General features: G+C 72.7%; 44 protein-coding genes and 1 pseudogene. 22 read left to right on the forward strand and 23 right to left on the reverse strand.

Annotated elements, in window-relative coordinates:
* The first annotated feature begins 119 nt into the window (after positions 1-119).
* The 4 genes from AB0F04_RS25345 (at position 120) to AB0F04_RS25360 (ending at position 4,862) form a co-directional block, all read left to right on the forward strand.
* Positions 120-554 (forward strand): DUF6643 family protein, encoded by a 435-nt coding sequence (locus AB0F04_RS25345; RefSeq protein WP_053668596.1) that lies wholly within the window; start codon positions 120-122, stop codon positions 552-554.
* Between the two features lie 43 nt (positions 555-597).
* A complete protein-coding gene (locus AB0F04_RS25350; protein WP_362044822.1) occupies positions 598-1,425 on the forward strand; it encodes an MOSC N-terminal beta barrel domain-containing protein in 828 nt (275 codons plus the stop codon).
* 164 nt (positions 1,426-1,589) lie between these two features.
* Positions 1,590-2,195 (forward strand): hypothetical protein, encoded by a 606-nt coding sequence (locus tag AB0F04_RS25355; protein ID WP_362044824.1) that lies wholly within the window; start codon positions 1,590-1,592, stop codon positions 2,193-2,195.
* 228 nt (positions 2,196-2,423) lie between these two features.
* Entirely contained in the window at positions 2,424-4,862 is a 2,439-nt protein-coding gene (locus AB0F04_RS25360) for a right-handed parallel beta-helix repeat-containing protein (protein WP_362044826.1), read from the forward strand.
* A gap of 8 nt (positions 4,863-4,870) precedes the next feature.
* Here AB0F04_RS25360 and AB0F04_RS25365 read toward each other — a convergent pair whose 3' ends face one another.
* Positions 4,871-7,279: a hypothetical protein gene (locus tag AB0F04_RS25365; protein WP_362044828.1), complete on the reverse strand. Its 2,409-nt coding sequence runs from the start codon at positions 7,277-7,279 to the stop codon at positions 4,871-4,873.
* Between the two features lie 292 nt (positions 7,280-7,571).
* Between AB0F04_RS25365 and AB0F04_RS25370 the strand changes: the two genes are divergently transcribed.
* A complete protein-coding gene (locus AB0F04_RS25370) occupies positions 7,572-8,402 on the forward strand; it encodes a DeoR/GlpR family DNA-binding transcription regulator (RefSeq protein WP_362044830.1) in 831 nt (276 codons plus the stop codon).
* 86 nt (positions 8,403-8,488) lie between these two features.
* On the opposite strand, the gene AB0F04_RS25375 is transcribed toward AB0F04_RS25370, so the two are convergent.
* Positions 8,489-9,613 (reverse strand): PLP-dependent cysteine synthase family protein, encoded by a 1,125-nt coding sequence (locus AB0F04_RS25375; protein ID WP_362044832.1) that lies wholly within the window; start codon positions 9,611-9,613, stop codon positions 8,489-8,491.
* Positions 9,614-10,108: 495 nt separating this feature from the next.
* Between AB0F04_RS25375 and AB0F04_RS25380 the strand changes: the two genes are divergently transcribed.
* On the forward strand, positions 10,109-10,432 hold the full coding sequence (locus AB0F04_RS25380) for a hypothetical protein (protein ID WP_351630499.1): 324 nt from the start codon (positions 10,109-10,111) through the stop codon (positions 10,430-10,432).
* Between the two features lie 183 nt (positions 10,433-10,615).
* Complete coding sequence (locus AB0F04_RS25385) at positions 10,616-11,158, forward strand: ATP-binding protein (protein ID WP_362044834.1); 543 nt, start codon at positions 10,616-10,618, stop codon at positions 11,156-11,158.
* Positions 11,159-11,321: 163 nt separating this feature from the next.
* Here AB0F04_RS25385 and AB0F04_RS25390 read toward each other — a convergent pair.
* Positions 11,322-11,557 (reverse strand): annotated as a pseudogene (locus AB0F04_RS25390) (SHOCT domain-containing protein).
* Positions 11,558-11,691: 134 nt separating this feature from the next.
* Here AB0F04_RS25390 and AB0F04_RS25395 point away from each other — a divergent pair.
* Genes AB0F04_RS25395 through AB0F04_RS25405 form a run of 3 tightly spaced genes read left to right on the forward strand, consistent with a single transcriptional unit; the run spans position 11,692 to position 13,759 of the window.
* Positions 11,692-12,255, forward strand: coding sequence for a TetR/AcrR family transcriptional regulator (locus AB0F04_RS25395; RefSeq protein WP_362044836.1), 564 nt, complete (start codon positions 11,692-11,694; stop codon positions 12,253-12,255).
* Between the two features lie 11 nt (positions 12,256-12,266).
* A complete protein-coding gene (locus tag AB0F04_RS25400; protein ID WP_362044838.1) occupies positions 12,267-12,842 on the forward strand; it encodes a DUF4865 family protein in 576 nt (191 codons plus the stop codon).
* Positions 12,839-13,759, forward strand: a complete 921-nt coding sequence (locus AB0F04_RS25405) for a phosphotriesterase (protein ID WP_362044840.1) — start codon at positions 12,839-12,841, stop codon at positions 13,757-13,759. Before AB0F04_RS25400 ends, AB0F04_RS25405 begins: the two co-directional genes overlap by 4 nt.
* A 6-nt stretch (positions 13,760-13,765) precedes the next feature.
* On the opposite strand, the gene AB0F04_RS25410 is transcribed toward AB0F04_RS25405, so the two are convergent.
* The 4 genes from AB0F04_RS25410 to AB0F04_RS25425 all read right to left on the reverse strand — a co-directional run bounded on the left by AB0F04_RS25410 (position 13,766) and on the right by AB0F04_RS25425 (position 17,289).
* Complete coding sequence (locus AB0F04_RS25410) at positions 13,766-14,188, reverse strand: PPOX class F420-dependent oxidoreductase (protein WP_362044842.1); 423 nt, start codon at positions 14,186-14,188, stop codon at positions 13,766-13,768.
* An 11-nt stretch (positions 14,189-14,199) separates the two neighbouring features.
* The gene (locus AB0F04_RS25415; protein ID WP_362044844.1) at positions 14,200-15,090 is read right to left on the reverse strand and encodes an NAD(P)-dependent oxidoreductase; all 891 of its coding nucleotides are present in this window, start codon (positions 15,088-15,090) and stop codon (positions 14,200-14,202) included.
* 226 nt (positions 15,091-15,316) lie between these two features.
* Positions 15,317-16,558, reverse strand: coding sequence for an ROK family protein (locus tag AB0F04_RS25420; protein WP_362044846.1), 1,242 nt, complete (start codon positions 16,556-16,558; stop codon positions 15,317-15,319).
* A complete protein-coding gene (locus AB0F04_RS25425; protein ID WP_362044848.1) occupies positions 16,555-17,289 on the reverse strand; it encodes an alpha-ketoglutarate-dependent dioxygenase AlkB in 735 nt (244 codons plus the stop codon). The genes AB0F04_RS25420 and AB0F04_RS25425 overlap by 4 nt, the downstream gene beginning before the upstream one ends.
* A 68-nt stretch (positions 17,290-17,357) precedes the next feature.
* On the opposite strand from AB0F04_RS25425, the gene AB0F04_RS25430 reads away from it, so the two are divergent.
* Positions 17,358-18,488 (forward strand): methyltransferase, encoded by a 1,131-nt coding sequence (locus AB0F04_RS25430; protein WP_362044850.1) that lies wholly within the window; start codon positions 17,358-17,360, stop codon positions 18,486-18,488.
* On the opposite strand, the gene AB0F04_RS25435 is transcribed toward AB0F04_RS25430, so the two are convergent.
* Both AB0F04_RS25435 and AB0F04_RS25440 read right to left on the reverse strand, forming a co-directional pair.
* Positions 18,478-19,338: a class II fructose-bisphosphate aldolase gene (locus AB0F04_RS25435; protein ID WP_362044852.1), complete on the reverse strand. Its 861-nt coding sequence runs from the start codon at positions 19,336-19,338 to the stop codon at positions 18,478-18,480. The genes AB0F04_RS25430 and AB0F04_RS25435 overlap by 11 nt on opposite strands.
* A gap of 114 nt (positions 19,339-19,452) precedes the next feature.
* Positions 19,453-20,334, reverse strand: coding sequence for an SIS domain-containing protein (locus AB0F04_RS25440; protein WP_362044854.1), 882 nt, complete (start codon positions 20,332-20,334; stop codon positions 19,453-19,455).
* A gap of 133 nt (positions 20,335-20,467) precedes the next feature.
* Between AB0F04_RS25440 and AB0F04_RS25445 the strand changes: the two genes are divergently transcribed.
* Both AB0F04_RS25445 and AB0F04_RS25450 read left to right on the forward strand, forming a co-directional pair.
* Positions 20,468-21,247, forward strand: a complete 780-nt coding sequence (locus tag AB0F04_RS25445) for a DeoR/GlpR family DNA-binding transcription regulator (protein WP_362044856.1) — start codon at positions 20,468-20,470, stop codon at positions 21,245-21,247.
* A gap of 80 nt (positions 21,248-21,327) precedes the next feature.
* Complete coding sequence (locus AB0F04_RS25450) at positions 21,328-23,154, forward strand: glycoside hydrolase family 15 protein (RefSeq protein WP_362044858.1); 1,827 nt, start codon at positions 21,328-21,330, stop codon at positions 23,152-23,154.
* Between the two features lie 3 nt (positions 23,155-23,157).
* On the opposite strand, the gene AB0F04_RS25455 is transcribed toward AB0F04_RS25450, so the two are convergent.
* Complete coding sequence (locus AB0F04_RS25455; protein WP_362044859.1) at positions 23,158-24,117, reverse strand: hypothetical protein; 960 nt, start codon at positions 24,115-24,117, stop codon at positions 23,158-23,160.
* Positions 24,118-24,318: 201 nt separating this feature from the next.
* Between AB0F04_RS25455 and AB0F04_RS25460 the strand changes: the two genes are divergently transcribed.
* The gene (locus tag AB0F04_RS25460) at positions 24,319-24,531 is read left to right on the forward strand and encodes a cation transporter (protein WP_362044861.1); all 213 of its coding nucleotides are present in this window, start codon (positions 24,319-24,321) and stop codon (positions 24,529-24,531) included.
* Positions 24,532-24,534: 3 nt separating this feature from the next.
* Positions 24,535-26,784, forward strand: coding sequence for a heavy metal translocating P-type ATPase (locus AB0F04_RS25465; RefSeq protein ID WP_362044863.1), 2,250 nt, complete (start codon positions 24,535-24,537; stop codon positions 26,782-26,784).
* Positions 26,785-26,796: 12 nt separating this feature from the next.
* Here AB0F04_RS25465 and AB0F04_RS25470 read toward each other — a convergent pair whose 3' ends face one another.
* Positions 26,797-27,453: a class I SAM-dependent methyltransferase gene (locus AB0F04_RS25470; RefSeq protein ID WP_362044865.1), complete on the reverse strand. Its 657-nt coding sequence runs from the start codon at positions 27,451-27,453 to the stop codon at positions 26,797-26,799.
* Positions 27,454-27,588: 135 nt separating this feature from the next.
* Here AB0F04_RS25470 and AB0F04_RS25475 point away from each other — a divergent pair, with 135 nt between their 5' ends.
* Complete coding sequence (locus AB0F04_RS25475; protein ID WP_362044867.1) at positions 27,589-28,290, forward strand: phosphatase PAP2 family protein; 702 nt, start codon at positions 27,589-27,591, stop codon at positions 28,288-28,290.
* A 209-nt stretch (positions 28,291-28,499) separates the two neighbouring features.
* Here the strand turns inward: AB0F04_RS25475 and AB0F04_RS25480 are convergent, their stop codons facing one another.
* The 7 genes from AB0F04_RS25480 to AB0F04_RS25510 are packed head-to-tail and all read right to left on the reverse strand — an operon-like array spanning position 28,500 to position 35,027.
* Positions 28,500-29,099 carry a hypothetical protein gene (locus AB0F04_RS25480; RefSeq protein ID WP_362044869.1) on the reverse strand — a complete coding sequence of 200 codons (600 nt, stop codon included), beginning with the start codon at positions 29,097-29,099 and terminating at the stop codon, positions 28,500-28,502.
* A gap of 5 nt (positions 29,100-29,104) precedes the next feature.
* Positions 29,105-29,965 (reverse strand): carbohydrate ABC transporter permease, encoded by an 861-nt coding sequence (locus tag AB0F04_RS25485; protein WP_362044871.1) that lies wholly within the window; start codon positions 29,963-29,965, stop codon positions 29,105-29,107.
* Positions 29,962-30,897 (reverse strand): sugar ABC transporter permease, encoded by a 936-nt coding sequence (locus tag AB0F04_RS25490; RefSeq protein WP_362044873.1) that lies wholly within the window; start codon positions 30,895-30,897, stop codon positions 29,962-29,964. Before AB0F04_RS25490 ends, AB0F04_RS25485 begins: the two co-directional genes overlap by 4 nt.
* Positions 30,894-32,177 carry an ABC transporter substrate-binding protein gene (locus tag AB0F04_RS25495; protein ID WP_362044875.1) on the reverse strand — a complete coding sequence of 428 codons (1,284 nt, stop codon included), beginning with the start codon at positions 32,175-32,177 and terminating at the stop codon, positions 30,894-30,896. Before AB0F04_RS25495 ends, AB0F04_RS25490 begins: the two co-directional genes overlap by 4 nt.
* Before the next feature lie 56 nt (positions 32,178-32,233).
* Positions 32,234-32,998 carry a cupin gene (locus AB0F04_RS25500; RefSeq protein WP_362044877.1) on the reverse strand — a complete coding sequence of 255 codons (765 nt, stop codon included), beginning with the start codon at positions 32,996-32,998 and terminating at the stop codon, positions 32,234-32,236.
* Positions 32,992-33,915, reverse strand: coding sequence for a PmoA family protein (locus AB0F04_RS25505; protein ID WP_362044879.1), 924 nt, complete (start codon positions 33,913-33,915; stop codon positions 32,992-32,994). Before AB0F04_RS25505 ends, AB0F04_RS25500 begins: the two co-directional genes overlap by 7 nt.
* Positions 33,912-35,027, reverse strand: coding sequence for a Gfo/Idh/MocA family oxidoreductase (locus tag AB0F04_RS25510; RefSeq protein ID WP_362044881.1), 1,116 nt, complete (start codon positions 35,025-35,027; stop codon positions 33,912-33,914). The genes AB0F04_RS25505 and AB0F04_RS25510 overlap by 4 nt, the downstream gene beginning before the upstream one ends.
* Positions 35,028-35,516: 489 nt before the next feature.
* On the opposite strand from AB0F04_RS25510, the gene AB0F04_RS25515 reads away from it, so the two are divergent.
* Positions 35,517-35,981 (forward strand): hypothetical protein, encoded by a 465-nt coding sequence (locus tag AB0F04_RS25515; protein WP_362044883.1) that lies wholly within the window; start codon positions 35,517-35,519, stop codon positions 35,979-35,981.
* A gap of 416 nt (positions 35,982-36,397) precedes the next feature.
* On the opposite strand, the gene AB0F04_RS25520 is transcribed toward AB0F04_RS25515, so the two are convergent.
* Positions 36,398-36,889 (reverse strand): hemerythrin domain-containing protein, encoded by a 492-nt coding sequence (locus AB0F04_RS25520; protein WP_362044885.1) that lies wholly within the window; start codon positions 36,887-36,889, stop codon positions 36,398-36,400.
* Positions 36,890-36,986: 97 nt separating this feature from the next.
* The gene (locus AB0F04_RS25525; RefSeq protein ID WP_184567467.1) at positions 36,987-37,157 is read right to left on the reverse strand and encodes a DUF5670 family protein; all 171 of its coding nucleotides are present in this window, start codon (positions 37,155-37,157) and stop codon (positions 36,987-36,989) included.
* Between the two features lie 235 nt (positions 37,158-37,392).
* Here AB0F04_RS25525 and AB0F04_RS25530 point away from each other — a divergent pair, with 235 nt between their 5' ends.
* A complete protein-coding gene (locus AB0F04_RS25530) occupies positions 37,393-38,667 on the forward strand; it encodes a PQQ-binding-like beta-propeller repeat protein (protein WP_362044887.1) in 1,275 nt (424 codons plus the stop codon).
* 210 nt (positions 38,668-38,877) lie between these two features.
* On the opposite strand, the gene AB0F04_RS25535 is transcribed toward AB0F04_RS25530, so the two are convergent.
* Complete coding sequence (locus AB0F04_RS25535) at positions 38,878-40,776, reverse strand: NAD-binding lipoprotein (RefSeq protein WP_362044889.1); 1,899 nt, start codon at positions 40,774-40,776, stop codon at positions 38,878-38,880.
* A 287-nt stretch (positions 40,777-41,063) separates the two neighbouring features.
* Between AB0F04_RS25535 and AB0F04_RS25540 the strand changes: the two genes are divergently transcribed.
* The 4 genes from AB0F04_RS25540 to AB0F04_RS25555 all read left to right on the forward strand — a co-directional run bounded on the left by AB0F04_RS25540 (position 41,064) and on the right by AB0F04_RS25555 (position 46,304).
* Entirely contained in the window at positions 41,064-43,076 is a 2,013-nt protein-coding gene (locus AB0F04_RS25540) for an FAD-dependent oxidoreductase (RefSeq protein WP_362044891.1), read from the forward strand.
* 213 nt (positions 43,077-43,289) lie between these two features.
* Positions 43,290-44,273 (forward strand): tripartite tricarboxylate transporter substrate binding protein, encoded by a 984-nt coding sequence (locus AB0F04_RS25545; RefSeq protein WP_362044924.1) that lies wholly within the window; start codon positions 43,290-43,292, stop codon positions 44,271-44,273.
* Positions 44,270-44,809 carry a tripartite tricarboxylate transporter TctB family protein gene (locus AB0F04_RS25550; protein WP_362044893.1) on the forward strand — a complete coding sequence of 180 codons (540 nt, stop codon included), beginning with the start codon at positions 44,270-44,272 and terminating at the stop codon, positions 44,807-44,809. Before AB0F04_RS25545 ends, AB0F04_RS25550 begins: the two co-directional genes overlap by 4 nt.
* A gap of 1 nt (position 44,810) precedes the next feature.
* The gene (locus AB0F04_RS25555) at positions 44,811-46,304 is read left to right on the forward strand and encodes a tripartite tricarboxylate transporter permease (RefSeq protein WP_362044895.1); all 1,494 of its coding nucleotides are present in this window, start codon (positions 44,811-44,813) and stop codon (positions 46,302-46,304) included.
* 104 nt (positions 46,305-46,408) lie between these two features.
* Here AB0F04_RS25555 and efeB read toward each other — a convergent pair whose 3' ends face one another.
* Together efeB and efeU are read right to left on the reverse strand one after the other, a co-directional pair.
* A complete protein-coding gene (efeB, locus tag AB0F04_RS25560) occupies positions 46,409-47,683 on the reverse strand; it encodes an iron uptake transporter deferrochelatase/peroxidase subunit (protein WP_362044897.1) in 1,275 nt (424 codons plus the stop codon).
* A gap of 50 nt (positions 47,684-47,733) precedes the next feature.
* Positions 47,734-49,779 carry an iron uptake transporter permease EfeU gene (efeU, locus tag AB0F04_RS25565; RefSeq protein ID WP_362044899.1) on the reverse strand — a complete coding sequence of 682 codons (2,046 nt, stop codon included), beginning with the start codon at positions 49,777-49,779 and terminating at the stop codon, positions 47,734-47,736.
* Between the last annotated feature and the right edge of the window lie 842 nt (positions 49,780-50,621).

Below are 50,621 nucleotides of genomic sequence, written 5' to 3' on the forward strand. Positions count from 1 at the left end.
TTCGCTGCCCCTTTTTGGCGAGTTCGCTCGCATTGGGGATCCCGGGTCACCGCGGACACGGAAAACAACCCTCTTATCGGTCTCCCCAACGAGCACATCGTTGGCTTAACTTATGTGCCATGACCTCCCCCCGCTCCACCTATGGCGGCGGCTACTACTCCGCCTCCTTCCCGGACACCCCGATCTACGACAGGCTCGTCGCCGAGCGGGGTACCCCGCAGATCGCCCCGATCCGGGTCCCCGCCCAGTACGACATGCCGATGCCGGGCGGCAACCTGCCCGCCCTCCCGTCGGCGCTGCCCGCTCTTCCGGCAGCCCCCTCCCAGCCCGCCTACGGCTATCCGCAGGCGCAGCAGCCCGCCCCGCTGCAGCAGGCGCCCGCCGCGTACATCCCGCAGCAGGCCACCGCTCCGCGTGGCTACCCCGGCCCCCAGCCGCAGCAGCCGCGTCCGGCGGCCCCGGCGGGCTACGAGGCGATGCGCCCCGCGGCTCCCCGGCCGGCTCCGGCTCCCTACCAGGACCCGTACAACAGTCAGCAGTACCGCGGGTACTGAGCCGGACCTCGGGACTGTCGGCACCGACTGGCACGATGGCCCCATGGGGAACGCTCACCTGCACTCGATTCACGTCCATCCGGTCAAGGCGGTCCGGGGCCTGGCGCCCCGGCAGGCGGACGTGGAGCCCTGGGGGCTGGCCGGGGACCGGCGCTGGGTGCTGATCGACGACGGGGGAAAGGTCGTCACACAACGCCAGCAGCCACGGCTCGCGCTCGCCGCCGCCGAGCTGCTGCCCGGCGGCGGCCTCCGCCTGTCCGCGCCGGGTATGCCGCCGCTGACCGTGCCGGTACCCCGGCCCTCGGTCACCGTGCCGGTGGAGATCTTCCGCGACAAGGTCGAGGCGGTCCCGGCCGAGGACGAGGCCGTACACGCCTGGTGCAGTTCCCACCTCGGCATCGGGGCGCGCCTTGTGCACCTGGACGATCCGGCCACGCGCAGGCCCATCGACCCGGAGTACGCGCGGCCCGGTGAGACCGTCTCCTTCGCCGACGGCTTCCCGTTGCTGCTCACCACGACCGCCTCGCTCGACGCCCTCAACTCCCTGATCGCGCAGGGTGAGTACGCGGACGAGGGCCCGCTGCCCATGAACCGCTTCCGGCCGAACGTGGTCGTGACGGGAACCCCGGCGTGGGCCGAGGACGGCTGGTCGCGCCTGGCCATCGGGGACGTGCCCTTCCGCGTGGCCAAGCCCTGCGGCCGATGTGTGGTGACCACCACGGACCAGGACACCGCCGAGCGCGGCCGCGAGCCACTGTTCAGCCTGGGACGGCACCGCCGGCTCGACGGCAAGCTGGTCTTCGGCCAGAACCTCGTGCCGCTGTCCCGCGGCACGATCCGGGTCGGGGATCCGCTCACGGTTCTCGAGTAGCTCTTCGAGCGGAGCGGGAACCGTGCCGCGGGCACGGGCGTTCGGGCTTGTGTGAGAGTTTCGTGAGAGGCCCTGCGGAGAGGTGATTTCGCTCTCTCTTCGCCGGGTCCGTACGTGGACTGCTCCGCCGGGGAGTATCACGGAGCAGGAAGGGGGTGCGGGCGGTGCGAGCGATCAGCGGACTCTGGCGCTGGCGGCGCAATCCACTCTGCCGCGCGACCGACCTGGCCGAGGCCTGGGTGGCGCTGGCCGCCCTGCTGCTGATCCTGCTGGTCTCGCCGGTGGCCGGCTCACTCGTCGGGGGGTCGGCTCAGGACGCGCTGCAGCGCTCGGTGCGGGCCCAGCACGAGGCGCGGCATCCGGTGACCGCCACAGTGGTCCGCAAGCTGGACCGCTCCCCGCTGGACTCCGACCCCGAGACCTCGTCGGGCCGTGATCTGCGCAACCGCGTCCTCGCCGACTGGACCGCGCCGGACGGCACCGCGCACCAGGGCCCCGCCCTGGCGAGCCTCAAGGACCCGCAGCAGGGCGACACGTTCCGGATATGGACCGACCGGCACGGCCGGATGGTGCCCCGCCCGCTCGACTCCGCGACCGCCTCGACGCACGCGGTCCTCGCCGGCTTCGGCGCGGCCCTGGCGACGGGCGGTCTTATCGAGGGCGGCAGACGGCTGATCGTCTGGCGCATGGCCCGCCGCCGGTACGCCCGTTGGGACCAGGCATGGGACCGGGCGGGCCCGGACTGGGGCAGGACGGGCACCGGCAGCTGACGGCCTTGCGGCTCTGGTCAACCCACCACCCGCGCGCACGCTACGGTGGTCCGGCCGAACCGTTCGGCACAACCCGCGCGCGAGCGAGCCTCAGGGACGCGCCGGTGTCGACGCCGCGTGCGCGCCCAGGCCCCGAGGGCCGGGCCCGGTCGCGGTCGCGACCCCGGCCGGAACGCCCCGAGGGCGGACGAGCCATCAGTACGACCGAGGTGGGGGCACGGCTACACCATGGCACAGGGCACGGTCCAGGTGACGCACACCGGCACGTCGCGGTGGCGGCGCCGCACGGGTGAGTACGCATCGCTCGCCGCCGCCCTGGAGGCCGCGGCCGACGGAGACGTCCTCACCGTCGCGCCCGGCACCTACCGGGAGAACCTCGTCCTGCAGCGCGCCGTGACCCTGCGCGGTCCCGAGGGCTCCCCCGGCTCGGTGCGGATCGTGCCCGTGGACGGCGTGCCCCTGACCGTACGTGCCTCGGCGGTGGTGCAGGACCTGCACGTGGAGGGCCAGGACGCGGCCGCCCCCGCCGTGCTAGTGGAGGAGGGCACCCCGGAGCTGCGGGACGTGCGGGTCGTGACGCGGTCCGCGGCCGGGATCGAGGTGCGTGGCAGCGCCCGGCCCACGGTGCGGCGCTGCGCGGTCGACAACCCGGCGGGCATCGGCATCGCCGTGGTCGACGGCGCGGGCGGGGTGTTCGAGGAGTGCGAGGTCGTCGCGGCCGGCCAGGCGGGGGTGGCGGTGCGCGGCGGCGCCCACCCACGCCTGGAGCGCTGCCGGGTGCACCACACCTCGGGCTCGGGCCTGTCGGCGACCGGGGAGAACTCGGCGCTGGAGGCCGTGGGCTGCGAGGTGTACGAAGTCCGGGGCAGCGGTGTGCAGATCACCGGCCGGGCCACCGCGCACCTCACCGACTGCGATGTGCACCGCACGACGTCCGACGGGGTCACACTCGACACCGACGCGGTGCTGACCCTCGCCGACTGCCGTATCCACGACATCCCGGAGAACGCGGTCGACCTGCGTTCCCGTTCCGTTCTCACACTGACCCGCACCACGGTGCGGCAGTTCGGGCGCAACGGCCTGTCGGTGTGGGACCCGGGCACCCGCGTGGACGCCAACCAGTGCGAGATCTTCGACAGTACGGGCGACTACCCGGCGGTGTGGGTCAGCGACGGCGCCACCGCCGTACTGGACTCCTGCCGGGTGCACGACGTGCCCGACGCCCTGTTCGTCCTCGACCGCGGTTCACGTGCGGACGTCGTCGACACCGACCTGTCGCAGGTGCGCAACACGGCCGTGTCGGTGAGCGACGGCGCGACCGCGCAGCTCGACGACTGCAGGATCAGGGAGGCGGCGACGGGCGCCTGGTTCCGCGACCACGGCAGCGGCGGCACACTCAACGGCTGCACGGTCGACGGCACCCAGACCGGCGTCATCGTCACCAAGGGCGCCGACCCGACCGTGGAGCGCTGCACGATCGACTCTCCCGCGGAGGCCGGTGTCTACGTCTCGGCCGGCGGCCGGGGGAGCTTCCTCAACTGCCGGGTGACGGGCAGCGGCGGTTACGGCTTCCACGTCATCGACGGCAGCCGTACGACGCTGCGGAAGTGCCGCACGGAGCGGTGCGCGCGCGGGGGTTACGAGTTCGCGGACAGCGGGGCCGACGGGGCCTCCGGCGCGGCGGGCCCTCTCGTCGAGGACTGCACGAGCGACGAGAGCGCGGGGCTGCGGCCGCCCGCGGCGCGGGAGACGGCCGTGCAGACGGTGAGCCACTCCCCCGGCCTGCTGGGCGGGGTCCCGGGGCCGCGCACCGAGACGGAGCCCCCGGCCCCGGTCACCGAGCCCGAGCAGCCGGCCCGGACCTCCAAGGACGTCCTCGGCGAACTGGACGCGCTGGTGGGCCTGGAGAGCGTCAAGCGGGAGGTGCGGGCACTGACCGACATGATCGAGGTCGGCCGGCGCCGTCAGCAGGCCGGTCTGAAAGCGGCCTCGGTCAAGCGGCATCTGGTCTTCACCGGTTCCCCCGGCACCGGCAAGACGACGGTCGCCCGGCTCTACGGCGAGATCCTCGCCTCCCTCGGCGTGCTGGAGAAGGGCCACCTGGTGGAGGTGTCCCGGGTCGACCTGGTCGGCGAGCACATCGGCTCGACGGCGATCCGCACCCAGGAGGCCTTCGAGAAGGCGCGCGGCGGCGTGCTGTTCATCGACGAGGCGTACGCGCTGTCCCCCGAGGACGCGGGCCGTGACTTCGGCAAGGAGGCCATCGACACGCTGGTGAAGCTGATGGAGGACCACCGGGACGCGGTCGTGGTGATCGTCGCGGGCTACACGGCCGAGATGGAGCGCTTCCTGTCGGTCAACCCGGGCGTGGCGTCCCGCTTCTCACGGACCATCACCTTCAGCGACTACGGCCCCGAGGACCTGCTGCGGATCGTGGAGCAGCAGGCCGAGGAGCACGAGTACCGGCTCGCGCCGGGCGCCGCGGAGGCCCTGTGCAAGTACTTCACGGTGCTCCCCAAGGGCCCGGCGTTCGGCAACGGCCGTACCGCACGGCAGACGTTCGAGGCGATGGTCGAGCGGCATGCGAGCCGGGTCGCCCAGCTCCCGGAGCCGAACAAGGACGACCTGACGCTGCTGTTCGCCGAGGATCTGCCCGAGCTGCTCTGAGGATCCGCCTAGGCCGCGGGCGGCTCGGGCCGGTGGCGTGGCGACGGCACCTCCGGATGCTCCGAGCGGTCCCCCGCAGGCTGCGCGGGCGCTCCCGGGAGCTCTGAAGGCGCCTCGGGGCGCAGCCGGGCGAGCAGGGCGCGGCGTTCCTCGGCGAACACCGGGTCCGCCTGGTAGTCGGAGTGGCCGAGAATCGGTGCCGGCAACGGCAGCAGGTCGGTGCGGCCGTAGGCGAGGGGATCCATCAGGGGGGCGTGGTCGACCTGGGGGCCGCGCTCGCCGGGCAGGCGCATCGGGCCGCCGATGGGGTCGGTGTGCCGGTAGAGGTTGCGCCAGCAGTCGACGTCCCGGTGCAGGGAGCTGAGTGCGGCGGGCCCGAAGTGGGCCGGGAACCAGCGGCCGTAGAGGCGTTCCAGCGGGGAGCCGTAGGTCAGGAGCGCGACGCGTTTGCGGGCGGACGGGGCCAGTTGCCAGGCCGCGGCGGCGGCGAGGACGCTGCCCTGCGAGTGCCCGGAGATAACCAGCCGCCCGCCGGTGGCGCGGGTCCAGGTCGCCATCCGCCAGGTCAGATCGGGCACCGCGCGCTCGGCGTAGCAGGGCGGGGCGAAGGGGTGGGAGGCGCGTGGCCAGAAGGTGCCGACGTCCCACAGGATGCCGATCGTGCGGCGGGCCGCGGCGTCCTTGTAGGCGCGCCGGCCCCAGGTGACGAAGAGTACGAAGCCGAGGCCGATCAGCCAGGAGCCGAGGGCCTGGGAGGTCTCGGCGGCGCCGTGGACGACGGGGTAGGCGCCCTGCGCGGCCTCGCCCGGGGTCTCGTCGGTGGCCAGGGCGCCCACGAGGGCTCCGGCCCCGAGCAGCAGGGTGATGCCGGAGGTGACGGCGACGACGCGGGGTCCCCGGTCGGTGAGCGAGGCCATCGCACGGGTGTAGGCGATACGGCGGGTGCGGGCCCGGTCCTGGTGCTCGTCCGGGTAGTCGAGTGCCACGGCGGTGCGCTCGGCTCGGGCGAGCCGCCAGGCGCGCTGGGCCAGCCAGCCGAAGAGCCCCAGCAGGATGACGAGCAGCGGCGGGATCACGGACGCCTGCCAGGTCAGCAGTACCGGCGGACCCTCGATCGACGCCCTGGTGCCGTCCAGCCAGTCGGACACCCGCTGGGAGACGCCGCCGGACATCACGCCGCCGAGCGCGCAGGCCAGCAACGCGACCGCCGGCCCGCCCAGGCCCCGAAGCACCGCCCGGCGGTCGGGGTCGGTGCGGTGCAGGGCGAAGGCGACGATTCCGAGGCCGATCACGAGCAGGCCCTGGACCAGGGCGATCCCGCCGAAGGCCGTGTCACCCGGCAGCCTGCCCTCCGACGTCCACCCCGGGCGCTCCCACCCGGCGTACACCACGGTCAGGGCGAGCAGCACGAGCGCGGCGAGCGGCAGGCGCCGCACGAAGCCCTCGTCGAGTTTCCGGTCCAGCCGTCTCTCGCTGCGGCCGCGGCGGCACACCACCCACACCACGGCGACCGCACACAGGGCGAGGGACGCTTCCAGGAGCAGCCCCAGGGTGCCGAGCACGGCGGGGCCACCGGGGCTGCGGTCGTGGCGGGCGGCGGCGCTGCCGACGGCGGCGGCGACCGTGATCAGGCCGGCGGCGGTGTGCGCGGCGCGCAGCCGGGCCACCAGCCGGCGCCCGTACCAGAACCCGGGGCGGCCGAGAGCCGTCGGGCCGCCGTCCGCTTCCGGCTCGGGGGCGCGCTCGAGGGGCTGCTGGGACTCGTAGTCGCTCCAGGTGCGCCGGGACAGGTACCACAGCAGCACGGTCAGGGCGGTGGGAGCGGCGGCGGCCAGGGCGAGACGGCGGCCGGGGGCGCTCCACCAGCCGCCGTCCGAGACGGTGGGTGAGAGGAAGCCCAGCCAGGAGTGGCGGTCGGCGCACGCGGCGGTGCCCGCGCACTGCCAGGCCACGAGGTCGAGGGCGACCTCGCAGGCAGCCGCGACGAGCAGCACCGTCAGGGTGAGCGCCGCGAGCCGCACCAGCAGGCCGTACAGCCGCACGGTCCGGCGGCGGCCGTGGGCGGTGGGGCGCATCCAGTGGGCCAGGTTGACGACCATGAACGGCAGCAGCAACAGCCACAGGGCGCGGGTGCCGTTGCCGGAGGTGAGGTTGCACCAGACGTAGGCCTCTGGCACCGGCCCGTCGCTGCGGCGCTCGCCCGGGCTGTGCTCGGCGTGGACGTCGTCGGCGCGCCGGAAGACGGCGGCGGTGTGGTCGCCGGTGATCCGCACCGTCCGCGGATCGTTGAGCATCTCCTGCGGCGTGGTGCCGCCCACGCCGTGGACCAGCAGTTCCAAAGCGGGTCCGCTCTCGCCGCGTCGCGTGGCGGGACCGTCCGGTCCGCCGGTCGACGCCTGTTCCTGCGCGCGTTCCACTGATTCGCACATCCCCCGTGACACGCCGTCGGCTCTGTCCGTGCCGGCACAAGGATCTCGCCTTCCGCGGCGCGGCACACCCCCTGTCACGGAATCTCACCGATCTGTGATGGAGCGGAGCGAGGAGACGACCGGGCGGGTGGCGCGGGCGCGCGAGCGGTCGGTGGCCCTGTCCACCCCTCGACATGCGAGGATGGGGCGTCCTCGCATCACGGCCAGGAAGAATGTCCTGGTAAGAGCCGGTATGTGCGGGGCGTGTCGACGGCATTGAGGCGAAAGGACCGGAGCGTACGTGAGCGAGAATCAGAACCTCCTCGCGGAGCAGCGGCGATCCCTGATCCTCGACGAGGTCCGCCGCAGAGGCGGCGTCCGGGTCAACGAGCTGACCCGCAAGCTGGGCGTGTCGGACATGACGGTCCGCCGTGACCTCGACGCGCTCGCCCGCCAGGGCGTGCTGGAGAAGGTCCATGGCGGCGCAGTCCCGGTGGTCGAGGCGAGTACGCACGAACCGGGCTTCGAGGCCAAGTCCGGCCTGGAGCTCAGCGCCAAGGAGGACATCGCACGCGCCGCGGCCAAGCTGGTCGCGCCGGGCGCGGCGATCGCCCTGTCGGGTGGTACGACGACATTCGCGCTGGCGCACCAGCTGCAGGACGTACCGGACCTCACGGTGGTCACCAACTCGGTGCGGGTCGCGGATGTGTTCCACGCGGCGCAGCGCACCTCGGGTCCGCGGCAGGGCGCGGCCACGGTCGTGCTGACGGGCGGGGTGCGCACGCCCTCCGACTCGCTGGTGGGGCCGGTCGCCGACCAGGCGATCGCGGCGCTCCACTTCGACCTGCTGTTCCTCGGGGTGCACGGCATATCGGTCGAGGCCGGGCTGTCGACGCCGAACCTCGCGGAGGCCGAGACGAACCGGCGGCTCGTTCAGTCGGCCCGCCGCGTGGTCGTGGTCGCGGACCACACCAAGTGGGGCAAGGTGGGCCTGAGTTCGTTCGCCGCGCTGGAACGGGTCGACACGCTCGTCACGGACGCCGGCCTGCCGGAAGAGGCGCGCGGGGTGGTCGCGGAGCATCTGCGGCGGCTGGTGGTGGCCGGGGAGCCCGAGGACTCCGAGGACATCTGACGGCTCTTCAGCCAGGGTGGCGCAGTGCGCGTCACCCGCTGCCCCCGGCCGGAAGGCCCGGCGGCCGCCCGGCCGGGGGCCAGGGCTCAGTCGGGCCAGACGCCCGTCTCCAGGAGTGAGTCGATGGCGGCCGTGTACGGCTGGATGTCCAGCCCCTGGGCGGCCAGCCAGGCGTCCGAGTAGTACTTGTCGAGGTAGCGGTCCCCCGGGTCGCACAGCAGGGTCACGACGCTGCCCTGCCGGCCGGCGGACACCATCTCGGCGACGATCTTCAGCGCGCTCCACAGCCCGGTGCCGGTCGAGCCGCCGGCCTTGCGGCCGATGGCGCGCTCCAGGGCCCGGACGGCGGCGACACTGGCCGCGTCGGGCACCTTCATCATCCGGTCGATCGCGCCGGGCACGAAGCTCGGTTCCATCCGGGGCCGGCCGATGCCCTCGATACGGGAGCCGCAGTCACAGGTGACGTCCGGATCGCCTGTGGTCCAGCCCTCGAAGAAGCACGAGTTCTCCGGGTCGGCCACGCAGACGCGGGTGTCGTACTGCATGTAATGGACGTAGCGCGCGAGGGTCGCGGACGTGCCGCCGGTGCCCGCCGTGGCGACGATCCACGCCGGCTCGGGAAACCGTTCCAGGCGCAGCTGACGGAAGATGGACTCGGCGATGTTGTTGTTCCCGCGCCAGTCCGTGGCCCGTTCGGCGTAGGTGAACTGGTCCATGTAGTGGCCGCCGGTCTCGGCCGCGAGGCGGGCGGACTCGGCGTACATCGTGCGAGGGTCGTCCACGAAGTGACAGCGGCCGGAGTGGAACTCGATGAGGCGGATCTTCTCGGCGCTCGTCGTGCGCGGCATGACGGCGATGAAGGGCACGCCGATCAGCTTGGCGAAGTACGCCTCGGAGACGGCCGTCGAACCGCTGGAGGCCTCGATGACGGGCCGGTCCGGCCGGATCCAGCCGTTGCAGAGGCCGTAGAGGAAGAGGGAACGGGCGAGACGGTGCTTGAGGCTGCCGGTGGGGTGGGTCGACTCGTCCTTCAGGTACAGGTCGATGCCCCACCACTCCGGCAGGGGGAACTGGAGCAGATGGGTGTCGGCCGAGCGGTTGGCGTCGGCCTGGACTCTGCGGACGGCTTCTTTGAGCCACGTCCGGTAGGCGGCGTCGCTGTGGTCGACGTCGAGGGTCACGCCGGTCCGGGGTTGCTGAAAAGTGCTCACGGGGGCTCCTAACGCTGCGCGCCGACGACGCGTCGCGCGGCCGACACCCCCGATCATAAGCATCGGGCGCACGCTTCTCACCTGCATAAACGCACCTTTGAGCCCCCCAAAGCGCCCCCAGGAGCAGAGCCGGGGCAAGGGGGCGCGTGGTCCCGGAGGCGCATCCGCGAGCGTGCTGCGGGCGCCCCCCGGCGAGGGGGCCGCGGGCACTGGTGCTCGGCGCCGGGCGGGGGCAGACTGCACGGCGGGACCAAGGCCCCGGACGGGGTGACCGCAGGGATACGAAGCGCCTCCCACGGCGGCCTTCCGGGCACCGCGCCCGGGAGGAACGGCGTGCGGACCGCAGTGCCGGGCCGGGGCCTTGACCGGGCACGACGCACCGACCGGAGGGGGGCCCTCCTGCGGACGGGGCACACTGGAACAGGACACGAGCCCGTACCGGGCCTCGCGCGGAGCGAACCGGTACACCGACGCGCACCAGGGGGGGCGGGTGGCATGGGAGAGCCGGAGTTCAGGGCTACGGGCGTGCGGATCGGGAAGCGGCTGCGCTCGCTCACCCGGGCCGGACAGGTCCGGATCAACGACGGCCGGCTCGAGCTCCTGACCAGCTACGGCAGTGAGATCGACAGCGCCCCGGTGCAGGCCGTGCGCGCCTCCAAGCCCTGGTTCGGCCCCGACGACCGGGCCACGGCGGATCTCAACGGCAAGCGGTACCTGCTCACCCTGGGCGAGAACGACCCCGCACCGGGAGAGCCGGGCCCGCCGGCCGCGCGGCGCTTCATCGAGGCCGTGCGCAGGGCAGCGGGGCGTGGCGACTGAGATGCCCGCGAGTTGCGGTATCTCACCCCCTGCGCCACTCTGGTCTCACGTCACTCTGGGTTTACCGGCGATAACGCTGCGAACCAGCCCGCCGGACACGACAGCAGGCGGCAGTGTCACGCAGGCGCCCTGCTGGATCCGAATCCCGTGTTCTTCCGGACCTCACGTCGGGGAGTCGCAGCCGTGATCAGCTACCCAAGCAGGCACTGCACGGTGGAGCTCCAAGCCCTGCCGTCGCGGATCGGCCAGGTCCGCAGAATCGTATCTGCGCAATTGCGCTACTGGCATCTGGATCCCCTGATCGACCGGGCCTCGCTCGGCGTGACGGAGCTGTTGTCCAACGTCCACCGGCATGCCCAGCCCGACAAGACGTGCACCGTGGAGATAGAGCTGCTGCTCGACCGGCTCATGGTCTCGGTGCGCGACGGCGATCCCCGCATGCCCGTGGTGGAGGACCCTCACGACATCGCACCAATGGCGACCTGCGGACGCGGTCTCGCCATGGTCGCCGCCATGAGCGAGAGCTGGGGCGTCCGGCCGGACGGCGAGTCGGGCAAGGTCGTGTGGTTCACCCTGCCGACGTCCGCCCCGGTGATGACGGCGCCGTCGCTCCGCACCCGGCGCACGGTCCAGGAGAAGCCCGCGCGCAGGTTCGCCGAGGTCGGGGCTCCCCCCGACGGGCTCCGGCCCGACCATGCTCCCGCCCGGTCCGCCGTTGCCGGCTGACCGGGCGGTGACCACCCTCCCCCTCGCGCCCCGGGGGCGTGCGCCGTCGCGCGCGTTCCCGCTGCGCGCGCCACCGTCACCGTGACGCGACGGCACGCCCCAGGCCCGGGCGTGCCGCGCGCCGAGCCGGTCACGGCGGAGGCGCGGGACCGGCCGCGTGTGGTCAGCCCGCGCCTCCCTTGCGACCGGACTCCTCGTTCTGCACGGACAGCCGGCGCCAGTACTCGTCCTCGTCGATGTCGCCGGAGGCGAAGCGGCGTCCGAGCACGGCGAGGGGCGAGTCGTTCCCGACGGTGGGCCGTTCTCCGGGGCCGAGCGGCGCCCGTGCCACGCGGCGCGGCGCAGCAGCGCGATGCCGCCGCCGATCACCAGCGCACAGATCACAGGGAAGAGCAGGATCCACTACGGCGAGGGGGCCCCGGTCGTCGTACGGACGGCGGCACCGCGCGTACCCCGTGGGGAGCAGGTGGGCGAACCCCGAGTGCTCCGCGCGCCCTCGACTTCTGTAACTACTGGTATGTACAGTGAGGGGCATGAGCACCCCGGAACGGCTGATCGAGTCCACCCGTGAACTGCTGTGGGAGCGCGGCTACGTGGGCACCAGCCCCAAGGCGATCCTGGAGCGCGCGGACGCCGGGCAGGGCAGCATGTACCACCACTTCAAGGGCAAGCCCGATCTCGCCCTGGCCGCGATCCGGCGGACCGCCGCGGAGATGCGCGCCACCGCCGCGGCAGTACTGGACGGTCCGGGCACGCCGTACGAGCGGATCGAGGCGTATCTGCGGCGCGAGCGGGACGTGCTGCGGGGTTGCCCGGTCGGCCGGCTGACGATGGACCCGGACGTGATCGCGAGCGCCGAACTGCGGGCGCCGGTCGACGAGACGCTCGACTGGTTGCGCGGGCGGATCGCCACGATCGTCGAAGAGGGCAAGACCCAGGGTCAGTTCGCGTCCGGCCTCGCCGCCGGGGAGGTCGCGGCAGCGGTCGTCGCGACCGTCCAGGGCGGTTACGTCCTCGCCCGCGCCTCCGGCTCCCCCGCCGCCTTCGACGCAGGGGTCCGGGGACTGCTCTCCCTGCTGGCACCCCGGTCCGCCTGAGGAGACTTCACATGCACGCCATGCAGTACGAGCTCACGCTGCCCGCGCGTTACGACATGGGCATCATCCGCGAACGCGTCGCCCGTCGGGGACATCTGCTCGACGACTGGGACGGGCTCGGCCTCAAGGCCTACCTGATGCGCGAGCGCGGGCTACGCGGTTCGCCGGTCAACCAGTACGCGCCCTTCTATCTCTGGAACACCGTCGACGGCATGAACGCCTTCCTGTGGGGCGGCGGGTTCCAGGGGGTGAGTGACGACTTCGGACGGCCGCCAGCGCGGCAGTGGACGGGGCTCGCGTACGAGGAAGGGGGTGGTTCGCACGCTCGGTTCGCGATGCGGCGGCGTCAACCGGTGCCGGACGGCGCGCCGTTGGCCGACGCCGTGGAGGGCGCGGTGGGCGACGTAGGGCGGTCGGCGGCGCAGGACGGAGCCGTGCTCGCGGCCGCGGCCGTCGACACGAGCCGCTGGGAGCTGGTGCACTTCTCCCTCTGGGAGCATGTGCCCGCCGCCGACGGCGACGTCTTCGAGGTGCTGCACCTGTCCGCGCCGGGCCGGGACACGCTGCCCCGGGGACGCCGGTGGTGAGCACCGTCCGCACGGTACTGGGAGACGTGCCCGCGACGGACCTGGGGGTGTGCGACGCCCACGACCACCTGTTCTTCGGCAGTCCCCGGCTGCCCGGCCAGGAGCTGCGCAGCGTGGTGGCGGCGCGGGCGGAGCTGGCGGCGTTCCGGGAGCAGGGCGGCGGGGCCGTCGTGCAGTGGACGCCGTACGGGCTCGGGCGGCGGGTCGCCGATCTGCCGCCGCTGTCCCGGGAGACGGGTGTGCACGTGGTCGCGGCGACCGGTCTGCACCAGGCCGTGCACTATGACGAGGACACGCTCGCCGGGCTGCGGGGCCGGCTCGCCGAGGTGTTCGTCTGCGAACTCACCGAGGGCATCGGCACGTCGGGAGTGCGGGCCGGACTCGTCAAGGTCGCGGGCGGTTTCCACGCGCTGGACGCGCACGCCCGCTGGACGATGACGGCGGCGGCCGAGGCAGACCACGCCACGGGCGCGACGATCACCGTGCACCTGGAGCTGGGGACCGGCGCACTGGACGTACTGGACCTGCTGTGCGGGCGGTTGGGGGTGCCGCCGCACCGGGTGGTGCTCGGGCACCTCAACCGCTCCCCCGACCTGGTGGTGCACCGGCAGGCGGCGCGGTACGGCTGCTATCTGGCCTTCGACGGGCCATCCCTCGCCCACCACGCCACGGACTGGCGGATGCCGGACGCCGTACGGGCCCTGGCCGACGCCGGGTTCGGCGACCGGGTGCTGCTGGGCGCGGACACCACGACGGCCGCCGCCCGCTCGGTGGACGGCGGCCCCGGCATGCCGTACCTGCTGCGCCGCGTGCGGCCCCGGCTCGCGCACGCCGTGGGCGAGGAGCTGGTGGAACGCATCCTCACGGAGAACCCGGGCCGGGCGTTCGGGACCGAGTGGCGCCGAACGGGGCGGTGACCGGCCTCAGCCGCCGGCCTGGTCACTGTCCTTCATCGAGCCCCAGCCGTGCCAGCGGTCGACCTCGATCCAGGCGCTGACCCGGGGGCGGACACGGTCCGGGTAGGGCTTGCCGATGTAGTGCCGGGCGAGGAGGTCGATGTCGGCCAGGTCCTCGTCGGCGTACATCTCGGTGACGCGGCCGATGAGGGTGACGTGGGTGTACCAGTCGTCCCCGGCGAGGACGGTGAGGGTGACGCGCGGGTCGCGGCGCAGGTGCTTGAGGCGTACCCGGCCCTCGTCGAGGTTGATCAGCACACGGCCGTCCTTCCACGCGTACCAGGTGGCGGTGGAGACAGGGGCGCCGTCGGAGCGCAGCGTGGCCATGACGCACGGGTTGGGCTTGCTCAGCAGGGCCTCGGCCTCGGGCGGCAGCGGCGGCTTGGACACGGGAGAACCTCCTAGGAATCGGTCTTCTCGTCGAAGCTTGCGAAGTAGGCCGCGACCATGTCCTCGTCGGCGTGGCCCTGCGCGGCGGCGCGTTCCATACGGGTGGCGGCGGCTTCGGCGATGTCCAGGCGCACGCCGTGGTCCGTGCCGGCCTGCACGATCAGCCGGGCGTCCTTGGCGGCGGTGGTCACCGCGAACTGGGGCGGCGTGAGCCGGTCCTCCAGGAGCAGTTCGGACTTGGCGCGCAGATAGCCCATGTCGAGGGGGCCGCCGGCGACGAGGTCGAAGAAGCCGTGCGGGTCGACGCCGAGGGCCTTGGACAGGGCGAGGGCCTCGCCGGCGGCGGCCGTGACGGCCAGGACCCAGCTGTTGGCCACCAGCTTCAGCCGCGTGGCACCCGCCAGGGCCCCGTCCTCACCGCACCACACCGTCCGGGCGCCGACGGCGTCGAAGACCGGTGTCACCTTCTCGCGCCCCTCGGTGGGGCCGGCGGCGAGCACGGTCAGCTTCCCGGCCTCGGCGGGCTGACGGGTGCCCAGGACGGGGGCGTCGTAGAAGACCAGGCCGTGTTCGCGGGCGAAGGCGGCCAGCTCGGCGACTCCCTCCATGCCCGCGGTGGTCGACTGCACCCAGACGGTGCCGGGACGCAGGGCGGGGGCGGCCTCGCGCAGGGTGTCCAGGGCGGCGGGGCCGTCGTAGAGCATGGTCAGGACGACATCGGCGTCCTGGACCGCCTGGGCCGGGCTGTCGGCGACGCCCACGCCCTCGGCGTCCAGCGGCTCGGCCTTGGCCCGGGTACGGTTCCAGACGCGGACGGTGTGTCCGGCACGGGCGAGATTCCGGGCCATCGCGGCGCCCATGATGCCGGTGCCCAGGACGCTCACGGTGAGAGTGTCGGTCATTGCGTCAACTTCCTCGGTGGTGCGGTGCGGGCGGACTGCCTGCGGATCAGCCTGCCCGCTCAGCGGCGCGCCTTCCCGGAAGCGGCGCGGACAAGCCTGACACCGGTGGGGTCACCTTCGCGGGTCGCGCGCCCGACGACCGGTCAGGCCTGCGAGGCCGGCGGCGCGGACAAGCCTGGTACCGGCGGGTCGCTCTCGCGGCCTCGCGCCCGGTGCCGGCTCACGCCTACGGGGCCAGCGCACCCAGCGGATCGTCCAGGACCGGCTGCCAGGCCAGTTCCGCCGCACCCACCAGGCTGTTGTGGTCGAGGGTGCAGGGCAGGATGGGGACACCGCCGCTCTGGCCCCACAGGCTCCGGTCGGCCACGACCGCGCGCAGCCGGCCGGGGTCGGCGTCGAGGAGGGTCTGGTGCAGACCGCCGAGGATGATCCGGTCCGGGTTGAGGATGTTGACCAGGCCGGCGAGGCCGAGACCGAGGCGGTCGATGAGGGTCTCGGCGGCGGTGCGGACGCCCGGATCGCCGTAGTGATGGCGGATCAGGTCGATCGACTGCTGAAGCAGGGACACCTCGGGGCCCGGTTCACGCCCGGCCTCCGTGAGGAAGGCCAGCGGATCGGTCTCCACGTCGAGGCAGCCGCGGCTGCCGCAGTGGCAGGGGCGGCCCTCGGGGTGCACGGTGAGGTGCCCGACCTCCAGCGCGAGGCCCGAACTGCCCCGGTGCAGGCGGCCGTCGAGGACGAGCGCGCCGCCGACCCCGCGGTGGCCGGTGGCGACACAGAGCAGGTCGCGGGCGCCTCGGCCGGCGCCGTGCCGGTGCTCGGCGAGCGCGGCGAGGTTGACGTCGTTCGCGGCGAACGCGGGCCCGTCGATGCCGGCGGCGCGCACCTGCTCGGCGAAGATGTCCCGCACGGGCGCGCCTGCGGGCCAGGCCAGGTGGAGCGGGTTCAGCGCCAGTCCCTCGGGTTCGGCGACGGCGGAGGGAACGGCGAGGCCCGCTCCCACACACCGCAGTCCCGTCGTGCGCAGCAGTTCGGCGCCGGCTGTGACGACCGAGGCCAGCACCTTGGCCGGGTCGGCGTCGACGACCTCGCAGCCGGGTGCGGTGGCGACGATCCGGCCGCCCAGTCCGACCAGCGCCGCCCGGAACCCGTCGGCGTGCACCTGCGCGGCCAGTGCGACGGGGCCGTCGTCGGCGACGGCGAGTCGGTGGGAGGGCCTGCCCTGCGAGCCGGCCGCGGCGCCGGGCCGGGCGTCGACCCGGATCAGCCCGAGTGCCTCCAGCTCGACGGCGACCGCGCCGGCGGTCGCCCGCGTCACCCCGAGTTCGGCGGTGAGTACGGCCCGGGTCGGTGCGCGTCCGGTGTGGACGAGCTCCAGCGCGGGTCCGAGTGCTCCGCGTCCCCGGTCCAGCCGCGCCCTCGAAGTGCTCCCGTTCCCCGCGTGCCGGGGGTCCGCCTTCCCGCTCATGAGGGCGAGTCTCCCATGATCCGCCGGGATGGTGGCCGCGCGTGCCCGCCGGGCCCCGCCGGGCGGCCGGCGGGGCCGTCGGCCGGAGGCTCCAGGCCGCTGACCCGCAGCGTGATGTTGAGCCGTCCGGTCAGTCCCAGCCCGGGCGGTGCGGTGCCCGGGTGGATGCGGGGGACCCCGTGGTAGGCGAGGCGGGAGGAGCCGCCGAAGACGAAAAGGTCGCCGCTGCGCAGCTCGACGTCGGTGTAGGGCCGGGTGCGCGTCGCGGTGTTGCCGAAGCGGAAGACGCAGCTGTCGCCGAGGCTGAGCGACACCACGGGTGCGTCCGACCTCTCGTCGCTGTCGCGGTGCATGCCCATCCGGGCGTCGGCGTCGTAGAAGTTGATCAGCGCGATGTCGTAGTCCGGACCGGGTCCGCCGAGGGTGTCGCGGACCGCCCGGCGGCCCAGTTCGCCGAGCCACGGCGGGAACGGCTTCACCGGGGCGCCGTCCCCGTCGGCGACCGTGCGGGCGTAGGCGTACGGGTACCAGTGCCAGCCGAGGCAGACCTGCCGGGCGGTCATGGTGCCGCCGCCGGGGATACGGACCGTGCGCAGGCCGGCGGGCGGCCGGGCCCAGTCGCGGCAGGCGTCGAGCAGGGCCGACTGGCGTTCCGCGTCCAGCCAGTCGGGCAGGTGCACGGCACCGGGCGCGACCTGCGTCCGGGCCCTGGGGAACAGCTCGGCGTCCATGCCTTCCATGGTGCCCGACACGCCCTGAGCTGCGGCTCGGCTAGCCTGGTCGCACGATGGACGACCGTATGACGACGCCGTGGGGCGAGCCGGCGCTGACCCGTTTCCCCGAGGACCCGCGCGACCGGCTGCGTGCCTGGGACGCCTCGGACGAGTACCTGCTGAGGCATCTGGCCGCGGAGCGGGTTCCGCTGGACGGCTCGGTCGTGGTGCTCGGCGACCGTTGGGGCGGGCTGGTCACGGCGCTCGCGGCGCACCAGCCGGTGCAGATCACTGACTCCTGGCTCACGCAGGAGGCGACCCGCGCCAACCTCGCGCGGGCCGGGGTGGAGCCGGGTACCGTGCGGCTGCTCACGACGCAGGATCCGCCGCCCGGGCGGATCGATGTGCTGCTGGTGCGGGTGCCGAAGAGCCTGGCGCTGCTGGAGGACCAGTTGCTGCGGCTGGCGCCGGCGGTGCACGCGGGGACGGTCGTGGTCGGCACGGGCATGGTGAAGGAGATCCACACGTCGACGCTGCAGTTGTTCGAGCGGATCCTCGGCCCGACCCGCACCTCCCTCGCCGAGAGGAAGGCGCGGCTGATCTTCTGCACGCCGGATCCCGCGCTGGAGCGGCCCGCCAACCCGTGGCCGTACGTCTACACGCTGCCCGACGGCATCGGTCCCGCCGCGCGGGGCACCGTCGTCAACCACGCCGGGGTGTTCTGCGCCGACCGGCTCGACATCGGGACGCGCTTCTTCCTCGGCCATGTGCCCGACGGGCGCGGTGGCCGGGTGGTGGACCTGGGGTGCGGCAACGGCGTGGTGGGTACGTCGGTGGCATTGGCCGACCCGGGGACCGAGGTGCTCTTCGTGGACGAGTCGTTCCAGGCCGTGGCCTCGGCGGAGGCGACGTACAAGGCGAACGGCGTGCCGGGGCAGGCCGAGTTCCGGGTCGGGGACGGGCTGGCGGGCGTACCGTCCGGCAGTGTCGATCTGGTCCTGAACAACCCGCCGTTCCACTCCCACCAGGCGACGACGGACGCCACGGCCTGGCGGATGTTCACGGGGGCGCGGCGCGCGCTGCGGCCGGGCGGGGAGCTGTGGGTGGTCGGCAACCGGCACCTGGGCTACCACGTGAAGCTGCGGAAGCTGTTCGGCAACAGCCGGCTCGTGGCGAGCGACCCGAAGTTCGTGGTGCTGAAGGCGGTCAAGCGGTAGCGGTGCCGAGGGTCCTCAGGGTCCTCGACACCGCCCGTGCCATCGCCTCCCGCGCGAGCGTCAGGTAGCTGCGCGGGTCGACCGCCTCGGGCCGGTCGGTGAGGAACTCCCGGATCGCTCCGGTCAGCGCGATGTTCAGGGCCGTGCCGATGTTGACCTTGGTGATGCCGCCCGCGACGGCCGCCGTGAGTTCGTCGTCCGGGACGCCGGAGGAGCCGTGCAGGACGAGCGGGACGTCCAGTGCGGCCGACAGGCGTTTCAGCAGGGCGTGGTCGAGGGCGGCGGTGCGGGTGGTCATGGCGTGGGAACTGCCGATGGCGACGGCCAGGGCGTCCACCCCGGAGTCGGTCACGAACGCCCGAGCCTCGTCGGGGTCGGTGCGGGCACCGGGCGCGTGCGCGTCCAGCGGCGGTCTGCCGTTCTTGCCGCCGATCTGGCCCAACTCCGCCTCGATCCATAGTCCTTGGGCGTGCGCCCAGGCGACCGCCGCCCGGGTCGCCGCGAGGTTCTCGGCGTAGGGAAGCCGGGCCGCGTCGTACATCACGGAGCTGAAACCGGCGTCGGCGGCCTGGTGCAGCAGGGTGTCGCTCTGTACGTGGTCGAGGTGCAACGCGACAGGTACGGCGGCGTGTTCGGCGGCGGCGGCGGCCGCGCGGGCGAGCGGGAGCAGTTGTCCGCCGCGGAACTTGACCGCGTTCTCGCTGACCTGGAGGACGACGGGGGCTTGGACCGACTCGGCGCCCGCGATGACGGCCTCGACGTGTTCCAGTGTGATGACGTTGAAGGAGGCGACGGCGGAACCGGCCGTCGCGGCACGGGTGACGAGGTCGCCGGTGGTGGTGAGGGGCACGGGGTCTCCTGGAGCCTGGTGTCCGGGTCAGTCGCGGGGGGTCGGCTGCGTCCTGTCGTCGTCGCGCGTGCCGGGTCACGCGCTCGCGGCGTGGTCCGGGCGACAGGTCCTGGGTCAGGGCGCGAGGATCACCGAGCGCGTGAGGTGGCGCGGGCGGTCGGGGTCCAGTCCGCGGGACGCGGCGACGGCGACCGCGAGGCGCTGGGCGCGGACCAGTTCGGCGAGCGGGTCGAGGTGCCCGGCGATCCACGAGGCGCCGGTGCCGCGCACCTGTTCGGCCAGTCCGTCCGGCGCGTCCCCGAACATCCAGGTCGCCGTGCCCGCGGTGCTGACGCTGATGGGTCCGTGCCGGTACTCCATCGCCGGGTAGGCCTCCGCCCAGGCCAGCGCGGCCTCGCGCATCTTGAGCCCGGCCTCGTTGGCCAGTCCGACGGTCCAGCCGCGCCCCAGGAAGGTGAACTGCCGGCATGCGACCAGCCCTTCGGGCAGCGGCTCGGCCAGGGCGGTGCGCGCGTCGGCGACGGCGGTCGTGGGGTGCAGACCGAGGTGGGCGCGCAGCAGGGTGAGGGCCGTGGTGGCGAACCGGGTCTGCACGACGGAGCGTTCGTCGGCGAACTCCAGGACGGCGAGGTCGTCGGCGGCCGTCATCACGGGCGTGTCCGGGTCGGCGGTGATCGCGGTGGTGCGCGTACCACCCCTCAGCCGGGCCAGCAGGTCCAGGACTTCCGTCGTGGTGCCGGAGCGGGTGAGGGCGACGACCCGGTCGTAGCGGCGGCCGTGGGGGAACTCCGAGGCGGTGAAGGCGTCGGTCTCGCCCTGGCCCGCGCCCTCGCGCAGGGTCGCGGCGGCCTGTGCCATGAAGTACGAGGTGCCGCAGCCGACGATCGCGACCCGCTCCCCCGGCGCCGGCAGCACCTTCAGGAGCCGGGGTGCGTCCGACGCGGCGCGTTCCCAGCACTCGGGCTGGCTCGCCAGTTCGTCCTCGACATGCGTCATCCCGCACCCTCCGCTCGACGAGCCCGCCCGTTCTGCTTGTTCCTGCAAGATATAGATACCTTTCGAGCAACATCAAGCATCTGGCCGGATCGGGTGCGCTAGGGTCACCGGAGATCGAGAGGTGGAGGTGCGGATGTCGCGCGACGCCCGCTGGAAGGCGCTGCTGGAACTGCTCGTGGAGCGCGGCCGGCTGGACGTCGAGGACGCGGCGGCGGAGCTCGGGGTGTCGGCGGCGACGATCCGCCGTGACTTCGACGGGCTCGCCGAGCAGCAGATGCTGGTGCGCACCCGGGGCGGCGCGGTCGTGCACGGCGTCTCCTACGAGCTGCCGCTGCGCTACAAGACGGCCCGTCACGCCTCGGAGAAGCAGCGCATCGCCAAGGCGGTGGCGGAGCTGGTGGCACCGGGTGAGGCGGTCGGGCTGACCGGGGGGACCACCACGACCGAGGTGGCGCGAGCGCTGGCCGTGCGCGGGGACCTGGTGTCCGGGGCGCCCGCGCTGACCGTGGTGACGAACGCGCTGAACATCGCGAACGAGCTGGCGGTCCGGCCCCAGTTCAAGATCGTGCTGACCGGCGGGGTGGCGCGGGCCCAGTCCTTCGAGCTGGTCGGGCCGCTCGCGGACGCGGTGCTCGGGCAGATCACCGTCGACGTGGCGGTGCTCGGCGTCGTCGCCTTCGACGTCACGCACGGTGCGTCGGCGCACGACGAGGCCGAGGCGGCGATCAACCGGCTGCTGTGCGAGCGGGCGGAGCGGGTGGTGGTCGCCGCCGACTCCAGCAAGCTCGGGCAGCGCGCGTTCGCCCGGATCTGCGCGGCCGGGGCGGTGGACACGCTGGTCACGGACACGGCGGCCGACGCGGAGACGGTGCGGCGCTTCGAGGAGGCCGGGCTGCGGGTCGTCGCGGTCTGAGGGCGGCTCTCCGACGGGGGCGGTCCGTCGGCGGCGGCTCTAGGCTTGGGCTGAGGCGCCTACCGGGCAGGGAGGCTGTCATGGGCGGAGCGGCACAGGACCGGGGCGAGCGGCGGTACGTGCCGATCGCGGAGCACGGACTGATCGGTGATCTGCGCAGTGTGGCCCTGGTGGGGACCGATGGCACGATCGACTGGTACTGCTGCCCGGCCTTCGACGCGCCGAGTGTGTTCGCCTCGATCCTGGACGTCGAGCGCGGGGGCTGTTTCGAACTGGCGGCGTCGGTGCCGGCCCGGACCAAGCAGTTCTACTTCCCCGACACCAATGTGCTGATCACCCGGTTCTTCACCGAGGACGGGGTCGGTGAGGTGCAGGACTTCATGCCGGTCGGCGGCGGTCCGGCCGAGGCCGAGCGGCACCGGCTGATCCGGCGGGTGGTGTGCGTGCGGGGTTCGATCCCGTTCCGTACGCGGGTGGCGCCCCGGTTCGGCTACGGCTCCCTGCCGCACACCGTGCGGCTCTCCGGAGACACCGCGGTGTTCGAGACCGAGGGGCTGGCGCTCGCGCTCACCGCGACCGTGCCGATGGAGGCGGACGGGCCGGACGCGCGGGGCGACTTCAAGCTGACCGAGGGCGAGGCGGCGGTGTTCGCGCTCGACAAGGTCGGCGGCGACGTGAGGCCCCGCCGCTGTGCGCGCACGGAGGCGGAGGAACAGTTCGAGGCGACGGTGGCGTACTGGCGGCGCTGGCTGTCGGCGTCCCGGTACAAGGGCCGATGGCGGGAGATGGTGCACCGCTCGGCCCTGACGCTGAAGCTGCTCACCTACGCGCCGACCGGGGCGATCGTGGCCGCGCCGACGACGAGTCTGCCCGAGGAGCTGGGCGGCGAGCGCAACTGGGACTACCGGTACGTGTGGGTGCGCGACGCGGCGTTCTGCGTCTACGCCCTGCTGCGGCTGGGCTTCACCGGGGAGGCCGAGGCCTTCATGGACTTCGTGACCCGGCACATCAGCCCGGGCGACGGCAAGGTCTCCGGCCCGTTGCAGATCATGTACGGCATCGACGGACGCACCGAGCTGCCCGAGCGCACCCTGGACCACCTTGAGGGGCACCACGGCTCGGCGCCGGTACGGGTCGGCAACGCGGCGGCCGACCAGCTCCAGCTCGACATCTACGGCGCGCTGATCGACTCCATCTACCTCTACGACAAGTGGGCCAAGCCCATCTCCAGCGGCCACTGGGACGACGTGTGCGCGCTGGTGGACTGGGTGTGCGCGCACTGGGACCAGCCGGACGAGGGGATCTGGGAGACGCGGGGCGGGCGCAAGAACTTCCTGTACTCGCGGCTGATGTGCTGGGTGGCGATCGAGCGGGCCATCCGGATGGCCAACCGGCGCGGCCTGCCCGCCGACCTGCCGCGCTGGCGGGAGTGCCGCGACACGATCTACCGGCGGATCATGAGCCGGGGCTGGTCCGCGGAGCGGCGGGCCTTCGTCCAGCACGAGGACGGCGACGTGCTCGACGCGGCCGTGCTGATGATGCCGTTGACGAAGTTCATCGCCCCCACCGATCCGAAGTGGCTGTCGACGCTGGACGTGCTCACCGAGGAGCTGGTGTCGGACTCGCTGGTCTACCGCTACGACCCCCGCTCCAGCCCCGACGGGCTGCGCGGCGACGAGGGCACGTTCTCCATCTGCTCGTTCTGGTACGTCGAGGCGATGGTGCACGCGGGCCGGATCGACGAGGCACGGCTCGCCTTCGAGAAGATGCTGACGTACGCCAACCATCTCGGCCTCTACGCCGAGGAGATCAGCCACACCGGGGAGCAGCAGGGCAACTTCCCGCAGGCGTTCACGCACCTCGCGCTGATCAGCGCGGCCTTCAACCTGGACCGGGCGCTCGGCTGACGCTCAGTGTCCGTGGCCGTCCTCCGCATGCTCCTCGGGGGTATCGTCGGCGGCCGCCGCTCCCCCGGCCCGGACGGTGAAGGCCGCGGTGTGGACCTTTCCCTCGTGCTTGAAGTCGAGGAACAGGCGGTAGGAGCCGGAGCTGGGTGCCGTGGCCGTGAAGGAGATGCCGGGGCCGGGCCTGGTCGTGCCGTCGCCGGGTTCGCCGTTGGGGTGGACGTGCAGGTAGGCGAGGTCGCCGGAGCGCAGGGCGACCAGGTGGCCGTACGCGCCGAGGTAGGGCTGGAGGTCGGTGACGGGCCTGCCGTCGCGGGAGACCTTCAGCTTCAGCTCGCTCGCCGCACCCGGCCGCAGGGTGCCGGCCAGCTTCACGTCGTAGCCCTCGATCCGGGCCGTGGTGTTCGCGGGCGGCAGCTGCCGGGCCCGGTACGGGCCGGAGGCGGCGAGGTCCGCGCCGAGGGTGAGGTTCCCGGCGCCCTTCTCGGCGGGGGTGAAGTCGGCGAAGACGCGGTAGCCGCCCGCACGGGGCAGGTCCACCGGGGTGCTCCAGGTGCCGTCGGCGGCGCGGGTGGGGTGCAGGTGGTGATAGGTGACCAGGTCCCGTGAGGCCACGATGAGGTGCAGTTCCTTGTCGTGCTCGCGCTGGTAGGCGGTCAGCGCGCGACCGGCGGCGTCCCGGACGGTGAAGCGCAGGTCGGCCTGCTTGCCCGCGGTGACGCGGGGGGTTTCCAGGTCGAGCGTGTAACCGCCTTCGGAGATCTGCAGTCCGCCTGCCGGAGGTGTGTCGTGTCCGGCGTGGCCGCCGCCTTCCGCCTGCTCCTGGGCGGACCGGGCGTGTTCGTCGCCGTGCTCCGGCGGGCTCTCGGCGACGACGGGGCCGACGGCCTGGCCGACGCCGTAGGCCGCGCCGAAGGTCGCCGCAAGGGCGGCGGCGAACGTGGTGATCCTCAGTCCGGTGTTCATGGCCGTCGGCTCCTTCGGATAGCGGGCCTCTCGCTCGGGTGCGGGGCCTCCATGCACCTCACCATACCCCCTGGGGGTATCCAGTCAAGTCAATCCCGCACTTGCGCCCCATACCCCACAGGGGTATATCTGAAGTCGACGAGGAGATACCCCCTCCCCGTATGCACCGCGACTGGTTGGAACGTCTTGAGGAGGAACCCGATGCCCGCCACCACCTACGCCGTCTCCGGAATGTCGTGCGGTCACTGCAAGACCACGCTCACCAGGGTGATCGGTGAGCTGGACGGCGTCCGCGGCGTCGAGGTCGACCTCGGCAGTGGCCGCGTCACCGTCACCAGCGCCGGCGAGCCCGACGACGCCGCGCTCGCGGAGGCCGTCGACGAGGCCGGCTACGAGCTGACCGGGAGGGTCTGAGCCATGAGCACCGGCACGACGACCGGCACCGACGCCGAGGTCGAACTCGCCATCGGCGGCATGACCTGCGCCTCGTGCGCGGCGCGCATCGAGAAGAAGCTCAACCGCATGGACGGGGTCACCGCCACCGTCAACTACGCGACGGAAAAGGCCAAGGTCAGCTACTCCGGAGAGGTCTCCGTCGGCGATCTCATCGCCACCGTCGAGGCGACCGGGTACACCGCGCGGGAGCCGTCTCCCCCCGCCGCGCAGCACGACCCGGGCGTGGAGGCCGACGCACTGCGGCCGCTGCGCGAGCGGTTGCTCACGGCCGTGGTGCTCGCGGTCCCCGTCGTCGCCATGGCGATGATCCCGGCGCTGCAGTTCGAGTACTGGCAGTGGCTGTCGCTCACCCTGGCCGCGCCAGTCGTGACGTACGCGGCGTGGCCCTTCCACAAGGCGGCGTTCACCAACGCGCGGCACGGCGCGGCCACCATGGACACCCTTATCTCGGTGGGCACCTCGGCCGCGTTCCTGTGGTCGCTGTGGGCGCTGTTCTTCGGCACGGCGGGCACCCCGGGCATGACGCACCCCTTCGAGCTGACCATCGAGCGCACGGACGGCGCCGGGAACATCTACCTGGAGGCCGCTGCGGGGGTGACCGCCTTCATCCTCGCCGGGCGGTACTTCGAGGCCCGCGCCAAACGAAAGACGGGCGCGGCGCTGCGGGCGCTGCTGGAGCTCGGCGCCAAGGACGTCACCGTCCTGCGCGACGACGGCCGCGAAACGACAGTTCCCGTCGCGGAGTTGAAGGCCGGGGACCGCTTCCTGGTCCGGCCGGGCGAGAAGATCGCGACGGACGGGACGGTCGAGGAGGGTTCCTCCGCCGTGGACGCCTCGATGCTCACCGGCGAGTCCGTCCCCGTGGAGGTGGGCGCGGGCGACCCGGTCACCGGCGCCACGGTCAACGTCGGCGGGCGGCTCGTCGTGCGTGCGACACGGGTGGGTGCCGACACGCAGCTGGCCCGGATGGCGAAGCTGGTGGAGGACGCGCAGAACGGCAAGGCCGCCGCGCAGCGGCTCGCGGACCGGATCTCGGCGGTGTTCGTGCCGGTGGTGGTCGCCCTGGCGCTCGGCACGCTGGGCTTCTGGCTGGGCAACGGCGCCGGACTGACGGCCGCCTTCACCGCGGCGGTCGCCGTCCTCGTCATCGCGTGCCCGTGCGCCCTGGGTCTGGCCACGCCGACCGCGCTGATGGTGGGCACGGGGCGGGGCGCCCAGCTCGGCATCCTCATCAAGGGCCCGGAGGTCCTGGAGTCCACGCGCCGCGTCGACACGGTCGTCCTCGACAAGACCGGCACGGTCACCACCGGCCGTATGACGCTGCTGGCCGTGCACACTGCCGAGGGCATGGAAGAAGCCGAAGTGCTGCGGCTGGCGGGGGCGTTGGAGCACTCCTCCGAGCACCCGATCGCCCGGGCCGTTGCCGACGGGGCGCTGGCGAAGCTGGGCACGCTGCCCACGCCCGAGGACTTCGCGAACGTGCCCGGGCTCGGTGTGCAGGGCGTGGTCGAGGGCCATGCGGTGCTCGTCGGACGGGAACGGCTCCTGGCCGACTGGGCGATGGAGCTTCCCGAGGCCCTTGCCCGGGCCAGGGCGGTTGCCGAAGAGGCCGGGCGCACGGCCATCGCGGTCGCGTGGGACGGCGAGGCCCGTGCGGTGCTGGAGGTGGCCGACGCGGTGAAGGACACCAGCGCCGAAGCGGTCGGCCGGCTGCGGGCGCTCGGCCTCACGCCGATCCTGCTCACCGGCGACAACGAGGCGGTGGCCCGGTCCGTCGCCCGCGAGGTGGGCATCGGGGAGGTCGTCGCCGAGGTGCTCCCGCAGGACAAGGTCGACGTGGTCAAGCGGCTCCAGGCCGAGGGCCGGTCGGTGGCGATGGTCGGGGACGGTGTCAACGACGCGGCGGCCCTCGCCCAGGCCGATCTCGGTCTGGCCATGGGCACCGGCACGGACGCCGCGATCGAGGCCGGCGACGTGACCCTGGTCCGCGGTGATCTGCGGGCCGCCGCGGACGCCATCCGGCTCGCCCGCCGCACGCTCGGCACGATCCGCTCGAACCTGTTCTGGGCCTTCGCCTACAACGTGGCGGCCCTGCCGCTGGCCGCGGCCGGCCTGCTCACCCCGATGATCGCCGGGGCGGCGATGGCCTTCTCCTCGGTCTTCGTGGTCGGCAACTCGCTGCGGCTGCGCACCTTCCGGGCCGCCGACTGAGGCTCCGACGCCTCAGAGACGCCGCCACACCAGCGTGTAGCGCCAGAACAGGCGGCGGCGCAGCCGGGCGCCGGGGAGGACGGCCCGGGCCTGGCGTGCGATCTCGGGGAAGGTCAGGCCCGCCGGGCGCGTGGGGGCTCTCATCGAGTCCGGGCGGGGCGCCGGGCGGCCCCGGTTCTTCAGCAACGCCATCAGGACGTTGAGCGGGATCGACGCGAGGCCGAGCAGGTGGTCGACGGGCGTGTGCTCCCGGGCCACGCCGACGATCACCAGGGTGCCGCCGGGGGCGAGACGGTCACGAAAGGCCTCGAGGGCCTCGGTGAACGGCAGATGGTGGACGACGGCGACGCAGGTGATGACGTCGTACGACCGGTCGCCGAGGCCGGTCGTCGCGTCGGCCACCGTGTATGTCACGGGAGCAGCCACCGGCGTCAGCTCCCGCGCCCGGGCCGTGATCGCCGGGTCGGCGTCGATCCCGTACACCCGGGCGGCGCGTCCGGTCAGCAGCCGGGCCAGGTCGCCGCTGCCGCATCCCACGTCGAGCGCACTGCCCACCCGCCCGGGAAGCTGCCGCAGGATCCAGCGGTGGAAGTGGGCGTTGTGGTCCCAGGGCCGGGCGGCGTGGAAACGCTCCAGAGCGCGCAGGGCCCGGCGGGTCGGCGGAGTCATGTCCTCAGTGTTCCGGCTCACCGGGGTGGTCGTGCGCCGTCTGGGCACTCGGGAGGTACCGGCTCGCAGGGGCGCCGAGCGTGCGCCGGGCGCGAGCCGGTACCTTGCTGGGAAGGCCACTGCGGGGAGAAGCACATGAACGATCCGACGACCACAGACGCGGACGCCCCCCGTCCGCTGCAGCGCACCGGGGACCTCACGAGTCGGCCCGGGCGGCTCCTGAGCGCCGTATTCGCCGATCTCAGGGCTGTGGACGGCGCCCTGTACGCGGCGGTGGCCGCCACCCCCACGCCGACCCTGGACCGGACGCTGCGCCACCTGTCGCACGCGGCCGACCACTCCAAGATCTCGTTCGGTATCGCCGCCGCCCTGGCCCTGGCCGGGAAGCGACCGCGCAAGGCCGCCCTCGCCGGCGTCGGCGCGATCGCCGTGGCCTCGGCCTCCGCCAACCTGCTCGGCAAGCGCCTGGTGCGCCGGGCGCGGCCGGACCGGGAGGCGGCCCGGGTGACGGTGGACCGGCACGTCAAGATGCCGACCTCCGCCTCGTTCCCGTCCGGGCACACGGCGTCGGCGGTCGCCTTCGCCACCGCCGTCGGCGTGGTCCTGCCGCCCGCGGCGGTACCGCTCGGCGCGCTGGCGAGCGCCGTCGGCTACTCCCGCGTCCACACGGGCGTGCACTACCCGGGTGACGTGGCGGCGGGTGCGGTGCTCGGCATCGCGAGCGCTGCGGCGGCCCTGGCGGCGGCAGCCGCCACCCCGTCGGCAGGGGCCCAGGCCCTTCTCACGGCGGCCCGTTCGTGGCCGCGGATCAGCATCGGCGGCTCTTCACGCCGATGAGTCGTGGGCGTCTCGCTACCGCCGCTGTACGCGAGAACGGGAGCCGAACGGGTTGTCCGGCGAGGCGCCGCGGTAGCCGGTCGACCAGTCGAAGGCGCACGCGGTCCAGCGGCCTGGTTCGCCCGGGCCGCGGCCCAGCTGCTGCGGCTCGACGCGCTGGTCTGCGTCCTGCCGGTGCTCACACCTGAAGTGCCTCAACAGCTTGTACGTCACGGCGGCTGAGGGGTAACGGCAGCGGAACGGCGTACGTCGACGGCCGTGAGCGCCAGCGCCAGGGGCCCGGGAGCGAGAAGGGCAAGCGGCAGCAGCATCCAGGCGCACAGCGCTGCCGTCGCCACGGCGAGCAGGACCAGGCCGCTGCCCCCCACGTCCGTCACGGCGTCCCGGCCTGCCCCGCGCACCGCGGCCCGCCAGTCGGTGAGCGACTCGGTGCGCCCGCAGGCCCGCAGCCCGACCACCACCGCGCCCGTGCCGATCACCGCGGCCGCCACCGCGAACAGCGGTGCTCCCGGCAGCCCGGCCGCGGCCAGCGCCACATCGGCGGCGAACACCAGCAGACCGGCCAGGGCGACGGCTCCCGCCACCAGGTCGCCGGTCCGCAACCGCCGCCGCAGCAGGGCGAAGTACCGTCCCGCCGTGACCGGTTGGTCCAGCCCCGCCCCCCGCAGCACGGCGCACGCCGTCGACAGCGCGGCCGGGACCGTGACCAGGGGCAGGCAGGCCGCCGCCGTGGCCAGGCCGACGCTCAGCACATCGGCGAACAGCGTCATGCGCGGGCCGAACACCTCGCCCGTGTCCCTCGCGGTCATCTCCCTCAGCCCTTCAGTCCGGAGCTCGCCATGCCCTCCACCAGGAACCGCTGGAACGCGAGGAAGAACAGCACGATCGGCAGCAGCGCGATCACCGAGAGGGCGAACATGGGGCCGAACGCGGAGGTGCTTGAGGCGTCCACGAAGGAGCGCAGCGCCAGGGTGAGGGTGAACTTGTCCGGGTCGAAGAGGTAGATGAGCTGCGTGAAGAAGTCGTTCCAGGTCCAGATGAAGGTGAAGATGGCGGTGGTGATCAGGGCCGGCCGGGTGAGCGGCAGCACGACCTGGAAGAAACTGCGGAACGGCCCGCAGCCGTCGATCCGGGCCGCTTCCTCCAGCTCGCGCGGCAGACTGCGCATGAACTGGACGATGAGGAAGACGAAGAACGCCTCGGTGGCGAGGAACTTCGGCAGGATCAGCGGCCAGTAGGTGTTCACCAGGCCGAGCTGGTTGAAGATGATGTACTGCGGGATCAGCACCGCGTGGTGCGGCAGCATGATCGTGGCGATCATGAAGGCGAACAGCGGCCCGCGGAAGCGGAACCTCAGACGCGCGAAGGCGTAGGCGGCGAGCGAGCAGCTGATGACGTTGCCGAGGACGGCACCGCCCGCGATCAGCAGGGAGTTGCCGAGCAGCCGCCAGATGGAGACGTCGTTGACGCCGTCGAGGGCGGTGGCGTAGTTCGACCACTCCAGGCGGCTGGGCAGCAGGTCGAGGCTGGCTATGACCTCGTCGGCGGGTTTGAGCGAGGTGGCCAGGAGCCAGGCCAGGGGGTACAGCATGACCAGCAGGGCGGCCAGGCAGCCGAGGTGTACGGCGGCACGGCCCCACCGAACGGGCTTGTGTGCGGCGGTCGTCGAGGTCACCGGTCCCCCTCGGAGGCGTAGAAGACCCAGGAGCGCGAGGTGCGGAACAGCACCGCCGTGACGACACCGATCACGAGGAGCAGCACCCAGGCCATGGCGGAGGCGTAGCCCATGTGGGAGGCGACGAAGCCGCGGTCGTAGAGGTACATGGTGTAGACGAGCGTCGAGTCGGCCGGTCCGCCCTTGCCGGCGCTGACCGCGAAGGCGGGCGTGAACACCTGGAACGCCTGGATCGTCTGCAGGACCAGGTTGAAGAAGAGCACCGGGGACAGCATCGGCACGGTGACGGACAGGAACTGCCGCCACTTCCCGGCTCCGTCGACCGCCGCCGCCTCGTACAGTTCCGCGGGAATCTGCTGGAGCCCGGCGAGGAAGATGACCATCGGCGCGCCGAACTGCCACACGGTCAGCAGGGCCACGGCCAGCAGCGCCCAGCCGGGTTTGTTCACCCAGCCGCCGGTGCCGAGCACGTTGTCGACGGTGCCGCCGTCGTTGAAGACCGCCCGCCACACGAGCGCGATGGACATCGACGCGCCGAGCAGGGAAGGCGCGTAGAACGCGGAGCGGTAGAAGCCCTTGCCGCGCTTCATGCCCTTCAGGGCGAGTGCGACGGCGAGAGCGAGGGCGAGTTGCAGGGGCACGGCGACGACGACGTACGTCAGAGTCGTCGCGACCGAACGCCAGTAGCGCGGGTCCTCGGTGAACATCTGCACGTAGTTGCGCAGGCCCACCCACCGCGGCGGGCTGAACAGGTCGTAGTCGGTGAACGACAGGTACAGCGACACGGCCATCGGCAGCAGCGTCAGGACGATCGCGCCGAGCACCCAGGGCGAGAGGAACACCCAGGCGGCGCCCTCGCGTTCGCGCCGGGGGCGGCGCTTCGGTGGGGCGGCGGGGGCGCGCCTCGCCGCGGGGATCGCGGTGGTGGTCATGACCTCAGCTCCGCCTTCGCCTCGGTGACGTAGTTCTCGGCCGCCTCGCGGGGCGACATGCGCGCGTAGGACACCTGGTCGTAGTCGCGCTGGAAGGTGCTCTGCAGGGCGTTGTCGCCCGAGGGCGGCGCCTGGGGCGGATCCTTGAGCTTGCCCTCCAGGGATGCCTGGAAGTCGGCGATGGTCCTGTCGAACTCCTTGAGCTGCGGGCCGATCTCGTCCCGTATCGTCTCGTTGACGGGGATGCCGCGGGTCGCGCCGAGGATCTTCGCGGCCTGCCGGTCGTTGATCAGGAAATCGACGAGCTGCGCGGCCTCCTTCGGGTGGCCGGTGTCGGCCGAGACGCCCACGAACATGGACGGCTTGAAGTACTGGCCGGGGGTGCCGTCCTCACCGGTGGGCATCGGGGCGAGCGCGACACCGCCCTCGACGAGGGCGGCGAAGCCGCTGGCCGGTGCGTCCCAGTTGGCGTCGGTGACCGACGTGCCGCGTCCCAGCGGGGTGTTCTCGACGGAGCCGTCGAGCTGGGTGGTCTGCTCGGCGGGCGATACGGCGCCCTCGCGACGCAGCCGGTCGGTGAAGGTCCACCAGCGTGTGAGGTCAGCGGCGGTGAAGCCCAGTCGGCCGTCCTCGGTGTAGAGGGCCTTGCCCCGGCCGCGCAGCCAGACCTCGAAGGCGTCCTCGCTCTGGCCGGGGTCGGTCGCCCCGGGCTTGCCCGTCTTCTGCGCGAGGGCCCTCATGGTGTCGGCCCACTCGCTCCAGGTCCAGTTCTCGCCGGGCAGGGGGACGCCCGACTTCTTCCACGTCCGGACGTCGTAGGCGACGGTCTCGGTGCCGCGGCCCTGCGGGATCGCGTACTGGACGTCGTCGACGCGGCCGGTGGCGAGCAGACCCGGGTCGATCTCGGAGGTGCGCAGGGCGGACTTCTGCTCGGTCAGGTCGAGCAGGACTCCACCGGAGGCGTACTGGTCGATCTGGCGGTAGTCGAGCTGCATCACGTCCGGGGCGTCACCGCCGGCGGCCTGGGTGGCGAGCTTCTGCTTGTAGGCGTCGTAGCCGGAGAACGACGTCGCCACGTCGATGTCCGGGTGCTGTTTCTCGAACAGTGCGACGGCCTGCTCGGTGCGCTCCGCGCGGTCGGGGTTGCCCCACCACGTGTAGCGCAGCACGACCTTGCCGCCGCCCGCGGACTCGCCGGATCCTCCGCACCCCGCCAGCACGGCACACAGTGCCAGTGCGGCGGCCGACGCGCAGAACCCCTTTGTCCTGTGTCCGGGCATGCCGAGGTCACTCCTCTCGACGGAGTTTCGGTTGGGCCCCCCTCAGGTCCCTGCTGCTACTCCCCCTGGTACGGCAGCGTGGTGCCGGGCAGCGCGTACTCGTCGCGCCGGCCGCACATGCCGAAGCCGCCGAGCCGGGTGGGCGCTGCCTCGTGGGCGGTGGCCCCGCCGAGGTAGGCGGGATCGCCGGCGGCCAGGGCGTCGAGCTGGGCGCCCGTTCGTTCGGCGGTGGCCCGTGCACCCTCCCGCCACAAGGCCTTCCAGGTGGGCACCTTGTCGCGCACGATCCGGGCGGCGGCCCGCTGGAACTCCAGGTACGGGCCGTTGTCACCGGCGACGAGGGCCTCGCGCAGGACGAGATACCCCTCGACGGCCAGGTCCCTGCGGCGCCGGGCCGCCGCGGCCGTCTGGGGTCCGGTGCCGGGCGGGAGGGCGGCCGCGGCGGCGTACTTCTCCGGGTCGGCGAGCACCTCGGGCGGGAAGGTGAACACCGCGTCCCCGGCCTCGGGCAGGCCGCTGTTCTGCATCAGCACGGTGATGCGCAGGTCGCCGCCCTGCACCATGCGGTGCACGGTGCCCGGCGTGAACCAGGCGAGGGACCCGGCTTCGAGGGGGATCTCCCGGTAGCCGTCCGGGCTCAGTGTCTGGACCGCGCCCCGGCCGCCGGTGACGACGTACGCCTCCGTGCACACCAGGTGCAGGTGCGGGCTGCCGCCGCAGACGCCGTCGGCGGCCTCCCAGTCGTAGGCGCTGAGGTGGGACAGACCGATCGCGCCGGGCAGCGGATGCGGCAGTCCCGCCCGCTCGGGTTCGCTCACCACGCCAGGCCCTTCAGGTGTGCGTCCACCCGGTCGCGGTCCCACGCGCCGTCGGCGACGACGATGCGGTACCGGTACCCGAAGGACTCCCCCGGCGGCAGTTCGAACTCCTCGAAGAACGCCCAGGAGAACGCCACGGTCGGGAAGGGCTCGGAGCGGACGAACCAGTGCGACTCGTGGATCGCCGAGGTCCCGTCGAGGTTGTCGGGTGCGTGCGCGAAGACGAGGGTGGAATGGCCGTCGACGTCGTCGTGCTCGGTGGTGAAGGCGAGCCAGGGGCCCTGGGTGCCCATCAGGGTGCCCGCGTCGGCGTCGGCGTCCGGGGCGAAGACGGTACCGCCGGTGAAATCGCGCGGGCCGCGCCACTGAAGGCCGGTGTAGCCGGCCATCTCGCGGCCCGCGGTGGTCGGGGAGCCGAAGGCCAGGGGTTCGGAGCGGGTGTTGGTGAGGCGGATCGACCAGTCCAGGGCCCAGGATCCGGCCTCCTCGTCCACCGAGTGGACGGTCAGTCCGCGCACCTCGCGGGCCCACTCCTCGCCGCCGTTCTCGATCCAGGTGAGGTTTTCGGTGAAGGCGAGGCGGTCGTCCTCGACGGTGAGGTCCGCGAAGCCGTCGTGCCGCATCGAGCCGACGCGCTCGGGCAGGCGGAGGTACCCCTGGCCGTGGACGTAGCAGTTGCCGCCCCAGAAGTTCTGCCCGGACAGATGGCTCGCGGTCATCTGCAGGCCCTTGTGCCAGCGGTGGTCGTTCGGGCGGTAGCCGGTGACGGTACGGCCCGAGAGCGTGCGCACGGGATGGGCGTAGGGCTTGCGGGACTCGAAGGGGTCCGGGTCGGGGCGGTAGACGTAGCGGAGGATCTCCGTGCCGCCTGCGGTGACGGCGATGTCCTCGCCGTGCGTGTGGGTGACGCGGATGGTCATGCGCGCTCCTTGGGGGCCCAGTCGGGGTACTCGCCGTGCATGGCCTCGTAGAACGGGTCGCCGGGGCCGATCTCCCCCGCCTGCACCGAGCGGCCGGTGAACGCCGCCTTGTACAGGGCGGCGGCGAACTCGAGGGTGGCGCGGGCGTCGTGACCGCTGCCCGGTGGCCGGGTGCCGTCGTCGTAGGCGTCGAGGAGTGCGCCCAGCTGAGCGGTGTGCGAACTGGGCACGTCACCGGCGGGTGTGCGCCAGGCGGTGGCCCGCTCGGAGGCCACGTGCGGGGCCGGGGTGTAGGCCCAGCTGTCGTTGCTGTGGCCGTACAGATGGGTGAGCTCGACCGTGGCGTCGGCGCAGTCGATGCGGATGCGGCTCACCTCGTCCGGGGAGAGCACGCTGTTGACGACGGTGGCGAGGGCGCCGCTGCGGAAACGCACCAGGGCGGTGGAGACGTCCTCGCTCTCGGTGTCGTGGACCAGGCGCGCGGCCATCGCGCGGATCTCCTCCCACTCGCCGAGCAGGTGCAGCAGCAGGTCGTACTGGTGGATGCCGTGGCCCATGGTCGGGCCGCCGCCCTCGCTGGCCCACTTCCCGCGCCAGGGCACCGCGTAGTACGCCGCGTCCCGGTGCCAGGTGGTCTGGCAGTGCGCCACGAGCGGGGCTCCCAGCTCGCCGCTGGTGATCAGGTCGCGGGCGTGCACGGCTCCGGATCCGTAGCGGTGCTGGAACACCACCGACGCGTACCCGCCGGAGGCCTCCTCGGCGGCGGCGATCTCGTCGTACTCGGCGAGCGACAGGGTGAGCGGCTTCTCGCACAGCACCCAGGCGCCGGCCTTGAGCGCGGCCACCGTCTGCTCGCGGTGCAGTGAGGGCGGCGTGCCGATGAGCACCAGGTCGGGGCGTACGGCGTCCAGCATCGCGTCCACCGAGGTGTACCCGGCGACCTGCTCACCGGCCAGTTCGCGGAAGGCGTCGAGGCGCTCCTGGTCCACGTCGACGGCGGCCACCAGTTCCACCCGGTCGGAGTGGGCCCGCAGCGCGGGCAGGTGACTGCCGCTGACGATGGCTCCGGTGCCGACGACGGCCACGCGGCGGCGGGTGGGGGACAAGGACATGCGGCGCTCCTCGGACAACCGGCGGACGAGCGCTTGGAAAGCGCTTGCACTCGGAAAGGACCCTAGGCGCGAGAGAATGTCTGGACAACCCCCCTGCAGCTACCTGCACAAGGTCCGCCCGAGCATCGTCCCAGCTTGGGGCGGACATACGGGCTGTCGCCCGCGCCGTGGAAACGGCATTCCCCCTCTGCCCGCCGGGGACGGCCCTGCCGGGAACGGATGGTCAGCCGGAGCGATCGCACGGCGCACCCTCCTTGGCGTTCTGTCGCACAGAACCACTCTGTCGGCATGCCCTGCCATACCGACAGCCGACCAAAAGCGACAGAAGGGACACCCGCGTGCTACCCCGCTCCACGGAGCCGCAAGACGTGCCGCCCTCGCCTTCACGGCCGCCGCCCTCGCCGTGACGGGGCTGCCCGCCACCTCTCACCCGACGCGGAAGTCTCCATCCGCGGACGCCTGGCCGTCGACCTTGTCGTCTCCCCGGCGGTGCTCGCGGGCGTCGCCCACATCGAGGGCGCCGGCCGCGGCTTCGGCAAGACCACTGCCAGGGAGCTGCACCGGCGATGGGCGGTGGCGGACGAGGCGCGGCGCGGCAGGGGGGCGAGCGCGTCGGAGGGTGCGGAGGTGCCGGTGCCCGCGCCGGTACCGGTCGTCCAGAATCCGCCGACTGCCGCGGAGCCGACGCCGCCAGCCCGCCGACTCGTCTCGCGGTACGTCCTGCTGGGGGCCGCCGTGGTCGCCCTCAGCACCTCCGGAGCGCCGGCCATCGACCGGTTCCGGGCCGAGTCGGTACCGGACCTGACGGTCCCGGCCATCGCGGTGCCCGACGGGGAGGCCGGGGCGGCCGGAGGGAACGTCCCTCTCTCGGCGGCCGTCGTCCCGTCCGACGACGACTGCCCCCGCACGGACGGCAGTCGGACCCGTCCCACGACGTTCCGTCTGAACGTGTGAAGCACGGCAGAGGGCCCCGTGACCGTGACCGCCATGGACGTCCGGGTACTGTCCGCCGAAGCGCCGCCCGCCGAAGTCACCTACGGGGACTGCCGAGGCACGGAGGCACAGCACCCGTTCGCCGTGGACCTGGACGCCCCCGAGCCCCGGGCCGTGAGCCCGAGGCGCGGCTTCCCGTACGAGGGGTCCGCCGGGACTCCCCTGGTCCTGGACGTCACCGCGCACACGTCGAAGAGCGAGGTGCGCTGGTACCTGGAACTGAGATGGACCCAGGGCCTCCGCTCGGGCACGCTGCGGATCGACGACGGCAGCCACCCGCTCCGCACCGGAGAAGTAGCGCCGCCCGGGCCACAACGGCGACCGGCCCTGTGGGGCACCGCCGGAGGGCGGTGCCCCACAGGGCCGGCCTGTAAGGGTCAGGATTCGACGATCTTGCGTACGTTCTCCACGGAACCGCACCCGGCCTTCAACTGGCGCTCACGCTCCTGCCAGAACGCCAGACCGAGTTCCTCGCGCCGCTCCATCGCCACGTTCTCCCGCGCACCGTTGAGGATGGTGCGCTCTTCCTCGTCGGCGTGGTGGGTGACGGCCTCGACCAGCTCCTCGAGCTTCGAGTCCCACTCCTCGGAGCCGACCTCCTCGACCTCGAGGAGTCCGAGGAGGGCTTCGTTGCCCTCGTCGTGCTCGTGCTCGCCGTGCTCGACCTCTTCGTCATCGATGTTCTTGTACCGCTTGAGTGCCGGATAGACCTTGGCCTCCTCGGCCTGCGCGTGCGCGATCAGCAGGTCCGCGAACTCGCGCAGAGCTCCCGCCCGGTCGTCCTCGACGCTCCGCATCCGACGGAAGAGGTCTTCCATGCGCCGGTGATCCTGAAGGATGAGTTCTACGACGTCTTTCGTTTCGGCCATGGAAATGGAACGCCTTTCCTGGGAGATCTTCGGGTCACTTTCGTCTACCCCATTCCTGACGATCTGCTCGCCACCGACATGCTGTCGGTCCGCCGGCCTACCAGCGATACCAGCGGCCCTTACGGCCACCGCTGTCCGCGGTGCGCAGCACGAAGCCGAGCAGCCACAGGACCAGCACGATCACCGCGATCCACCACAGGGCCTTCAGTGCGAAGCCCGCACCGAACAGGACCAGGGCCAGCAGCAGGACGAGAAGCAGGGGAACCATAGTCATCAACCTCCGGTCCCTCTGGTGCCCCACCCACAGGCGAACACACAGTCGAATTTTCATGTTTCTTCACAAGGATCACGGGAACGTGAATCGCTTGCGCCCGGCGGGGGTCGCGGTATCGCGCCGATTCGCTAAGTCTCCTTCGCCACAAGGGAGTTGTTTTTCACTCCACGGGTATGCGGAGCGGCGGCCGGTGCACCGGCCCCTTCCATCCGACCCGAGGGGGGTTTCCATGGGCAGGTCCGCGAGGCACGTCCGGGCGAGATCGAGCTGCGTGGTGGCGACGGCACTCGCGGTCCTGGCCGTCGGCGCCGGACCCGGCGCCGCGGCCACTCCGGCGCCGGCGGCCGGGATCGCCAAAGCGAGGGCCAAGGTCACCGCGGAGCCGGCGGACGCCACACTGGGCTACCGCGCCAACGCCCGTCACGACAGCTTCGTCGCCGGAGCCACGGCGGCCCCGCCGTTCACCAAGGCCTGGTCGGTCGACCTGGGCTCGGCGGTCTCCGCGCCGGTCGCGGTCGGCGGGAAGGTCTTCGTGGTGGTCAACGCGGCCGAGGAGGAGGGGAGCGACGGCCCGCGCATGGAACTCGTCGGCCTGGACGCGGCCACCGGCAAGCGGCTCTGGCCCCAGCGGCTGATCGCCGACAACGACCCCAAGGCGACCCTGGCCTACGGCGGCGGGCTCCTCTACACCCAGACCGGCAGGGGCGTCCTGACCGCCTGGGACCCGGCGACGGGCGGGCAGCGGTGGACGCGCAGCATCGGCTCGGGCTCCTGCGAATACCCGCCGACCTGGTACGACGGCACGCTGTACACCCAGGACGGGCGGGGCACGGCGCTGGCGCTGCGCCCGGGCGACGGAGCCGAGCTGTGGCGGGCTCCGCTCGTCGACTGGGGATGGTCACCCGTGGTCGTCGACGAACGAGGTGTGTGGTTCGGCTTCGACAACGCCTCGTACCAGCTCCTGGACCGGCGCACCGGCCGGGAGCTGCGCCGCTACGACGTGCCCGACCTGCTCGCGCTCGGCGGCAATCCGATCGCGCGCGGCGCCGGGGCGTTGTGGCTGCGCAGCGACGACGCGGACGACGAGCGGACCGTGGCGTACGACCAGAACACCGGCGCCGTTCTGCGCTCCTTCCCCGCCGACGCCACGCCGGCGTTCGGCCCGGGCCGGGTCTACGTGGCGTACCGGGGCCTCGTGAAGGCGATCAGCACGACGACGTACAAGACGGCCTGGAGCTACCGCAGCCCGCGCGGGGCCGCGACCGTCCGGCTGGTCGCCGGCGGGTACGTGTACGTCGAGGACGGCAACGGGAAGCTGGTGGTGCTGAACGAGCGTACCGGCGCGGTGGTCTGGTCCTACCGGCGCTGGGCCGAACCGCACCCGATGGAGAACGTACGCGCGGAGGAGGACTGGCGCGGCTGGGTCAACCCCGGCATCGCCACCGCCGGAGGCCGCGTGTTCGCACCCGGGCAGAACGGCGTCCTGACCGCGTTCGAGGACTGACCGCCCGGGAGCGGGCGCCGGGCCGCCCGTGCGGGCGATCCGGCGCCGAGGGGTTCCGAGGAGTGCCGCCCGGCGCGTTCGCGCCTCGGTGCGCCTGGGACGTCGGGTGCGGCCGGTGCCCGTTCGGCTCGTGCACGCGCTCCCCCTCGGTCACTCATCAGCACCCCGCCTGCGCCTCATGCTCCGGCCCCCAGACCCTGCGCCGGCCGCTCAGTCCGTCCCCACGACGATCACCTCGTCGTCGGCCGTCCAGCGGCGGCGCTCGGCCTTGGGCGGGTTGACCCGCACGCCGTAACCCGGGCTCGTGGAGGCGTCGTCGTGGCTGCGGTAGCCGATGGCGCACTCGCCGCGCCCGCGCGCCGCGGCCACGACGGTGGCGAAGGCCGTCTCGCACCCGGGCAGCACGTAGTCGCCGGCCGGCCGCAGGCGGATGCCGGTGCCCTCGGCGGAGAACAGCTCCTCGAAGACCGCCGCGAGGTGCCGGTTCTGGGAGATCTGAGCCATGAGCAGGCCGATGAGCTTGCCGCTGATGATCACATCGGCTCCGGGCCCGAGGGGTGCCAGCGCCCGGTTGCGGTCGTCCACCAGCTCGGTGACGACGGGGAGTTCACGTCCGGAGGCTTCCTCCAGCTGTCGTAGCAACAGCAGGGTGACGAGCGTGCGGTCGTCGGGTCGGTCCGGGGGATGTCCGGCAGCGGGGTCCTCGCCCACGACGATCACGCTGTCGTAGGAGTGCACGTCCAGACGCCGGAGGGTCTCGGGGCGGGTGACGTCCCCCGGGTGGAGGGTCAGGGCCAGGTCGGTGCCGTCGGGGGCTCCGGACTCGCGCACCTGCCGGACCGTGGTTTCGCAGCCGTCCGCCACGACGTCGACGACCGACCCGGGCCGGGCCCGGCGGCGCAGCTGCTCGACCATGAGCGGCGCCCGGCGGTTCCAGCCCAGCAGGAGGATCCGCTCCGGCCGCGCGGGCGTCGCTGGTCCGGAGGCCATCGCCGCCTTCTCGACCCACTGCCCGCACTCCCCCGGCCAGGCCGTGTCGTCGTCGCGGGAGATGACGATGAGCAGATCGCCCGCGGCGACGGTCGTCTGCGGCGGCGGGCTGAGCAGCGGGGTGTCGCCGCGCACCAACCCGACGACGCTGGACGTCGGGTAGGACAGCAGCGCGTCGCCGAACGGGCGGCCCGTCAGGGACTCTTCGGCGACCAGGTAGAACTCGTCGCCGGCGAAGTCGAGGAGCTCCTGGTGGACGAGGGAGAGCCCGGGACGGCGGGCGGCCTGGACGATCAGCCGGGCCGTTACGGTGTCGCTCTCCAGGACGACGCCGCCCGGGCCGGCGGCGAGGCCTGCGGCCAGCCGGTAGCGGTCGTCCCGGACGGCCGCGACGACGGGCGGGCGGTTCTTCACCCCGGCCAGGGCCGCCCGCAGCGCCAGCAGCGTCTTGACGACCTCGGCATCTGCGTCGGGCTCGTCGCGGGGCAGGACCAGCACCACGCCGGCCGTCGCCGGACTGGTCAGCTTGAGCACGGCCGGGTCGGTGGTGGGTCCGCTGCGGCAGATCAGCCGCGTACGGCCGACGGGGCCCACCTTCGTGCCGAGTGCCTCCTCCATCGCGGTCTTGTCCCGGTCGGCCAGCACCGCCACCGCCGCGCGCCGCTGGTTGGCGTTGGCGGCCACCAGCTCGCCGACGACGGTGAACACCTGCTCCGACCAGCCCAGGACCACGACGTGTCCGTCTTCGAGCACGGTCGAGCGGCCGCGCCGCAACGCGGTGAGCCGCTCCGTGAGTGCCGTCGTGATCAGGCCGACCAGCGTCGAGACGTACAGCAGCGCGACCAGGGCGAGCAGCACCGACATCGTCACGCGCAGCGGCGTGCCGGTCGTCCCGCCCAGCCGCAGGGTCTCCCCCGTGAGGCGCCACACCTGCGCCAGCCGGTCCGGCAGGGACTCCGGCGCGCGCGGGTCGGTCCACACCACCAGCGCGCTGGCCGGGACGACGACGGCCAGACACAGCAGCGCCATCCAGCCGACCAGGGCTGAGGCGCCGCGGGCCAGCGTGCTGTCGAACCAGTAACGGACCCGGTCACCCCACGCGGTGCGCCGCTGCGCCACCCTTCCCCCTCCGTCGCCCCGGGCTCTCGTACGGCCGGCCGGTGCCGCGTGCGCGGTGCACCGATCAGGACGGCCGGAGAGCACGGTTGTGGATATGCAGTCGCAGTGTGGAGGCTCGTTCGCGGCGGCCGGCGCCGTTCGCCGCGCATTCATTCCTTCGGGTGTGCAGGCACGCGGAGAGTGGCGGATCCGCCGCGACGTGAGGGTTTTGCCCCTGATTCGCTCCTTAGGGGCAACGTCCCGGCGAACGGCCGCGGCCCGTCACGGCCCCCGTTACAAAGATCGCCATGACTGATGATCACGCGGTGGTGCGCTCCGATTCTGGTTTCTCCCGGCGGGAGTTCGCGGCGGTGGCCGGCACGGCCACGGTGGCGACGGCCCTGGCCGGCGGTACCGCCGCGGCCCTGCCCGCGCCGGCCGCGCCGCTCGCTCCGGCCGCCCCCGGCGGCAGCCGCGGCGCCGACTCCGACCGGTGCCTCGCCGTCGCCCGTGCTCTGCTCGTCCTGGATTCCGACGACCGCCCCCTCGTTCCGCGCTACGTGCGCGTCCTGAAAGACGGACTGCCGGCGCGCCGGACCCGCCCCAAGGACGTCCTCGTCATCGGCGCCGGGCCGTCCGGGCTGGTGGCCGCCTGGCTGCTGAAGGAGGCGGGGCACCGGGTCACGGTCCTGGAGGCCAACGGCAACCGGGCCGGCGGCCGTATCAAGACCTTCCGCAAGGGCGGCCACGAGGGCGCCGGGCAGCCCTTCGCGGATCCCCGCCAGTACGCCGAGGCGGGTGCGATGCGCATCCCCGGCAGTCATCCGCTGGTGATGGAACTCATCGACCGGTTCGATCTGAAGAAGCGGCGCTTCCACTACGTCGACGTCGACGAGGAGGGGCGTCCCGCCGCGCGCACCTGGATCCACGTCAACGGCATCCGCGTGCGGCGCGCCGACTACGCCCGCTCCCCCCGGCGCGTGAACCGGTCCTTCGGCGTCCCGAAGGCCTACTGGGACACCCCCGCCGCGGCGATCCTGCGTGCCGCGCTGGACCCCGTGCGCGACGAGTTCAGCTACGTCGGCCAGGACGGCAAGCGGGTCGACAAGCCGCTGCCGGAGCGGCTGCGGGGCTGGGCGCGGGTGGTGAAGCGGTTCGGCGACTGGTCGATGTTCCGCTTCCTCACCGAGCACGCGGGGCTGGACGAGCGGACCGTCGACCTGATCGGCACCCTGGAGAACCTCACCTCACGTCTCCCGCTCTCCTTCATCCACAGCTTCATCGGCTCCTCTCTCATCAGTCCCGACACGCCCTTCTACGAGCTGGAGGGCGGCACGGCCGTGCTGCCGGACGCCCTGCTCGAGCGCGTGCGCAAGGAGGTGCGGTTCGACCGCCGGGTGACGCGCATCCAGTACCACCACCCCGACCGGCCGTCCGCGGACGGCGGGCATGTGCGGAGCAAGGGCCCGCACGTGTGGGTGGACACCGTGTCCGAGGGGCGCGACGGCCCGGTCGTCCGCGAGCAGTTCACCGCCGACGTCGCCGTGGTCACGGTGCCGTTCTCCGGGCTGCGCCATGTGCAGATCGATCCGCCCCTGTCCTACCGCAAGCGCCGCGCGGTCTGCGAGCTGCACTACGACAGCGCCACCAAGGTGCTGCTCGAGTTCAGCCGCCGCTGGTGGGAGTTCGACGAGGACGACTGGAAGCGCGAACTGAACGCCGTCGACCCCGGCCTGTACGACGCCTACCGCACCGGCAAGGCCCCCGCGGACGGCAGCCTGCTCGGCGCACACCCGTCCGTGCCCGGCGGGCACATCACGCAGGGCCAGCGCACCCACTACGCCGCGAACCGCGCGATCGGCCGCGACCAGCCGGAGGCGGCCGGTGTCGTGGGCGGCGGCTCCGTGTCGGACAACGCCAACCGCTTCATGTTCAACCCGTCGCACCCGGTCCCGGGCAGCGCGGGGGGTGTGGTCCTGGCGTCGTACAGCTGGGCCGACGACGCTCTGCGCTGGGACTCCCTGGACGACGAGGCGCGGTATCCGCACGCGCTGTGCGGTCTCCAGCAGGTCTACGGCCGGCGCATCGAGGTGTTCTACACCGGTGCGGGGCGTACCCAGAGCTGGCTGCGCGACCCGTACGCCTACGGGGAGGCGTCGGTGCTGCTGCCCGGGCAGCACACGGAGCTGTTGCCCGTCATCCCCGGGCGTGAGGGGCCGTTGCACTTCGCCGGGGACCACACGTCCGTCAAACCGGCGTGGATCGAGGGGGCCCTGGAGTCGGCGGTGCGGGCCGCCCTGGAGGTTCACGCGGATCAGTGACCGTTGGTTCAGGGGCCCCGGCGCGCAGGCGCCGGGGCCCCCGTGCGTCCGGCTCGCACCCGGCGGCGCTCGCGGTGACCGCAAAGACCAAAACCTCCGTTGCTTCCGGAAGGCAGACAGCCCGCCGCAGCCCGGGCACCATGTGGCCCACGTCACCCTCCCTCACAGGGTCTTTACCTACCCGCATCGACGTACCGACAGGTGGTGGCACTCGTGCGCCTGCGCACCCCCCTCGCCCTGATCGGGGCCGCCGTGCTCGTGCTCGTCGGACCCCCGCTGCTGAGCACCGGCAGCGGCTCCGAGACCGGCACGCAGATCCCGGGCCTGCGCTTCATGGTCCCCAACACGCCCGGCGGCGGCTACGACATCACGGCCCGCACGGCCGCGAAGAACGCCGAGGACGCCGGACTCACCCACAACATCGAGGTGTTCAACCTGCCCGGCGCCGGCGGCACCGTGGGCCTCAGCCGGCTGGTGAGCGAGCACGGCAACGGCAAGCTGGCCATGTCCATGGGGCTCGGGGTGGTGGGCGCCGTCCGCTCCAACGACGCGCCGAAGACACTCGGGGACACCACGCCGATCGCCCGGCTCACCGAGGAGCAGGACGTCGTGGTCGTGGCGAAGGACTCGCCGTACAAGACGATCGACGACCTGATCGGCGCCTGGAAGGAGAACCCGGGCAAGCTCCCGGTGGGAGGCGGCTCCTCGCCCGGCGGGCCCGACCACCTCGCGCCGATGCTGATGGCGCGGGCCGCCGGGATCCCTCCGAAGCAGGTCAACTACATCCCCTTCGACGGCGGTGGCGAACTGCTCGCCTCGATCCTCGGCAACAAGGTCGCCTTCGGCGTCTCCGGGGTCGGCGAGTACCAGGACCAGATCAAGGCGGGCGAGCTGCGCCTTCTCGCGGTCACCGGCCCGAAGCGCGTCGACGGGTTCGACGCGCCCACGCTGAAGGAGGCGGGCTACGACGTGAACTTCACCAACTGGCGCGGCATCGTCGCCCCGCCCGGCCTGAACGACGGGGAGCGCGACAAGCTCGTCAAGCTCGTCGAGGAGCTCCATGACTCGGACGAGTGGCGCAAGTCCCTGGAGCAGAACGGCTGGGACGACGCCTTCCTCACCGGCGACAAGTTCGGCGCGTTCCTCGACGCCGAGGACAAGCGCGTGGTTTCGGTGCTGAAGGAGCTGGGACTGTGACGACGCAGACCGACATATCCACCGCGAAGACCGGCGGCGAGCGGCGCTCGTGGCTGCGGGAGCATTCCGAACTCGGCGTGTGCGCGCTGCTGCTGGCCCTGGGCGTCCTCGTGCTGACCGACGCGCTCACCATGGACGTGGACATCGCGCAGCGCGGCCCGGTCGGCCCGAAGACCGTGCCGGTCGTGGTCGGCGCCGGCCTGCTGGTCATCGCCGCGCTGCTCGCCGTGGACGTGCTGCGCGGCGGCCGGGGCCAGGCCGAGGGCGGGGAGGACGTCGACCTGTCCGAGCCCGCCGACTGGCGCACGGTGCTGCTGCTCGCCGGGGTGTTCCTCGGTGCGGCCGTCCTGATCGAGCCGCTCGGCTTCCCCATCGCCGGCGCGCTGTTGTTCTGGGGCGCGGCGTTCGCACTCGGCAGCCGCCGGATCGACCGCGACCCGCTCATCGCCGCCGGGCTCTCCCTCGTCACCTACACCGTCTTCAACAACCTGCTCGGAGTGCCCCTGCCCGGCGGTCCGCTGATGGGAGTGCTGTGACATGGATGCCTTCAACTCCCTCCTGGACGGCTTCGGTACGGCCCTCACACCGATCAATCTCCTGTGGGCCGTGATCGGTGTGCTGCTCGGCACGGCGATCGGCGTGCTGCCGGGCATCGGCCCGGCGATGGCGGTCGCCCTGCTGCTGCCGGTGACGTACGGGCTCGACCCGATCGGCGCGTTCATCATGTTCGCGGGCATCTACTACGGCGCGATGTTCGGCGGCTCGACCACCTCCATCCTGCTCAACACACCCGGTGAGAGCGCGGCGGTGGTGGCGGCCATGGAGGGCAACCCCATGGCCAAGTCCGGGCGCGGCGCCCAGGCCCTGGCCGCTGCCGCCGTCGGGCACTTCGCGGGCGGCCTGATCGGCACGCTGCTACTGGTGGCGCTCGCGCCGACGGTCGCGAAGCTCGCCGTCGACATCGGCGCGCCGGACTACTTCGCCATCATGGTGCTGGCGTTCATCGCGGTGACCTCGGTGCTGGGCTCGTCCCGCATCCGCGGTCTGGCCTCCCTGCTGATCGGCCTGACCCTGGGGCTGGTGGGCCTGGACCAGATGACCGGCCAGCAGCGCCTGACGTTCGGTTCGCTGCAACTGGCCGACGGCATCGACGTGGTGATCGTCGCGGTCGGGCTCTTCGCGATCGGCGAGGCGCTGTGGGTGGCGGCACACCTGCGGCGCAGGCCGCCCGAGCCGATCCCGGTGGGGCGTCCCTGGCTGGGGCGCGGGGATGTGAGCCGGACCTGGAAGTCGTGGCTGCGCGGCCCGTTCATCGGCTTCCCGTTCGGCGCGATCCCGGCGGGCGGCGCGGAGATCCCGACCTTCCTGTCGTACGTGACGGAGAAGCGCCTGTCGAAGCACAAGGACGAGTGGGGCAAGGGCGCCATCGAGGGGGTCGCGGGTCCGGAGTCGGCGGCGTCGGCCTCGGCGGCGGGCACCCTGGTGTCGATGCTGACGCTGGGCCTGCCGACCACGGCGGTCGCGGCCGTGATGCTGGCCGCCTTCCAGCAGTACGGGATCCAGCCCGGTCCGCTCCTCTTCGAGCGTGAACCCGACCTGGTGTGGGGCCTGATCGCCTCCCTGTTCGTCGGCATGGTGTTGCTGCTCGCGCTGAACCTGCCGCTGGCGCCGGTGTGGGCGAAGCTGCTGCGCATCCCGCGGCCGTATCTGTACGCGGGCATCATGTTCTTCGCGGCGGTCGGCGCGTACGCCGTCGGCGGTGAGGTGATCGACCTGGTGATCCTGCTGATCATCGGCCTGATCGGCTTCGGCATGCGCCGCTACGGGCTGCCCGTGCTGCCCGCCGTGATCGGCGTCATCCTCGGTCCGAACGCCGAGCAGCAGTTGCGGCGCGCCCTGCAGATCAGCGACGGCAGTGTGACGGGCCTGGTCAACACGCCGTTCGCGGTGACCGTGTACGCGGTGATCGTGCTGCTGCTGGTGTGGCCACTGCTGCGGAGGATGGTGACGCGCGGCAGCGCCGAGGCCTGAGGTCCGGCCGCCTACCGGTCGCGGCGACCCGTGCGCGTGTTCCTGAACATCGCGCGTGCGGGTCGCCGTTCTTTCCACGGGTCGCGTCCGGCCCCGGCCTCCCGTCAGGCGGAGAGCAGCCCTCTGCCCAGCCAGTCGGAGGAGTCCCGCACTCCGGGCAGGGCGAAGAAGTAACCGCCGCCGGTCGGGGAGATGTAGTCGACGAGGGGTTCGTCGATCAGCCGGGTCTGGGTGGCTTCGAACTGGCGGCGCACGTCCTGCTGGTAGCAGCAGAAGACCAGTCCCATGTCGAGGTTCCCGACGGTATCGACACCCCGGTCGTAGTTGTAACCCCGGCGGAGGATGCGGGAGTTGTCGGTCTTGGGGGTGCGGGGATTGGCCAGCCGGATGTGTGCGTCGAGCGGGATCGCCGTGCCGTGCGGGTCCTTGGCGTAGTTCGGGCTGTCGGTCTCCCGGGCGCCGTCCAGCGGTGCGCCGGTGTCCTTGCGCCGGCCGAACATCAGCTCCTGCTCGGACACCGAGACCCGGTCCCAGAACTCGACGAGCATCCGGATGATCCGGACGACCTGATAGCTGCCCCCGGCCGCCCACGCGGGTTCACCCTGCCCTTCACCGACCCACACCAGGTGGTCCATCTCGCGGGCCGAGGCGACGTCCGGGTTGGCGATGCCGTCCTTGAAGCCCAGCAGGTTGCGCTGGGCGCCGCTGGGCCGGGGCACGTTCTGGAAGCCGTCGACGCGCCACCGGATCTGCAGCGCGCCCCGCGTGTGCTTGGCGATGTCGCGCAGCGCGTGCAGCACGGTGTCCTGGCGTGCCGCGCAGATCTGCAGGGACAGGTCACCGTGGCATTCGGCGGGGTTCAGGTTGTCGTTGGGGAAGGTCCGCATGGGGGCCAGCCGGTGCGGCTTGGCCGGGGCGAGTCCGTAGCGGTCGTCGAAGAGGGAGGCCCCGACCCCCACGGTGACGGTGAGCGCGTCGGCCGGCACGACGGGCCCGAGGATGCCGTTGTCCGAGGGCGGGGCGCCGACCCCGAGGTCCGCGGGCGTGCCGCCGGAGGTGAGGAAGCGGGCCCGGTCGGTGAGAGTCTTGAGCAGGTCGGCCAGTTCGGCACGGCGGTCGGCGATGACGTCGAAGGAGACGAAGGCGGCGGCCGGTGGGGCCGGGGTGAGGATCCCGGCCTGATGGATTCCGTGGAAGGGCACCGGACCGGCGCTGTGCTGCCCGGCCGCCAGGGCTGTGCCGCTGCCGCTCTCGGCGAGCGCGAGACCTCCCCCGGCCAGGACCGCTCCGGCGGCCCCGGCACCGAGGGCCGTCTTCACGAAGGAGCGGCGGCCGGCGTGGGCGGGGCAGCCCGTCGGCGGCGTGTCGGCGGACGGCATGAGGGGGTTCCCTTCGGAGTCTTGTGCGGGCTGGTGTCGTCGCTCGGCGCTCATGCGGACTTCCTGATCTCGAGCAGGTCCGGCACCGGGGAGAGGTCTTCGAGGAGCTGCCCCGTGGCCCCGTCGATCCGGGCCTTCACCTCCGGGTCGAGCCGGTCGACGGGGGTCCAGCGGTCCCCGTGGTGTGCGGAGTCGAGCAGGCGCTGCAGGCGGGTGATGTCGGCGTCGACGGTGGGCAGCAGCCGCGGAGCACGCGGGGTGAGCAACGGCCGGAGCACGGTGAGCAGTTCGCGGGTGCCGGCGAGGTTGGCGTCGGCGGTGGCCAGCCCGGTTCCGCTGCCCTGGTCGGTGTCGCCGGTCAGCTCGAACTGGAGGGTGTTCTCCAGGATCTCGTGGGCGCGCAGGGGCAGGTCGGAGGGATCGAAGTCCTGATGCGGGAAGGCCTTCCGCAGCCCGGCGGCATTCTCGGCCAACTGCTGGGCGGGGCCTTCGAGTTCCGCGGCGGACCGACCGTGCCACAGCCCGTACTCGATCCGGTGGAAACCGGTGAAGCCCGGGTCGTGCACGCCGCCCGGCAGTCCGTCGGGCCGGCCGTTGATCTTCTGGTCGAAGTCCTCGAAGGTGCCGTAGGCGGCGCCGAGGGAGGCGTAGGTGCGGTGGGCGGTCAGCCAGTCGGCGCGGGCGGTGTCCAGGTGCCCGGCCCGGATGTCGTCGCCGAGCCGCCGGGTCTGGGTGACGAGCGTCGACAGGCCCCGATTCACGTACGCCTTGTACGCCGTGAGCGGTGCGGCGAGGTCCCGTTCGGTGACGGGGACGACGGCGTGAGCACCGGCGGCTCCGGTGACCCGTACCGCCTGCGAGGTGACCGCTCTGCCGTCGGCGGGCACGCAGCGCCAGGCGTAGGCGCCCCCCGCCACGGTGGCGACGAGGTCCCGGGTGGTGCCGGGGGCCAGGCCTTCGACCTCGCCGTAGACCGCGTTCGAGGAGGGGTCGATCAGGTACACCTCGGACGTCTGGTTCCCCGTGTTGCGCATCCGGAAGTCCTGCCGCCCCGGCTTCGGTGCCGTGAAGCCCTGGCCGCAGTCCGTCTCGGAGACGGCGACGGTCTGACCGGCGGCGGGCTTGGGGTGGGCCATGGCCACGACGAGACCGGCCAGGACGGCGGGGACGGCGACGACGGCGACGGGGAGGAGCAGGCGGCGGCGCCGTGCCGTGCGGCCGGCGGGGAGGCCGGGCCGCGGGTCCGCGGGCGAAGGTTCCGGGCCGGTCCGACGAGCTCCCGGCACTCCGCGCACTCCCCTGACGAACAGCGGCATCACCACGGCGAGATAGCCGGCGTACCCGGCCACTTGGAGCCAGGTCATGGCCGGAGTCACGTTGAGAACGCCCTGAAGGAGGGTGCTGTACCAGGAGCCGGCGTCGACGTTGCCGCTCAGGTCGAAGGCGAACGCCGCCCCGCCGGGCAGGACCCCGCCCTCCTGGAGGTCGCGCAGCCCGTAGCCGAGGACGCCCGCGGCGATGAGGACGAGCACCGCCCCGGTGACGGTGAAGAAGCGGGTGAGGTCGATGCGCAGTACCCGGCGGTAGAGCCCCCAGCACAGGAGGGCCGCGAGGGCGAGCCCCACGCCCGCGCCGGTGAGCGGTCCCGCCGATTCGTCGGCGGCGCGTGCGGTGGTCCACAGGAACAGGGCGGTCTCCAGTCCCTCACGCCCCACCGCGAGGAAGGACGTGAGGATCAGGACTCCGGCGCCCATGGTCAGCGCCTCGGTGACCTTTTCCCGGATCTCACTGGCGAGGCCGCGGGCGGACCGCCGCATCCAGAACACCATCGCGGTGACGAAGGCGACGGCGACGATGCTCAGGGCTCCGCCGAAGGCCTCCTGGGCGGTGGTGGAGAGGGAGGCGGCGGTGAAGGTCAGCACCGCGCCGCAACTCATCGACAGGGCGATCGCGGCCAGCACCCCGGTCCACACCTGTGCCAGCCGCGACCTGGCCTCCGCCCGCACGAGGGTGGCGACCAGCACGGAGACGATGAGCCCCGCTTCCAGCCCCTCCCTCAGCCCGATCAGAAAACTCGGAAACGAGTCGTCCCACATGTAGCGCGGCCCTCCCGGCCCAACGCCCGGCCTCCGCAGTGCGAGTTAGCCAAGGCATGCCTTACCGACGCCGACCATCATGGACTCGTCTCTTTGGGCCTCCGGTCATGAATGCCTCATGGCCCGGCAAATATCCCTGAGGATTCGCACGAGGTGCAGCATGCGGCGCGGCCATGGCAGGCGCCGGGGCGAGTGAGCAGGTGGCGATCAGTCCTCACCGGGCCGCCACCGCCAGCGCAGAGCGTCCGGCAGCAGGACGCCGCCGTGTCGGGGCTGTGCCCGCCGTCTCCCAGCACAAGGCGGAAGCGGGAGACGAGGTCCGGGTAGGGATTGCCGCCTGGCATCTGTCCCGGATCGACGCACACGCCGATGGTGACGGGGATCTCGCCGCGGTGGACGAGGTTGTCCAGGACGATCGCGGCGCGCACCTCCCCCGCGGGGTCCAGGTACCTTGCTGTCCCTCCACTCGGACGCGACCGTCTCGTCGGCGGAAAGGCTGGAGAACGGAATCGGGTGCGTGGACGTAGCGCACGTCGGACTACCCGTCCGGATGCTCCGTTTCGCAGCTCCAGTGGGAGCAGTAGCCCAGGCCCGGGTGCCTGACGCTCACCTTCCCGCCCTCAGACCTCTTGACGCGTCAATGACAACAATGGCTTGATGTGCTGGGAGCGCTCCCACCTCGTCCAGGGAAGGGACCACCATGCACGGAATCCCCCACCCGTCCCCGCACTTACGGGTCATGTCCGCCCTCGGCCTCCTGGCCGCCCTGCTCCTCCCGCTCGGCTTGACGTCCGCACCCCACGCGTCGGCCGCGCCCGCGGCGGACCCCGTTCGGGTCATGC

It is taken from the genome of Streptomyces sp. NPDC029041 (assembly GCF_040637515.1).
In the GTDB taxonomy this organism is placed as follows: Bacteria; Actinomycetota; Actinomycetes; order Streptomycetales; family Streptomycetaceae; genus Streptomyces.

Excerpts from the sequence above, each read along its gene's own strand:
- AB0F04_RS25345 (WP_053668596.1), top strand. The coding sequence starts at position 120 with ATGACCTCCCCCCGCTCCACCTATGGCGGCGGCTACTACTCCGCCTCC.
- AB0F04_RS25350 (WP_362044822.1), top strand. The coding sequence starts at position 598 with ATGGGGAACGCTCACCTGCACTCGATTCACGTCCATCCGGTCAAGGCG.
- AB0F04_RS25360 (WP_362044826.1), top strand. The coding sequence starts at position 2,424 with ATGGCACAGGGCACGGTCCAGGTGACGCACACCGGCACGTCGCGGTGG.
- AB0F04_RS25380 (WP_351630499.1), top strand. The coding sequence starts at position 10,109 with ATGGGAGAGCCGGAGTTCAGGGCTACGGGCGTGCGGATCGGGAAGCGG.
- AB0F04_RS25395 (WP_362044836.1), top strand. The coding sequence starts at position 11,692 with ATGAGCACCCCGGAACGGCTGATCGAGTCCACCCGTGAACTGCTGTGG.
- AB0F04_RS25400 (WP_362044838.1), top strand. The coding sequence starts at position 12,267 with ATGCACGCCATGCAGTACGAGCTCACGCTGCCCGCGCGTTACGACATG.
- AB0F04_RS25415 (WP_362044844.1), bottom strand. The coding sequence starts at position 15,090 with ATGACCGACACTCTCACCGTGAGCGTCCTGGGCACCGGCATCATGGGC.
- AB0F04_RS25420 (WP_362044846.1), bottom strand. The coding sequence starts at position 16,558 with ATGAGCGGGAAGGCGGACCCCCGGCACGCGGGGAACGGGAGCACTTCG.
- AB0F04_RS25425 (WP_362044848.1), bottom strand. The coding sequence starts at position 17,289 with ATGGACGCCGAGCTGTTCCCCAGGGCCCGGACGCAGGTCGCGCCCGGT.
- AB0F04_RS25430 (WP_362044850.1), top strand. The coding sequence starts at position 17,358 with ATGACGACGCCGTGGGGCGAGCCGGCGCTGACCCGTTTCCCCGAGGAC.
- AB0F04_RS25440 (WP_362044854.1), bottom strand. The coding sequence starts at position 20,334 with ATGACGCATGTCGAGGACGAACTGGCGAGCCAGCCCGAGTGCTGGGAA.
- AB0F04_RS25445 (WP_362044856.1), top strand. The coding sequence starts at position 20,468 with ATGTCGCGCGACGCCCGCTGGAAGGCGCTGCTGGAACTGCTCGTGGAG.
- AB0F04_RS25450 (WP_362044858.1), top strand. The coding sequence starts at position 21,328 with ATGGGCGGAGCGGCACAGGACCGGGGCGAGCGGCGGTACGTGCCGATC.
- AB0F04_RS25455 (WP_362044859.1), bottom strand. The coding sequence starts at position 24,117 with ATGAACACCGGACTGAGGATCACCACGTTCGCCGCCGCCCTTGCGGCG.
- AB0F04_RS25460 (WP_362044861.1), top strand. The coding sequence starts at position 24,319 with ATGCCCGCCACCACCTACGCCGTCTCCGGAATGTCGTGCGGTCACTGC.
- AB0F04_RS25465 (WP_362044863.1), top strand. The coding sequence starts at position 24,535 with ATGAGCACCGGCACGACGACCGGCACCGACGCCGAGGTCGAACTCGCC.
- AB0F04_RS25470 (WP_362044865.1), bottom strand. The coding sequence starts at position 27,453 with ATGACTCCGCCGACCCGCCGGGCCCTGCGCGCTCTGGAGCGTTTCCAC.
- AB0F04_RS25475 (WP_362044867.1), top strand. The coding sequence starts at position 27,589 with ATGAACGATCCGACGACCACAGACGCGGACGCCCCCCGTCCGCTGCAG.
- AB0F04_RS25480 (WP_362044869.1), bottom strand. The coding sequence starts at position 29,099 with ATGACCGCGAGGGACACGGGCGAGGTGTTCGGCCCGCGCATGACGCTG.
- AB0F04_RS25490 (WP_362044873.1), bottom strand. The coding sequence starts at position 30,897 with ATGACCACCACCGCGATCCCCGCGGCGAGGCGCGCCCCCGCCGCCCCA.
- AB0F04_RS25495 (WP_362044875.1), bottom strand. The coding sequence starts at position 32,177 with ATGCCCGGACACAGGACAAAGGGGTTCTGCGCGTCGGCCGCCGCACTG.
- AB0F04_RS25505 (WP_362044879.1), bottom strand. The coding sequence starts at position 33,915 with ATGACCATCCGCGTCACCCACACGCACGGCGAGGACATCGCCGTCACC.
- AB0F04_RS25510 (WP_362044881.1), bottom strand. The coding sequence starts at position 35,027 with ATGTCCTTGTCCCCCACCCGCCGCCGCGTGGCCGTCGTCGGCACCGGA.
- AB0F04_RS25520 (WP_362044885.1), bottom strand. The coding sequence starts at position 36,889 with ATGGCCGAAACGAAAGACGTCGTAGAACTCATCCTTCAGGATCACCGG.
- AB0F04_RS25525 (WP_184567467.1), bottom strand. The coding sequence starts at position 37,157 with ATGGTTCCCCTGCTTCTCGTCCTGCTGCTGGCCCTGGTCCTGTTCGGT.
- AB0F04_RS25530 (WP_362044887.1), top strand. The coding sequence starts at position 37,393 with ATGGGCAGGTCCGCGAGGCACGTCCGGGCGAGATCGAGCTGCGTGGTG.
- AB0F04_RS25540 (WP_362044891.1), top strand. The coding sequence starts at position 41,064 with ATGACTGATGATCACGCGGTGGTGCGCTCCGATTCTGGTTTCTCCCGG.
- AB0F04_RS25555 (WP_362044895.1), top strand. The coding sequence starts at position 44,811 with ATGGATGCCTTCAACTCCCTCCTGGACGGCTTCGGTACGGCCCTCACA.
- efeB (WP_362044897.1), bottom strand. The coding sequence starts at position 47,683 with ATGCCGTCCGCCGACACGCCGCCGACGGGCTGCCCCGCCCACGCCGGC.
- efeU (WP_362044899.1), bottom strand. The coding sequence starts at position 49,779 with ATGTGGGACGACTCGTTTCCGAGTTTTCTGATCGGGCTGAGGGAGGGG.